This is a genomic window from Cupriavidus sp. SS-3 (assembly GCF_035818815.1).
Classification (GTDB): Bacteria; Pseudomonadota; Gammaproteobacteria; order Burkholderiales; family Burkholderiaceae; genus Cupriavidus; species Cupriavidus taiwanensis_C.
Genome location: NZ_JAYLVT010000022.1, coordinates 1 through 55,404, shown reverse-complemented (window position 1 = coordinate 55,404; position 55,404 = coordinate 1). Strand labels below are relative to the sequence as shown.

At 68.0% G+C, this 55,404-nt stretch carries 52 protein-coding genes, 1 pseudogene and 1 riboswitch (1 of these 54 only partly in view); of the genes and pseudogenes, 33 read left to right on the top strand and 20 right to left on the bottom strand.

The genetic code is table 11. From position 1 onward, the window contains the following. Positions 1-1,023 carry the 3' portion of a site-specific integrase gene (locus U9J39_RS25495; RefSeq protein WP_115713321.1) on the top strand. It extends 99 nt beyond the left edge of the window, so only the last 1,023 of its 1,122 coding nucleotides appear in the window; its start codon lies beyond the left edge, outside the window; it ends in the stop codon at positions 1,021-1,023. A 242-nt stretch (positions 1,024-1,265) separates the two neighbouring features. Further along, positions 1,266-1,691 carry a hypothetical protein gene (locus U9J39_RS25490; protein ID WP_115683013.1) on the top strand — a complete coding sequence of 142 codons (426 nt, stop codon included), beginning with the start codon at positions 1,266-1,268 and terminating at the stop codon, positions 1,689-1,691. A gap of 51 nt (positions 1,692-1,742) precedes the next feature. On the opposite strand, the gene U9J39_RS25485 is transcribed toward U9J39_RS25490, so the two are convergent. The 4 genes from U9J39_RS25485 to cls form a co-directional block, all read right to left on the bottom strand. Further along, on the bottom strand, positions 1,743-1,925 hold the full coding sequence (locus U9J39_RS25485; protein WP_116314376.1) for a hypothetical protein: 183 nt from the start codon (positions 1,923-1,925) through the stop codon (positions 1,743-1,745). 77 nt (positions 1,926-2,002) lie between these two features. Next, positions 2,003-2,323, bottom strand: coding sequence for a hypothetical protein (locus U9J39_RS25480; RefSeq protein WP_115683014.1), 321 nt, complete (start codon positions 2,321-2,323; stop codon positions 2,003-2,005). A gap of 332 nt (positions 2,324-2,655) precedes the next feature. Then, positions 2,656-3,300, bottom strand: coding sequence for a TetR/AcrR family transcriptional regulator (locus U9J39_RS25475; RefSeq protein WP_115683015.1), 645 nt, complete (start codon positions 3,298-3,300; stop codon positions 2,656-2,658). Between the two features lie 114 nt (positions 3,301-3,414). After that, positions 3,415-4,851 (bottom strand): cardiolipin synthase, encoded by a 1,437-nt coding sequence (cls, locus tag U9J39_RS25470; protein WP_116314375.1) that lies wholly within the window; start codon positions 4,849-4,851, stop codon positions 3,415-3,417. Between the two features lie 433 nt (positions 4,852-5,284). On the opposite strand from cls, the gene U9J39_RS25465 reads away from it, so the two are divergent. Next, positions 5,285-6,040 carry a response regulator transcription factor gene (locus tag U9J39_RS25465; RefSeq protein WP_115713324.1) on the top strand — a complete coding sequence of 252 codons (756 nt, stop codon included), beginning with the start codon at positions 5,285-5,287 and terminating at the stop codon, positions 6,038-6,040. Between the two features lie 6 nt (positions 6,041-6,046). On the opposite strand, the gene U9J39_RS25460 is transcribed toward U9J39_RS25465, so the two are convergent. After that, entirely contained in the window at positions 6,047-7,897 is a 1,851-nt protein-coding gene (locus U9J39_RS25460) for an EAL domain-containing protein (protein ID WP_116314374.1), read from the bottom strand. 243 nt (positions 7,898-8,140) lie between these two features. Here U9J39_RS25460 and U9J39_RS25455 point away from each other — a divergent pair, with 243 nt between their 5' ends. The 3 genes from U9J39_RS25455 to U9J39_RS25445 all read left to right on the top strand — a co-directional run bounded on the left by U9J39_RS25455 (position 8,141) and on the right by U9J39_RS25445 (position 11,098). Further along, positions 8,141-9,766, top strand: coding sequence for a methyl-accepting chemotaxis protein (locus U9J39_RS25455; protein WP_116314373.1), 1,626 nt, complete (start codon positions 8,141-8,143; stop codon positions 9,764-9,766). Positions 9,767-9,951: 185 nt separating this feature from the next. Then, the gene (locus U9J39_RS25450) at positions 9,952-10,548 is read left to right on the top strand and encodes an HAD domain-containing protein (RefSeq protein ID WP_115713327.1); all 597 of its coding nucleotides are present in this window, start codon (positions 9,952-9,954) and stop codon (positions 10,546-10,548) included. A gap of 181 nt (positions 10,549-10,729) precedes the next feature. Further along, positions 10,730-11,098, top strand: a complete 369-nt coding sequence (locus U9J39_RS25445; RefSeq protein ID WP_026163988.1) for a 5-carboxymethyl-2-hydroxymuconate Delta-isomerase — start codon at positions 10,730-10,732, stop codon at positions 11,096-11,098. A gap of 246 nt (positions 11,099-11,344) precedes the next feature. On the opposite strand, the gene U9J39_RS25440 is transcribed toward U9J39_RS25445, so the two are convergent. Beyond that, positions 11,345-11,803, bottom strand: coding sequence for an HU family DNA-binding protein (locus tag U9J39_RS25440; protein WP_026163989.1), 459 nt, complete (start codon positions 11,801-11,803; stop codon positions 11,345-11,347). A 485-nt stretch (positions 11,804-12,288) separates the two neighbouring features. After that, on the bottom strand, positions 12,289-12,786 hold the full coding sequence (locus tag U9J39_RS25435) for an Mpo1 family 2-hydroxy fatty acid dioxygenase (RefSeq protein ID WP_116314371.1): 498 nt from the start codon (positions 12,784-12,786) through the stop codon (positions 12,289-12,291). A 201-nt stretch (positions 12,787-12,987) separates the two neighbouring features. On the opposite strand from U9J39_RS25435, the gene U9J39_RS25430 reads away from it, so the two are divergent. The 5 genes from U9J39_RS25430 (at position 12,988) to U9J39_RS25410 (ending at position 18,325) form a co-directional block, all read left to right on the top strand. Then, a complete protein-coding gene (locus tag U9J39_RS25430) occupies positions 12,988-13,689 on the top strand; it encodes a Crp/Fnr family transcriptional regulator (RefSeq protein ID WP_439897370.1) in 702 nt (233 codons plus the stop codon). A gap of 27 nt (positions 13,690-13,716) precedes the next feature. After that, the gene (locus U9J39_RS25425; RefSeq protein WP_116314370.1) at positions 13,717-14,583 is read left to right on the top strand and encodes an arylamine N-acetyltransferase family protein; all 867 of its coding nucleotides are present in this window, start codon (positions 13,717-13,719) and stop codon (positions 14,581-14,583) included. A 238-nt stretch (positions 14,584-14,821) separates the two neighbouring features. After that, positions 14,822-15,586 (top strand): SDR family oxidoreductase, encoded by a 765-nt coding sequence (locus tag U9J39_RS25420; protein WP_116314369.1) that lies wholly within the window; start codon positions 14,822-14,824, stop codon positions 15,584-15,586. A 97-nt stretch (positions 15,587-15,683) separates the two neighbouring features. Further along, on the top strand, positions 15,684-17,432 hold the full coding sequence (locus tag U9J39_RS25415; RefSeq protein WP_116314368.1) for a class I adenylate-forming enzyme family protein: 1,749 nt from the start codon (positions 15,684-15,686) through the stop codon (positions 17,430-17,432). Between the two features lie 50 nt (positions 17,433-17,482). Next, positions 17,483-18,325 (top strand): phosphatase PAP2 family protein, encoded by an 843-nt coding sequence (locus U9J39_RS25410; RefSeq protein ID WP_368666737.1) that lies wholly within the window; start codon positions 17,483-17,485, stop codon positions 18,323-18,325. Positions 18,326-18,347: 22 nt separating this feature from the next. Here the strand turns inward: U9J39_RS25410 and U9J39_RS25405 are convergent, their stop codons facing one another. From U9J39_RS25405 to U9J39_RS25395, 3 genes are all read right to left on the bottom strand, one after another. Next, positions 18,348-18,830, bottom strand: coding sequence for a CreA family protein (locus U9J39_RS25405; RefSeq protein WP_116314785.1), 483 nt, complete (start codon positions 18,828-18,830; stop codon positions 18,348-18,350). Positions 18,831-18,851: 21 nt separating this feature from the next. Next, positions 18,852-19,337, bottom strand: coding sequence for an acyl-CoA thioesterase (locus U9J39_RS25400; protein WP_012355963.1), 486 nt, complete (start codon positions 19,335-19,337; stop codon positions 18,852-18,854). 179 nt (positions 19,338-19,516) lie between these two features. After that, positions 19,517-19,798: an HU family DNA-binding protein gene (locus U9J39_RS25395; RefSeq protein ID WP_010814166.1), complete on the bottom strand. Its 282-nt coding sequence runs from the start codon at positions 19,796-19,798 to the stop codon at positions 19,517-19,519. 496 nt (positions 19,799-20,294) lie between these two features. Here U9J39_RS25395 and U9J39_RS25390 point away from each other — a divergent pair, with 496 nt between their 5' ends. Next, the gene (locus U9J39_RS25390) at positions 20,295-21,497 is read left to right on the top strand and encodes an ammonium transporter (RefSeq protein ID WP_116314367.1); all 1,203 of its coding nucleotides are present in this window, start codon (positions 20,295-20,297) and stop codon (positions 21,495-21,497) included. Between the two features lie 214 nt (positions 21,498-21,711). After that, positions 21,712-22,581, top strand: a complete 870-nt coding sequence (locus U9J39_RS25385) for a mechanosensitive ion channel family protein (protein ID WP_062803164.1) — start codon at positions 21,712-21,714, stop codon at positions 22,579-22,581. A gap of 18 nt (positions 22,582-22,599) precedes the next feature. Here the strand turns inward: U9J39_RS25385 and U9J39_RS25380 are convergent, their stop codons facing one another. Further along, positions 22,600-23,823, bottom strand: a complete 1,224-nt coding sequence (locus U9J39_RS25380; protein ID WP_116314366.1) for a Bcr/CflA family multidrug efflux MFS transporter — start codon at positions 23,821-23,823, stop codon at positions 22,600-22,602. 392 nt (positions 23,824-24,215) lie between these two features. On the opposite strand from U9J39_RS25380, the gene U9J39_RS25375 reads away from it, so the two are divergent. After that, complete coding sequence (locus U9J39_RS25375; protein WP_115713334.1) at positions 24,216-24,803, top strand: hypothetical protein; 588 nt, start codon at positions 24,216-24,218, stop codon at positions 24,801-24,803. Between the two features lie 67 nt (positions 24,804-24,870). Here the strand turns inward: U9J39_RS25375 and mdoH are convergent, their stop codons facing one another. The 3 genes from mdoH to U9J39_RS25360 form a co-directional block, all read right to left on the bottom strand. Then, a complete protein-coding gene (mdoH, locus tag U9J39_RS25370) occupies positions 24,871-27,495 on the bottom strand; it encodes a glucans biosynthesis glucosyltransferase MdoH (protein ID WP_115683030.1) in 2,625 nt (874 codons plus the stop codon). Further along, positions 27,468-29,066, bottom strand: coding sequence for a glucan biosynthesis protein G (locus U9J39_RS25365; protein ID WP_116314365.1), 1,599 nt, complete (start codon positions 29,064-29,066; stop codon positions 27,468-27,470). Before U9J39_RS25365 ends, mdoH begins: the two co-directional genes overlap by 28 nt. 367 nt (positions 29,067-29,433) lie before the next feature. After that, positions 29,434-29,805 (bottom strand): hypothetical protein, encoded by a 372-nt coding sequence (locus U9J39_RS25360; protein WP_115713337.1) that lies wholly within the window; start codon positions 29,803-29,805, stop codon positions 29,434-29,436. Between the two features lie 199 nt (positions 29,806-30,004). Here U9J39_RS25360 and U9J39_RS25355 point away from each other — a divergent pair, with 199 nt between their 5' ends. Continuing rightward, positions 30,005-30,430, top strand: a complete 426-nt coding sequence (locus tag U9J39_RS25355) for an RT0821/Lpp0805 family surface protein (protein ID WP_116314364.1) — start codon at positions 30,005-30,007, stop codon at positions 30,428-30,430. 36 nt (positions 30,431-30,466) lie between these two features. On the opposite strand, the gene U9J39_RS25350 is transcribed toward U9J39_RS25355, so the two are convergent. Together U9J39_RS25350 and ribB are read right to left on the bottom strand one after the other, a co-directional pair. Continuing rightward, positions 30,467-31,051 carry a surface-adhesin E family protein gene (locus tag U9J39_RS25350; protein WP_115713339.1) on the bottom strand — a complete coding sequence of 195 codons (585 nt, stop codon included), beginning with the start codon at positions 31,049-31,051 and terminating at the stop codon, positions 30,467-30,469. Between the two features lie 103 nt (positions 31,052-31,154). Then, the gene (ribB, locus tag U9J39_RS25345) at positions 31,155-31,862 is read right to left on the bottom strand and encodes a 3,4-dihydroxy-2-butanone-4-phosphate synthase (RefSeq protein WP_147309756.1); all 708 of its coding nucleotides are present in this window, start codon (positions 31,860-31,862) and stop codon (positions 31,155-31,157) included. 166 nt (positions 31,863-32,028) lie between these two features. Further along, a riboswitch (FMN riboswitch) is annotated at positions 32,029-32,187 on the bottom strand. Positions 32,188-32,544: 357 nt separating this feature from the next. Here ribB and U9J39_RS25340 point away from each other — a divergent pair. After that, positions 32,545-33,069: an acyloxyacyl hydrolase gene (locus tag U9J39_RS25340; protein ID WP_116314362.1), complete on the top strand. Its 525-nt coding sequence runs from the start codon at positions 32,545-32,547 to the stop codon at positions 33,067-33,069. Here the strand turns inward: U9J39_RS25340 and U9J39_RS25335 are convergent. Beyond that, a complete protein-coding gene (locus U9J39_RS25335) occupies positions 33,044-33,937 on the bottom strand; it encodes a helix-turn-helix domain-containing protein (RefSeq protein WP_116314361.1) in 894 nt (297 codons plus the stop codon). The two genes, U9J39_RS25340 and U9J39_RS25335, sit on opposite strands and share 26 nt — an antisense overlap. 193 nt (positions 33,938-34,130) lie before the next feature. Here U9J39_RS25335 and U9J39_RS25330 point away from each other — a divergent pair, with 193 nt between their 5' ends. From U9J39_RS25330 to U9J39_RS25320, 3 genes are all read left to right on the top strand, one after another. Continuing rightward, positions 34,131-35,444 carry a hemolysin family protein gene (locus tag U9J39_RS25330; protein WP_326348454.1) on the top strand — a complete coding sequence of 438 codons (1,314 nt, stop codon included), beginning with the start codon at positions 34,131-34,133 and terminating at the stop codon, positions 35,442-35,444. 303 nt (positions 35,445-35,747) lie between these two features. Then, on the top strand, positions 35,748-37,055 hold the full coding sequence (locus U9J39_RS25325; RefSeq protein WP_326348452.1) for a GGDEF domain-containing protein: 1,308 nt from the start codon (positions 35,748-35,750) through the stop codon (positions 37,053-37,055). A gap of 144 nt (positions 37,056-37,199) precedes the next feature. Beyond that, positions 37,200-37,331 (top strand): entericidin A/B family lipoprotein, encoded by a 132-nt coding sequence (locus U9J39_RS25320; protein ID WP_010814145.1) that lies wholly within the window; start codon positions 37,200-37,202, stop codon positions 37,329-37,331. Between the two features lie 70 nt (positions 37,332-37,401). Here U9J39_RS25320 and U9J39_RS25315 read toward each other — a convergent pair whose 3' ends face one another. The 3 genes from U9J39_RS25315 to U9J39_RS25305 are packed head-to-tail and all read right to left on the bottom strand — an operon-like array spanning position 37,402 to position 40,315. After that, entirely contained in the window at positions 37,402-38,046 is a 645-nt protein-coding gene (locus tag U9J39_RS25315) for a bifunctional 4-hydroxy-2-oxoglutarate aldolase/2-dehydro-3-deoxy-phosphogluconate aldolase (protein WP_116314358.1), read from the bottom strand. 51 nt (positions 38,047-38,097) lie between these two features. After that, on the bottom strand, positions 38,098-39,033 hold the full coding sequence (locus U9J39_RS25310) for a sugar kinase (RefSeq protein ID WP_111521561.1): 936 nt from the start codon (positions 39,031-39,033) through the stop codon (positions 38,098-38,100). A gap of 13 nt (positions 39,034-39,046) precedes the next feature. After that, positions 39,047-40,315, bottom strand: a complete 1,269-nt coding sequence (locus tag U9J39_RS25305) for an amino acid deaminase (RefSeq protein ID WP_115713346.1) — start codon at positions 40,313-40,315, stop codon at positions 39,047-39,049. Positions 40,316-40,553: 238 nt separating this feature from the next. On the opposite strand from U9J39_RS25305, the gene U9J39_RS25300 reads away from it, so the two are divergent. From U9J39_RS25300 to U9J39_RS25235, 14 genes and pseudogenes are all read left to right on the top strand, one after another. After that, the gene (locus tag U9J39_RS25300) at positions 40,554-41,459 is read left to right on the top strand and encodes a MurR/RpiR family transcriptional regulator (RefSeq protein ID WP_326348451.1); all 906 of its coding nucleotides are present in this window, start codon (positions 40,554-40,556) and stop codon (positions 41,457-41,459) included. A gap of 2 nt (positions 41,460-41,461) precedes the next feature. Next, entirely contained in the window at positions 41,462-42,916 is a 1,455-nt protein-coding gene (locus U9J39_RS25295; protein WP_116314354.1) for an N-acyl-D-amino-acid deacylase family protein, read from the top strand. A 52-nt stretch (positions 42,917-42,968) separates the two neighbouring features. Further along, the gene (locus tag U9J39_RS25290; protein ID WP_012355941.1) at positions 42,969-43,361 is read left to right on the top strand and encodes a RidA family protein; all 393 of its coding nucleotides are present in this window, start codon (positions 42,969-42,971) and stop codon (positions 43,359-43,361) included. Positions 43,362-43,584: 223 nt separating this feature from the next. After that, positions 43,585-44,946, top strand: a complete 1,362-nt coding sequence (locus tag U9J39_RS25285; RefSeq protein ID WP_115713349.1) for a GntP family permease — start codon at positions 43,585-43,587, stop codon at positions 44,944-44,946. Positions 44,947-45,151: 205 nt separating this feature from the next. Next, entirely contained in the window at positions 45,152-45,358 is a 207-nt protein-coding gene (locus U9J39_RS25280) for a type II toxin-antitoxin system VapB family antitoxin (RefSeq protein WP_012355939.1), read from the top strand. Further along, a complete protein-coding gene (locus U9J39_RS25275) occupies positions 45,355-45,735 on the top strand; it encodes a type II toxin-antitoxin system VapC family toxin (protein ID WP_025581516.1) in 381 nt (126 codons plus the stop codon). The genes U9J39_RS25280 and U9J39_RS25275 overlap by 4 nt, the downstream gene beginning before the upstream one ends. A gap of 85 nt (positions 45,736-45,820) precedes the next feature. Next, the gene (locus U9J39_RS25270; RefSeq protein ID WP_326348450.1) at positions 45,821-46,738 is read left to right on the top strand and encodes an aldo/keto reductase; all 918 of its coding nucleotides are present in this window, start codon (positions 45,821-45,823) and stop codon (positions 46,736-46,738) included. 11 nt (positions 46,739-46,749) lie between these two features. Next, the gene (locus U9J39_RS25265) at positions 46,750-48,117 is read left to right on the top strand and encodes an NTP/NDP exchange transporter (protein WP_116314352.1); all 1,368 of its coding nucleotides are present in this window, start codon (positions 46,750-46,752) and stop codon (positions 48,115-48,117) included. 150 nt (positions 48,118-48,267) lie between these two features. Next, complete coding sequence (locus U9J39_RS25260; protein WP_326348449.1) at positions 48,268-49,731, top strand: MFS transporter; 1,464 nt, start codon at positions 48,268-48,270, stop codon at positions 49,729-49,731. Beyond that, on the top strand, positions 49,728-51,278 hold the full coding sequence (locus U9J39_RS25255) for an FGGY family carbohydrate kinase (protein WP_326348448.1): 1,551 nt from the start codon (positions 49,728-49,730) through the stop codon (positions 51,276-51,278). Before U9J39_RS25260 ends, U9J39_RS25255 begins: the two co-directional genes overlap by 4 nt. Before the next feature lie 18 nt (positions 51,279-51,296). Further along, positions 51,297-52,976 (top strand): glycerol-3-phosphate dehydrogenase/oxidase, encoded by a 1,680-nt coding sequence (locus U9J39_RS25250; RefSeq protein ID WP_116380262.1) that lies wholly within the window; start codon positions 51,297-51,299, stop codon positions 52,974-52,976. Beyond that, positions 52,973-54,523, top strand: coding sequence for an FAD-binding oxidoreductase (locus U9J39_RS25245; RefSeq protein WP_326348447.1), 1,551 nt, complete (start codon positions 52,973-52,975; stop codon positions 54,521-54,523). The genes U9J39_RS25250 and U9J39_RS25245 overlap by 4 nt, the downstream gene beginning before the upstream one ends. Positions 54,524-54,529: 6 nt before the next feature. Next, positions 54,530-55,114: a glycerol-3-phosphate responsive antiterminator gene (locus U9J39_RS25240; RefSeq protein ID WP_115713356.1), complete on the top strand. Its 585-nt coding sequence runs from the start codon at positions 54,530-54,532 to the stop codon at positions 55,112-55,114. Positions 55,115-55,288: 174 nt separating this feature from the next. Continuing rightward, a pseudogene (locus U9J39_RS25235) lies at positions 55,289-55,404 on the top strand (S-(hydroxymethyl)glutathione dehydrogenase); the annotation flags it as partial.

The window sequence follows — 55,404 nt, the reverse complement described above, 5'->3', positions numbered from 1 at the left end:
GCCGAGCAGGCGGCCAACGCGCTGCGCCAGGAAGGCGAATCCCGCAACACGGTGGCAAGCTACCGCTCCGCATTGCGCTACTGGTCTGCCTGGTATGCGCTGCGCTACCGGCAGCCAGTACGGCTGCCGCTTGCGCCCGCCGTCGTTATCCAGTTCATCGTCGACCACGCCACGCGCCAGACGCCGCAGGGCCCTGTCTGCGAGATGCCGGCCGCGATCGACCAGGCGCTGGTCGCTGACGGATGCAAGGCACGACCCGGCCCGCCCGCGCTGTCCACGCTGAGCCACCGGCTCGCGGTCATCGCCAAGGCCCACCAGCTGCAAGGCCTGCCCAACCCCTGCGCCGATGCCGGCGTGCGCGAATTGATGGCCAGCACCCGGCGCGCCTACGCGCGCCGCGGCCACCGCCAGGCACGCAAGGCCGCCCTGACACGCGCGCCGCTGCTGCGCCTGCTTGATACCTGCGATGGCTCGCTGGCCGGGTTGCGCGATCGCGCGCTGCTGCTGTTCGCGTGGGCCAGCGGCGGGCGTCGCCGCTCCGAAGTCGCGCGCGCCACCATGGACAACCTTACGCGTGTGGGCCCCGGGGACTTTGTCTATGTGCTGGGCTGGTCGAAGACCAACCAGTCAGGCAGCGAGCACGCCGATACCGCCAAGCCCGTCACCGGCGCCGCCGGACAGGCGCTCGAGGCGTGGCTGGCCGCGGCGGGGATCGAGCACGGCCCGCTGTTTCGCCGCATCCGGCGCGGTGGACATGTGGGAGAAGGCTTGTCGGATGCGGCGGTCAGCCGCATCGTCAAGGCCCGTTGCGCGCTGGCTGGGCTGGACGGCGATTATTCCGCGCATTCGCTGCGCTCGGGCTTTGTCACGGAAGCGGCGGCGCAGCAAGTGCCGCTGGCTGAAACCATGGCCATGACCGGCCATGCCAGCGTATCGACGGTGGTCCGCTATTTCCGCGCGGCCGATGCACGTCGCTCGCGCGCGGCCGATCTGCTGGCACCCGATGACAGCGACAGCCCCTGAGCGACTCGCCATGTCCGCCAACCATGCGCCGGGGCCGGCGCAAATACGGGTATTTCGCTAGCCGGCGCCTCTGGCTCGCCCCGCGGGGCCTGCCTATACTGGCAGGCGCGCGGGACAGTGCCGGCACAGGCCGGACGCCGCGCACGGAACATCCGGCAGACAGTCACCGCCGCGCAAGCGCTGGCGGTACAGGCCCGCGACGACGCGCCGCTGCCCGGACCCGATCAAGTGGAAACGCGGAGATGGGCATGCCCAACGAACAATTCCTCGCCACGCAGGAAACGCGCCGCTCGGGGCTGAAGGCCCTGCGCGCGGCCCTGCTGCAGGTTCACAAGGAAGTCATCGGCTATGACCGGGCCCAGTACGAACGCCTGAACGGTCCGATTCCGGCCGGCCTGTTTGTCCAGCTGGTGACTGAAGACAACTACTTCCGCTGGCTCGACCCGCTGTCGCGCCTGATCATCGAGATCGACGAAGAGCTCGAGGCCAAGGAACACCACGACGACACCTGCCGTGCCGTCGGTCGCGCCGCCGAAAAACTCTTCAGCGACGGTGCCGACCCCTCATTCCGCAAACGCTACCAGGAAGCGCTGCAGGATGAGTCAGGCGTCATCGTCGCGCACGGGCGGCTGATGTCCGTCATCGGGCAACTGCGCCAGTTGCCCTAGCGCGCCCGTGCGTCCGGACGCATTGGTCCGGATGCCTTGTTTCTCCGCGCTTTACTTGCCCGGCTTCGACTTGCCGGGCCGGTGCGGCACGTCGGTGTCGACCGCGACCGGGTCGCTGGCGGGGAAGGTATCCTTCAGCGCCTCATCGAGTTCGCGCTCGATCAGTTCGTCACGGGATGGCTGCTGCGCTGGCTTCGTCGGTTGGGGCTGGTGCTTCTGTGCGGGCTTGCTCATGGCGATATGGCTCCGTTGGCGACCGTGAACCGATGGTAACCCTGGCGGCCCGGCATTGCCATGCGGTCGCCCACCGCTCAGTGGCCTCTGCCGCCACCTCCTCTGCCACCCCCGCGCCCGCCGCCATGCCAGCCACCCCGCCCGTGGTGGCCATGGCCATGCCAGTGATGGCCGCGTCCGCCGCCGCCATAGATGAAGGCGAAGCTGCCATAGGCCGGCCATGGACGGTAATACGGATAGCCATATGCCGGATAGGCGGGATAGGCCGGGTAGGTCTGGTAGTACGGCGTCGACACCGAGTAGGCGGGATAGGCCGGATACGGGTCGCCGGCATACGGGTACGCCACGCACCCGGCCAGCGCGGTCGCGACGAGGATCACTCCGATTCCGTATTGCATGATGCTCCTCCCACGGTCGGCGCTCAGCCTGCCAGAGCTGGCAGGCACGCAAGTTAGACCGCGCGGCCGGCCCTGCATTCCGGTGAACCGAACCTGCCCGACGCCCCCCGGCCAAGCCATGGCCGTGCGGGTGCCTATATCGGGACAAAACAAAGACATATTTAAGAAGTGTCCGATATTCAGATGAGAATCAACGGAATACATTGTTCCTGCACCCGACCCTGGGTGCCCGACAGAGCCAGGTTGCCCCCCTTCCTGGCTCCTTACGTTGCCACGATGGTCCCCGCCATCGTGGCATTTTTTTGTGCAGCGATTTATGCCGCAATTTCGGGCTACAGGCCCTTCTCGACCATCTCGAGCACGCGCTGCCCCAGGATCTCCGCCTGCTCGCTGGCGCGGCTGCGCAGCGGGCCGTCGATCAGCAGGATCGCCAGCCCGTGCACGGCCGACCACGCCAGGTATTCGGCGCCCGGGCGGCGCTCGGCGGGCAGCACCCCCGCCTCCACCAGCTGGTCCAGCGCCGCGCCCAGCAGCTGGAAAGGGTTCAGGCCGCTGTTGCCGGCCTTGGCCGGGTCGGCGTCGTCTTCCACTTCATCCGGCACCGAGAACGCCGTGCGGAACAGGCCGGTTTCCGTGAGGGCAAAACGGAGGTAGCCCGTGCCGACCGCGCGCAGGCAGGCGCGCGCATGCGCGGCGGCGCCACGGCCCGGGCGCAGCCCGCCGATTTCGGCTTCCATGGCGATCGCCAGCGCAGACAAGGCCGACGCGCGCACCGCCTGCAGCAGGTCTTGCCGGCTGGCGAAATGGCGGTACGCGGCATTGGGCACCACGCCGGCGCGGCGCGTCGCTTCGCGCAGCACGATGGCGTCGGGGCCGCCCTCGCGTGCCAGGTCGATGCCGGCGTCGAGCAGCGCGCGGCGCAGGTCGCCATGGCGATAGGTCGCCCGTGCGGGCGGTGCGGAGGCTTCCCGGTTCATGCCGGCCTCCCGGAAAACGAATGACAGTTCATGATGTGCAGAGTCTTATAGTGAACAGTGTACACAATCAAACTGTCACAAGCTTGTTGCATCGACGTTGGCAGGGGCCGCGGCTCAGAGAATCGGCGCGAACAGGGAGGCGACGTGCATCGCCACCCGCAGTGGCGCCGGTGCGGCGAGGAACTCGTCCAGCCCGACCCGGCGGGCCTGCGCGAAGTCGGCCTCGAGCATTGCCGCCACCTGCGCCGCAAAGCCCTGGTCGGCCGTCATCACCATCAGTTCGAAATTGAGCCGGAACGAGCGGTTGTCAAGGTTCGCGGTGCCGACGGCGGCGGCCTCGTCGTCGATCAGGATCACCTTCTGGTGCAGGAAGCCAGGTTGGTAGCGATAGATCTTGATGCCAGCGGCAATGGCCTTGTGGGCGTACAGCGTGGAGGCGGCATAGACCACCAGGTGGTCCGGCCGCGCCGGGATCAGGATGCGCACATCCACGCCGCGCAGCACCGCCAGCCGCAGCACTGCGAACACGGCCTCGTCCGGAACGAAATACGGCGACGTGATCCACAGCCGGTGGCGCGCCGACTGGATCGCCTCGACAAAGAACAGCGAGCAGGTTTCCTGCGCATCGGCCGGCCCCGACGGCACCACCTGGCAGGTCATGCTCCCGCCCGCCTCGGGCGGTGGCATCAGCAGATGCGGCACCTCGCGCGCGGCCCAGTACCAGTCTTCGGCAAACGCCATCTGCAAGTCCAGCACGGCGCTGCCGCGCAGCGCGATATGGGTGTCGCGCCAGGGCGCCAGCGGCGGACGCTGGCCCAGGTATTCGACCCCGACATTGTGGCCACCGATGAATGCTTCGCAGCCGTCCACGACCACCAGCTTGCGGTGGTTGCGGAAATTGAGCTGGAACCGGTTGACGAAACCGCGATGCGTGGAGAACGCCCTCGCCTCGACCCCGGCATCGAGCAGCGTGCGCACGTAGCGGCGCGACATGGCGTGGCAGCCGATGCGGTCGAACAGGAAGTACACCTTGACGCCAGCCTGCGCGCGCTCGCACATCAGCGCCTGCAGGCGCCGGCCGAGCGCATCGTCGTGGACGATGAAGAACTGCACGATCAGCACCTGCCGGGCGCGCTCCATCGCCGCGAAGATCGCCTCGAAGGTCTGCTCGCCGTCGATGAGCAGGCGCACATCGTTGTTGGCCAGGCAAGGCATGCCGGTCAGGCGCGGCAGCGCGCGCATGCAGGCCTGCACCGGCGCGTGGACCACGCAGGCGCTGCGCGCCTCGCGCTCGCGCGGGGTCATGCCGTGGCGGATTTCACGCAGCCGGTCGTCGTTGAAGCGGCGCGCGTCGACATAGCCGGCGAAGGTGCTGCGCCCGAAGATCAGGTAAGGCACCAGGGTGAAATACGGCATCATCAGCAGCGAGCCGGCCCAGGCAATCGCCCCCGGCGCGGTGCGCACCGTCATGACGGCATGCAGCGCGGCCACCACGCCTACGACGTGAAAGGCCAGCACGATGATGGCGATGACACTCGGGCTCTGCAGCATCGGTGGCTTGTGTCCGCTGACCGGGTCGCGATGCGCGCTATTTTGGCACAGCACGGTCCCGGATGTAGGCGCCCGGCTGTGCGCCGCCGGCCGGCGCTGCCTTCTTTTTTGGCACGCCGATGGCATCACGGTGCCAGGCCGCCGTCGGGGCAGCATGCCCCTGTTTGTCCACAGGAACTGTGGACAACTTTCCATAGCGCCGTCAGCTGCCGCAGCTCCACCATCGACTGCGCTTCTATCACGGCGAATCACGAATATCGGCAGGTATTTCAGCAATGTCTGATTGTTTTTCAGACCGCACTTTCAATACGCTTTCTGGCTAGGCAACGCGATGCCATCGAGGTGTCGTGGCCAGGGCTGTCCGACCGCGGCCCGGGCGCTCCTTGCCGGCTTTCGCCTGACGGTTCGTATCCTGCCCTGTGGTCCGCCTCCGATGAACATTGCGCTGCTCATGGGCTTTTCGCCCCAACTCCGTACCGTGGCCGAACTGCTGGAGGGCGCCGGCTTTCGTTGCCGCGTGTTCGAGACCGGCCGCGAGCTGATCCACCGCGTCAGCCAGGAGTTGTACGACATGCTGCTGATCGACGATGCCCTGCCCGACCTGCCGGCGCTGGAAGTGGTGCGCGCGGTGCGCAGCGCGCGCTCGCGCGATGTGCCGATCATCCTGCTGGCTGCCGACAACAGCGAAGACAAGCTGGTCGATGCGCTCGACGCGGGCGCCGACGACTACGTTTGCCGCCCGCTCAATGCGCGCGTGCTGATGGCGCGCATCACGGCATTGCGCCGGCGCGTGACCGGCGAGCGCGTGCGCCAGGGCCTGGTGGTGCAGGCCGGCCCCTACCAGCTCAACAGCATGGGGCGCTTCGCCACGCTGCACGGCGAGCGCATCGCCATGACGCCGAAGGAATTCGACCTGGCCATGATGCTGTTCTCGAACGTCGGCCGCGTGCTGGCTGCCGAGCGCATCCAGCAGGCAATCTGGCGGCATGAACTGCCGCCGCTGTCGCGGGCGCTGGCGGGCCTGATCTCGCGGCTGCGCAAGACCCTGCGCATCGGCGTGGCCAACGGCATCGTGATCACGGTGGTCTACGCGCATGGCTACCGGCTTGACGTGCTCGAAGAGAGCATCGCGCCCAGGCTGCCGAAGGCTGGAACCCGGACCACAGTGCCCGGACGCTCGGGCAACTGAGCCGCGCTACGCCGGCAGCGTCGCCGACAGCGCCAGGAAGTCGAGCACGGCCATGCCGTCGGCAGAGCGCTTGGCCTCGCGCTTGGCCGCTGCCGCCGCGGCGCCGATCTGCTGGCTGCCCAGGCGCTGCAAGCCGGCGACGCCCTCGCCGCTGACGCATACCACCCCCACCGCCATCGATACCGGAGGAAAGAACACCGGCCGCCCATGCCGGTCTTCGCCATGCATGCCGCCGGCGGCGCGGTCGGGCGGCGCATACATGGCGCGCGCGGCATCGTTGAAGCGCAGGATCGCGGCCCGCATGCGCTCGGCCCAGTCGGCGCTCTGGTATAGCACCAGGAAATCGTCGCCGCCCACGTGGCCCAGGAAGTCGCGGGCCGGGTCGCAAGCCTCGGCCAGGATCGCGGCCGCGCCCTTGAGCATCTCGTCGCCTTTCCAGTAGCCGTATTTGTCGTTGAACGGCTTGAAGTGGTTCAGGTCGACATAGCAGGCATGGAACTCACTGGCGGCCTCGATCAGGCGCTCGATATGCTGGTTCAGCGGGATATTGCCCGGCAGGAAGGTCAGCGGATTGGCGTAGCGCGCCGCTTCCATGCGCACCTCGGTGATAGCCCGGATCAGGTCGGCGCCGGTGCCCAGCCCGATATAGCGGCCCTGGTCGGTGATCACGAAACCGTCGGCGAGCGAGCGCGTGTTCTCGCCGGACAGGATCTGCGCCATGTCCTCCAGGCTGGCGCGCTGGTCGAAGCAGGCCGGATCGCGGTTGGCCATGGCGATGCAGGCCTTCTTGCCATAGAGTTCGCGGTGGAACGGCGCCGCGTAGCGGTCGATAAAGGCCTGGCGGCCGATGATGGCCAGCGGCCGCCCCTCGTCATTGACCACCGCCACCGCCTGCAGCTCGGGCTGGTCCTGGAAGGCACGCAGTACCGCATCGTTGCTGGCCGACGGCGATACCGTCGGCGCCGGCCGCAGCAGCCGTCCGGCGGTGATGCCGGACCAGCCCGAGCGCACCATCTGCGGAAACACGGCAATGCGGCGCGACGCCAGCGCCTGCCGTACATGCAGCGCTGCCTGCGCCGCCGGTTGCGCCACCGGCCGTCCCACGTAATAGCCCTGGGCGCCGGTCACGCCCAGGTCGCGCACCACGGCGAGTTCATCTTCGTCTTCAATGCCTTCGGCGATCACGCGCCCGCCAAAGGCACTCATCATGCGCAGCAGCGCGCGCAAGATCTCCAGCCGGCGCGAGCACGACGCGATGCCGCGCACCAGCGACTTGTCGATCTTGACGAAGTGCGGCGACAGGTGGGCAAGCAAGTCCAGGTTGGCGTGCCCGGTGCCGAAATCGTCGAGCGCGTACTGCATGCCGAGTTCGCGCAGCACCGACATGGCCACGCCAAAGCTGGCGGCGTCGCCGATCGGGGTCTGTTCGGTGACCTCGATCACCAGCCGCGACGGTGCGATGCCGGCTTCCAGCAGCGCCGCCATCAGCCGCCCCCGGTCCGCCAGCAGGTGGCGCAAGGTCTGCGGGCTGAAATTGAGGAAGAGCTTGCCGGGCAGCTCGAAGCCGCGCCAGGCGACCAGCGCGGTGCGCGCCGCTTCGACCTCCAGCGCGATGGTGGCGGGAACGCCCTGCGCCAGCCGGAACAGCGCGTCCGGTGCCGCCCACGGCGAGCCCACGGGCCCGCGGATCAGCGCTTCATAGCCGAGGATGGCGCCGCTGTCCGCCTGCACGATGGGCTGGAACACGGCGTGCAGCGGCGGCAGACGCGCCGGCGCAAGCGCGGACCCGCCCGGGACAACGCTGACAGCGTCGGGCGTGGGATCGTGCTGGGACGTGGCGACAGTCAGGCCATTCATAGGAAGCAAGCGGGGATGGTGCGGCAGCGGTCAGGGCGCAGCGCGGCCCACATTGCATGACATCCACATGACAGCACGATGACAGTCCAAATTGGAAGAATGTCACGTTGACGTCACGTTGATCGACGACGATCCGTGCGCCGCGGCGACTGTCCCATGCAGAGGACGGCACCAGCGGCGAATCGGGTCAAGCCCGGGCTGCACAGGCTGGTCACGCCGGCGCGCCCGTCTGGAGTCATCTCCGTGTTGCAAGTTTCCAAGACTTCCCTGCCCGGCCAGCGTCGGGCAGTTGCCCACGCGCGCTGGCTGGCGCGGCTGGGCCGCCTGCCTCTGGTGGCGCGCCTGTGCGCCGCCTTTGCCCTGGTCTACCTGTTCGGCGCCGCGGTCGGCCTGACCGGCATCGCCAACCTGGTCTCGATCAAGGCGCGCACCGATACCCTGTACCAGCACGACATGCACGGCGCGATCTCGGCGGAGCGGGCGCAATCGGCACTGGCCGGGCTCGGGCGAGCCCAGCTGGCGCTGACCATGGCCACCAGCAGCACCGAGCGCGACGGCGCCGCCGACGAGATCGCGGCGGCGCTGTCGCAGCTCGATGCGGCACTGGCCGGCGTGCAGCGGGCTGCCCCCGCCCAGGCGGCGCCACTGCTGCGCGAACGCCAGCGCGCCAGCGAGCTGGCCCAGGCGTACGTGGCGTTGCTGCGCAAGCAGCCGCTGGATCCGCTGCAGTTCGACAGCGCGGTCTCGGTCGACGGCCATTTCGTCACCGGGCAGCTGCAGCGGCTCAGCAGCCAGGTCGAGGCCGTACGCCGCCAGCAAGAGCAGCAGGCCGCCGCCACCGTTGCCAGCGTCGCCGCCAGCCAGCTGCGCGCGCAGGCCTGGATGGCGACCCTGCTCGGCGCCAGCCTGCTCGCGGCCGTCGCGCTGGCGTGGATTGCCGCGCGCAGCCTGCGCGCCGAACTGGGCGGCGAGCCGCGCGATGCCGCCGACATCGCCCGCCGCATTGCCGCCGGCGACCTGACCGCCCCGATCGCGCTGCGCCCGGCGGACCACAGCAGCATGCTGCACCATGTGGCCAGCATGCGCGACCAGCTGGCCGGCGTGCTGGCGCGGATCCAGGCCAGCGCCCACGAGATCACCGCGGCCAGCCAGCAGATCGCGGCTGGCAACCAGGCCCTGTCGGCACGCACCGAGCAGCAGGCCAGCGCGCTCGACGCCACTACCGACAGCATGCAGGCGCTGGCGGCACACGTCGCCGCCGCGCATGCGCAGGCCACCGAATCGAGCGAGATGGCCAGCGCCGCCCGCGCCGCCACCGACGACGGCGCGGCCGTGGTGCAGCGCATGCGCGGCGCCATGGAAGCCCTGCACGGCCATTCGCGCCATATTGCCGAGATTGTCGGCGTGATCGAAAGCATCGCGTTCCAGACCAATATCCTGGCGCTGAACGCCGCCGTGGAAGCGGCGCGTGCGGGCCCGGCGGGCCGCGGCTTTGCGGTGGTGGCGCAGGAAGTGCGCGCGCTGGCACAGCGCAGCGCCGATGCGGCGCGCGAGATCGGCGGCATTGTCGGCAATGCCACGCACGAGATCCAGCAAGGCGCCAGCCTGAGCGGCAGCGTGGTGGCGGCGATGGAACGCATTGCCGCCACGGTGGGCCACAGCCATGCGCTGGCCGAGGGCTTGCGCGCGCTCGCGGACGAGCAGGCCGACAGCGTGCAGGGCGCCGGGCAGGCGGCGGCGCAACTGCGCCAGACGGCCCGGCAGAATGCTGCGCTGGTCGATGAACTGGCGGGCCAGGCGGCGCGGCTCGACCAGCAGGCCGCGGCGCTGGCCAGCGACGTGGCGCGCTTTCGGTTCCAGCAGCCGTGACCGGGCAATCGCGGCAAAGATGTGTCGGGTCGAAACATTTGTCATGACGACGTAACCGGCATTTACGTCTTCCGCGACGAAGTTACAGATATGTTGCATCTGAACCAGCCCCGGTAACGTGACAGCCCGGTTGCGGCGAGTAACCTTGCTTCACACCAACTGAACTGGCACCCGCACAGGAAACCATGGCTGAACGACTCATCATGCTGGACGTACCCGGCGTCCTGTACTCCGACCGCTCCCGCGCCCGCCTCGGCGGCATTCCGGATTCGGGCACGCCGCGCGACGTCAGGTTCTTCGACCCGGTCGCGCTCGGCTTCGTGCGCAGGCTGTTCGGCGTGGCGGGCGCCCGTGTGGTGGTCTCCGATGCATGGCGCCGGGGCACCCCCGCCGCCATCCTGCAGCAGCTGGACCTGCAGGTCGAAGCCATGACGCCGCCGGTCGCGGGCGGCCACGGTGCCGAGATCGAAGCGTTTTTCGCCCAGGGCGCTCGCCCGGTCCATTACGTGATCCTGTCCTGTGCCCCGGCCGAGTCGATGCCCGAGGCGCTGCGCGAGCAGCTGGTCACGGTCGACCCCGCCGTGGGCCTGACCCTGGAAAATTTCCGCCAGGCGCTGGATATCCTGGGCGTCGCCTGTCCGTCGACGGTCATGCCGACGCCCAAGCTCGATGCCGGTCTCAAGGCCAAGCTGGCGCAACTGCAGCAGTTGGCACGGGACAACCCTGCCCGCTTCGGCAGCGCGCTGGCACCGGCGCGCGAAGTGACGGCCGTCCACGCCTGAGCCGACGCTGCCATGCAGTCCCCGCCGGGGCGCCCACGGGCGCCCCGTTTTGCGTCCGGCGATCCGGAATGGACCATATCAACGGCCCGGCTTCGGCGCTCTGGCGCATACCTGTCGCAGTGATCCCGTATCATGCTCGCTGTCGCCGGCCCCATGCCGGAGCTTTGTGCCAGGACTCGCCATGCCTCACCTCGTCATCGAACTGACCGAAAACACCCGCCTGAACTGCTCGCAGGAAGAACTGCTGGATGAGGCCAATGCCGCCCTGCTGGCTTCCGGCCAGTTCCAGGAGGCGGATATCAAGTCGCGCTGCATCACGCTGTCGACCTACCGCCAGGGCATCGATGCCGTCGAGCGGGCCTTTGTCCATGCGCGCCTGTCGATCCTGGACGGGCGCGATACCGCCGTGCGCCAGGCCCTGGCGCAGGCCGTCTGCGATGTGATTGCCGAGGCCGTGCGCTCGGGCGGCGGCACCGGCCAGAACGTGCAGGTGTCAGTGGAAGTCTGCGAGATGGCGCGCGCCACCTACGCCAAGCAATTGGTGGCCTGATCCGCCGCGCCGTCGGGCGGCCGCCCAATAAAAAACCCGCGGCCGTTGCGGCCGCGGGCGGAAGCTTCAGGAAGACTCCGGAAGCTCTGTCATGGGGAGCGCCCCCGCACCCATGACGTAGTGGATTCTAGGTGGCGGACATGGCCACCGATTTGACCTGGATTAAACGCTGCCGGATTGGTCCCGGCACCCATAAAAAAAGGAGCCGGCAAGCGGCTCCTTTTCTTTCTGGACAACTGGCGCAGATCAGGCTGCGGCGTCCTTCAGCTTCTTCAGCGGACGGACCTTGACCTTGACGCTGGCCGGCTTGGCCGGGAACCAGCGCTCTTCACCGGTGAACGGGTCCTTGCCGAAGCGCTTCTTCTTGGCCGGCACTTGCTGCGCCGTGACCTTCAGCAGGCCGGGCAGCGTGAACTCGCCAGCGCCCTTCTTGTTCAGCGCGCCGACGATGGTGTTTTCCAGGTGGGCCAGCACCGTCTTCACGGTCTTGGCTTCCAGTTCCGTCTGGGCTACCAGGTGAGCGACCAGGCTCGACTTGTTGAAGGTGTCCTTCAGCGGGCGCGCAACGGGCGCAGCGGCGGGAGCGGCCTTCTTGGCCGGCGTGGCCTTCTTGGCGGCAGCCTTCACGGGTGCCTTGGTTGCCGCAGCCTTCTTGGCGGCGGGCTTGGTTGCAGTCTTCGCGGTCGGTTTCGCTTTGGTCGCCATATCGATATTCGTAAGTTGAACAGATGGATGCCGGCAGGTGTTATGCATTGCTACTGAGCGTTGCGCAATCGCCTGATCGACGCCCACTGAATCATAGCGGAAAGTGCCGTAAGTCAAGGGGTTTTCATGCATGCGACACGCAAAACCCGCCGAAAACCCCGGGTTTTGTCGCGGCTTTGCCTCAGTGCAAGCGCGAAAGCGGCCTACGTCCCCCCGTTTTGGCGTGCGCGGCCGCGGCGCGTAGCCTCGCACGCAATGCCGCGCGCGCGTCTGCACGCTACCGTTCGCGTTCGCGTGGAGCGTTCCGTTCAGCAGCAGTCCGGCGAAATCCTGCCGTTGTCGCGCACCCTCGAGACGGTCTCGCGCCAGTACACCGGCGACGTCATCGGGGTCGGCATGCCCGCGCCGGAACTGCAGTGCGGCCCGGTGCGAATGAATCCCCGCGCTGGCACGGTCGTCTGCGGCTGCCGGCGGGGCAAGCCTGATCAGTGCGAGCGGGCGGCCATGGCATCGCGCGTATCGCGCGCCAGGCCCAGCGCAAAGGCCGTCTCGGCAACCAGGAACAGCGGGCCGATCAGCAGCCCGACCAGGTCGTCGACGAAGGCCGGCTTGCGCCCTTCGTAATAGTGGCCGATGAACTGGATCATCCAACCTACCACGAACAGGCCGACGCCGAGGGCGAGCCACCAGCTCGTCGGCATCGCGGCGATATGCGCGCCAGCGTAGAGGAACACCGCGAGGATCAGCGCCATGGCCACGCCGAAGGCCAGCGACAGGCGCAGGTAAAACAGGCACGACAGGATATACAGCAGCATGGCCGGCGTCAGCACGGCGCTGCCATCGCCCAGTGCCAGCGCCGGCCGCGCCAGCAGCGTGGTCACGGCCAGCACGATCATCGGGATGCCGATGAAATGCGTGAAGACGTTGCGCGGATCGCGATGGTAGGCGGCGTAGTTGGCGAGATGTTCGATCAGGGTTTTCACGGGGCGTCTCCTGGACTGCGCTGTGGTGCGCGCGCGGCGGGCGCGAGGTGGATTTATAGTAATGGGCGCGCACCGGCCGGTCTGTCAGGTTTTTGACATTCCGCCAGGTGCCCGGACATGGAGACCGGCATGCGGCTGGCGCGCCCGCCACACCCCGCTCTGCTCGCCCCAAACGACTTCAAGATGCAGCCTCCAGACACAATGTCGAGTCCGATGTTGCCATGCAGCGACCCGCTCGCCGCGGTGCGCGCGGGCGCGTGGTTCAGCCAGTTGCCGCCGGCGCTGCGGCAGGCGCTGCTGGACGACGGCAGCCTGCGCCGGCTGGTCGCCGGCGAGACCCTGTTTGCGCGCGGCGACCGCTTCGATGGCCTGTATTGTGTCGCCAGCGGCACCATGCAGATCCATGCCAGCGGGGAATCGGGCAAGGCCGCGGTGCTGGGCCTGCTCGAACCCGGCACCTGGTTCGGCGAGATCTGCCTGTTCGATGGCCTGCCGCGCACCCATGACGCGCGCGCGGCCTCCGTCGCCACGCTGTGGCATGTGCCGCGCGCCGCCCTGGCGCAGCGTCTGGCGCAGCAGCCGGCATGGTGGCAGGCATTCGGGCAACTGCTGGCGGCCAAGACCCGCGAGGCCTTCCACTACGTCGAGGAAGCGCAACTGCTGCCGCCGCCGGCACGCGTCGCGCGCCGGCTGGCGGCAATCGCGCATGGCTACGGCAACCTGCCGGACGGCAGTGCCACGCGGCGCGTGCGCATTGCGCAAGAACAGCTGGCGCAGATGCTGGGCCTGTCGCGCCAGACCGTGAACCACGCGCTGCGCGAACTGGAGGCGCACGGCCTGCTGCGCCTTCAATATGGCGGCATCGAACTGCTCGACCTGCCCGCGCTGGAAACGCTCAACTGACCGCACCGTACCGGAGCCCCATACACCATGACTATCCTGAACGCCGCCCAACTGGACGCCTGGCTGGCGCGCCTCGGCATCGCCGCGCCACCCTCGCCGACGCTGCAAGCGCTGGACGCGGTGCTGGCCGCGCACCTGGCCAGCATTCCGTTCGAGAACGTCGACCCGCTGCTGCGCCGCCCGGTGCGCATCGACCTCGACGCCGTATTCGACAAGCTGGTCACGCGCCGGCGCGGCGGCTACTGCTTTGAACTCAATACGCTGCTCAGCGCCGGGCTGGGTGCGCTGGGCTACGAGGTCACGCCGCTGGCCGCGCGCGTGCGCTGGGGCGTGCCGGACGACGTGCCGACCATGACCTCGCACATGCTGCTGCGGGTGGAGGTAGCCCATCGCAGCTATCTGGTCGATGTGGGCTTCGGCGGCCCCACGCCGTTCCGTGCGATGCCGCTGTCCGAACCGGCCGACGATGGCTTTCCCTACCGGCTTGCGCCCTCGCCGGCGCAAGCCGGCACCAGCGCATTCCACAGCTACGACCTGCAGGCACGCGGCGATGCGGGCTGGATCCCGGTCTACCGGTTCGACCTGACGCCGCAGGCGCCGATCGATTTCGAGGCACGCAACTGGTATGTCTCGACGCACCCGGACAGCGTCTTCCTGCAGCGCCTGATGGCCGCGCGCACCGATGGCGGCACGCGCGTGACGCTGGCCAACGGCGAACTGGCCGAGCGCGCCCCGGACGGCAGCGTGCGCCGCGTTCACCTGCAGCATGCCGACGCCGTGGTGCAAACCCTGTCCGAGCGCTTCGGCATCGTGCTGGACGACGCGCTGCACCAGGGCCTGATGGCGGCGCTGCCTGGCTTGCTGGCGCCTGCGACGGCATCCGCCGGGGGCTGAATCGCAGCGGCTGCGCACTGCAGCATCGGGCTCCATGCACCGCGCGCATTGCCGGCAGAAAGAATGCTGATAAGGCCTGTAACCGCCACCCGGCGCTGTGGACGCGGCCATGGCCGCGCCACATAATGTCCCGGCGATGCTGCCTGCGGGCGCGTCCGCAGGACCACAGCGCGGCACCCCGCCGCCAGCACAAGCCGGCCAGCATCGCTGACGCCGGCGCAGCCATACAGGAGACTCCATGTCATTGTTCGATCTGACGGGCAAGGTTGCCATCGTCACGGGCTCTTCGCGCGGCATCGGCCGCGCCATCGCCGAGCAGATGGCCGTACAGGGCGCCAAGGTCGTGATTTCCTCGCGCAAGGCCGAGGCCTGCCAGGAAGTGGTGGATGCCATCAACGCCCGCCATGGCGCCGGCACCGCGATCGCAGTCCCGGCCAACATCTCTTCGAAGGACGACCTGCAGCGCCTGGTCGACGAGACCAACCGCGCCTTCGGCAAGATCGACGTGCTGGTCTGCAATGCCGCCTCCAACCCGTACTACGGGCCGATGAGCGGCGTCACCGACGACCAGTTCCGCAAGGTGCTGGACAACAACGTCATCTCCAACCACTGGCTGATCCAGATGGTGGCGCCGCAGATGATCGACCGCAAGGATGGCTCGATCATCATCGTGTCGTCGATCGGTGGCCTGCGCGGCTCGCCCACCATCGGGGTTTACAACATTTCCAAGGCCGCCGACTTCCAGCTGGCGCGCAACCTCGCGGTCGAGTTCGGGCCGCACAACGTGCGCGTGAACTGCATCGCGCCGGGGCTGATCAAGACCGACTTCGCGCGCGCGCTGTGGGAAGATCCCGAGCGCTACAAGCAGTCCACCCAGGGCGCCCCGCTGCGCCGCATCGGCGAGCCCATCGAGATCGCCGGCGCGGCCGTGTTCCTGGCCTCCGCGGCCAGCACCTTCATGACCGGCCAGGCCATGGTGGTGGACGGCGGCGTGACCATCTGAGCCTCAGACACGAGCGTTGCCAGGCGGCTGGCGCTGATTGCGCTGGCCGCTTTCCTGCATTTCCCCCAACCTGCAGTGCAGTTCCGGGAGGCAGTCCATGTCGAGCAATCCGCAGTCGGCCGGCACCTGGCCGGTCATGTCGCTGGCCGAGGCTCACGCCCGCCTGACCGCGCCGGGCGCGCCATTCGAAACCGAAACCCGCGTGATCCGCGGGATCCCCACCACGGTCTGGAAGAACGCGCCGCCCACGCTGCGCGAGCTGCTGCTGGCCACGCGCGCGTTTGCCGAACGCACCTTCGTGGTGTACGAGGACGAGCGCGTCTCCTACGATGCGTTCCTGCGCGCCGCCATCGCCATGGCCCACACGCTGGTGCGCGACGGCGTGCGCAAGGGCGACCGCGTGGCGCTGGCCATGCGCAACCTGCCCGAATGGCCGGTGGCGTTCTACGGCGCGCTGCTGACCGGCGCCATCGTGACCCCGCTCAATGCGTGGTGGACCGGCCAGGAGCTGGAATATGGCCTGGCCGATTCCGGCAGCCGCATTGCCATCGTCGATGCCGAGCGGCTCGACCGTATCCTCGAACACCTGCCGGGTTGCCCGGCGCTGGAACGCATCTACGTCTCGCGCGCGGGCACTGCGCCGGCCGAGCCGCGCGTGACGGCGCTGGAAAGCGTGATCGGCCCTTCGGCGAACTGGGCGACTCTGCCGGAGCAGACGCCGCCCGCGGTCGACATCGACCCCGACGACGACGCCACCATCTTCTACACCTCGGGCACCACCGGCAAGCCGAAGGGCGCGCTCGGCACGCATCGCAATTCCACCTCGGTGGCGGTGGCCGGCGGCTTCAGTCCGCTGCGCAACCTGCTGCGCCGGGGCGAGCCGATCCCGGCGCCGGATCCGGCCGCGCCGCAGAAATCGATGCTGCTGGCGGTGCCGTTCTTCCACGTCACCGGCTGCATGGCGGTGCTCAACGGCGCCATCGCCACCGGCGGCAAGATCGTGCTGCTGCACCGCTGGGACGCGCTGCGCGGCATGGAACTGATCGAGCGCGAGCGCTGCACCGCGGCCGGCGGCGTCCCCACTATCGCCTGGCAGATCCTCGAGCATCCCGAGCGCGGCCGCTTCGACCTGTCGTCGCTGGAGAACATCAACTACGGCGGCGCGCCCGCTTCGCCCGAGCTGGTCCGGCGTATCCGCGAGGTCTTCCCCATGGCCGCGCCGGGCATAGGCTGGGGCATGACAGAAACCTCGTCGACCTTCACCAGCCACAGTGCCGAAGAGTACGTGATGCGCCCGGACAGCAGCGGCCCGGCGTTGCCGATCGGCGAGATGAAGGTGGTGGACGGCCGCGGCCAGGCGCTGCCGCCCGGCGAAACCGGCGAGCTGATGGCGCGCGGCGCCAATGTCGTGCGCGGCTACTGGAACAAGCCCGAGGCCACCGCCCAGACCTTTGTCGACGGCTGGCTGCGCACCGGCGACATTGCCCGGCTGGATGATGAGGGCTACGTCTACATCGTCGACCGGATGAAGGACATGCTGATCCGCGGCGGCGAGAACATCTACTGCATCGAAGTGGAAAGCGCGCTGTACGAGCATCCCGCGGTCATGGATGCGTCGGTGGTCGGGCTGCCGCACCGGACCCTGGGCGAGGAGCCGGCCGCCGTGGTCAGCCTGAAGCCGGGCATGCAGGCGAGCGAAGCCGAGCTGCAGGATTTCGTGCGCGCGCGGCTGGCAGCGTTCAAAGTGCCGGTGCGTATCCTGATTTACCACGAGATGCTGCCACGCAATGCCAATGGCAAGATCATGAAATCGAACCTGCGCAAGCTGTTCGACGCCGCCGCTTAAGCCAGGGCAGCGCGACCGCATCGATCCGATTCCTCACCAGGAAAAACAAATTGACGGACCAAGCCAAGCCGGATTCCTCCCTCTTCCACCCCATGCGGATGCTGGGCGCGGCAGCGCTCGCCGCGCTGCTGGCCGGCTGCGCCGCCGGTGGCACCAACCTGGCCGCCGTGCCGGAGCTGCGGCCCGGCGTTCCGGCCGGCTACCTCGCCGCCGATGCGCGTCCCGACAGCCTGAAGCTGCTGCCCGCGCCGCCGGCGCAGGGTTCGGCCGCGCTGGCGCTGGACGAGGACGCCGCGCGCCAGGCCGGTCCGCTGCGCGGTTCGCCACGCTGGCAACTGGCGTCCGACGATGCCGTGCTGACGTTCCCGCAGGCCGCCAGCACCTTTTCATGCGCGCTGGGCGTGCCCGTCGGCGAGAAGGACACGCCTTACCTGAACATGCTGCTGCGCCGCAGCCTGGTCGATGCCGGCCTGTCCACGTACAAGGCCAAGGATCATTACAAGCGCACCCGCCCGTTCGTGGCCACCAAGACCCCGATGTGCACGCAGGCCGAAGCCGCCAAGCTGGAGAAGGATGGTTCCTACCCGTCCGGCCACAGCGCCATCGGCTGGGCCTGGGCGCTGATCCTGACCGAGATCGAGCCGGCGCGCGCCAATGAGCTGCTGGCGCGCGGCCAGGCCTTCGGGCAAAGCCGCGTGGTCTGCAACGTGCACTGGCAGAGCGATGTCAACGCTGGCCGCACCATGGCGGCGGCCACGGTGGCACGGCTGCATGCCGATCCCACCTTCCGTGCCGACCTCGAACGGGCACGCAGTGAGGTGGCTGCCGCACGCGCCGCGGGTGCGCGGCCATCGCGCGATTGCCAGGCGGAGACCGCGGCGCTGGCCCGTTGATGACGGGCCAGCGCCGGTGCGCTTATTTCACCGGAATCACCGTGCCGGCCGGAACCGGCACGGCGGTCACGCTGTTCTGCGGGCTGCCGCTGACGATGCGGTCCGAATACGTCAGGTAGACCAGCGTATTGCGCTTGCGGTCGACCGCGCGCACCACGTGCAGCGCCTTGAACAGGATCGACATGCGCTCGGAGAACACATTGTCCTGCTGCTTGATCGGCGCCTTGAAGCCGATCGGCCCCACCTGCCGGCAGGCGATCGAGGCCTCGGGCGGGTCTTCGGCCATGCCGAGCTGGCCCTTGATGCCGCCGGTGCGGGCGCGCGACACGTAGCAGGTGACGCCGTCCACCTGCGGGTCGTCATAGGCTTCGATCACGACCTTGTCGGAGCCGGTCATGCGGAAATTGGTGCTGACGCTGCCGATCTCCTCGGCACTGGCCCCCGTGGCGGCGCTGGCGCAGGCGGCGACAAGCAGGAGGCGAACGAGTGGATGTTGGGACTTCATGGCTGTATCGCGCATCGGCACTCAGTTCACCGACGACTTGATGTCGCCGTGGCGCTTTTCCATTTCCTGGCGCAGCGCGCGACGCTGCTGCGCGGCGGCAAAGCGCTGGCGCTCGACCTCGTCGCGCGGCTCCAGCGGCGGCACCTCGGCGGGGGTGCCGTTGTCGTCCACTGCCACCATGGTGAAATAGCAGCTGTTGGTATGGCGCACCAGCTTGCTGCGGATGTTCTCGGTCACCACCTTGATGCCGATCTCCATCGAGCTGCGGCCGGTGTAGTTGACCGATGCCAGGAAGGTCACCAGCTCGCCCACGTGGATGGGCTGGCGGAACACCACCTGGTCCACCGACAGCGTGACCACGTAGCGGCCGGCGTAGCGGCTGGCGCAGGCATACGCCACCATGTCCAGGTACTTGAGGATGGTGCCGCCGTGGACGTTGCCGGAGAAGTTGGCCATGTCCGGCGTCATCAGCACGGTCATGGAAAGCTGGTGGGACAGGTCATTCATGATGCGGGTTACGAAGATTGCGGGGGCGGGATTGCCGGCTGCGGGCGCCGGCAGTTTAACCCGGATCGCCGCGCCGTTGCCCGCGGCATGGTGCCGAGTGCCGGCCGCTGCCCCGCCAGGCCCGGCGCACAAAAAAAGCGGCCTGCCAGGCCGCTTCTTTCGCTATGGACGCAAACTGCTTACTTTTTCTTGTTCACGGCGTCCTTGAAACCCTGGCCTGCCGAGAACTTGACCGTCTTGGCGGCCGGAATCTTGATGGTTTCGCCGGTGCGCGGATTGCGGCCGGTACGGGCAGCGCGCTTGCCGGCGCTGAAGCTGCCAAAACCCACCAGCGTTACAGAATCGCCCTTTGCCACTGCCTTCTTGATACTGTCCAGCGCTGCGTTGAGCGCACGCTCGGCGGCGGCATTGCTCAATTCTGCTTCCGCGGCGATGGCCGATACCAGTTCACCTTTATTCATGGCTGATTTCCCTTGTTGGTCGTCGTCACCGATGTGCATGCCTCGCGGCAGGCCATCGATCGGCGCAGTCTAATCTGCCCTTCGCGCGTTGAGCAATCCCCAGTGGCACCAATGCGACAAAAAAACCCGCAAATCCTTGCTTGAGGCCGGTTAGCGGGCAATTTCCAATGCTGTTCGCGCTTGCCAGGCACCGGTTTTTGCCGGGCCCGGGCGGCCGCCTGGAATTGCACCCCCAAAACTAGCCAGCATAGGACAGATTCCCCTAAATGGGGCGACGCACCACAACGGGTCGCGCGTTGCCCCCTTGGCCGCTCCATTCTGGCGCAGCCCGGTCCAGCCACTGGCAACAGGCCGGCGTCGCCTTGCCCACGGGATGGACCGCGTGCGGCATGCCGGTGCGGTTTCTTACCCTGCACGGTGCAAGCGGCACCAGGATGCAGCCGTCTCTGGAACGCTTTTTGCGTACTGGTGCGCCCATTTTGAGCATGAGGTCACTATGGACAACTGGAAGACCGGCACCGACGCGCTCTTCATCCTGCTTGGCGCCATCATGGTGCTGGCCATGCACGCCGGCTTTGCGTTCCTCGAACTGGGCACGGTACGCAAGAAAAACCAGGTCAATGCGCTGGTGAAGATCCTGGTGGATTTCGCGGTTTCCACCGTCGCCTATTTCTTTATCGGCTACACCATTGCCTACGGGGTGCAGTTCTTTTCCGGCGCCGAAACCCTGGCCCAGAAAAATGGCTACGAACTGGTCAAGTTCTTTTTCCTGGCGACCTTTGCCGCGGCGATTCCGGCGATTATCTCCGGCGGCATTGCCGAACGCTCGCGTTTCAATCCGCAGCTGGTCGCCACTTTCGTACTGGTGGGTTTTGTCTACCCGTTTTTCGAGGGCATGGTTTGGAACCAGCGCTACGGCGTGCAGGACTGGATCGCGCGCGTGGCCGGCGCGCCCTTCCACGACTTTGCCGGTTCGGTGGTGGTGCATGCGCTGGGCGGCTGGATTGCGCTGCCGGCGGTGCTGCTGCTTGGCGCGCGTCGCGGCCGCTACCAGAAGGATGGCCGCATCAGCGCACATCCGCCCTCGAACATCCCGTTCCTGGCGCTGGGCGCCTGGATTCTTGCGGTGGGCTGGTTCGGCTTCAACGTGATGAGCGCGCAGACTGTCGACAAGGTCAGCGGCCTGGTTGCGATCAACTCGCTGATGGCCATGGCCGGTGGCACGCTGGCCGCCTGGCTGGCCGGACGCAACGATCCGGGCTTCGTCTACAACGGGCCGCTGGCCGGCCTGGTGGCGGTCTGCGCGGGCTCGGACCTGATGCATCCGCTGGGCGCGCTGGTCACCGGTGCCGTGGCAGGCGCGCTGTTCGTCTATATGTTCACGCTGGCGCAAAACAGATGGCATATCGACGATGTGCTGGGCGTGTGGCCGCTGCACGGGCTGTGCGGCGCCTGGGGCGGCATCGCCGCGGGCATCTTCGGCGCGAAGGCGCTGGGCGGCCTTGGCGGGGTGGCGCTCGGCGCGCAGTTGCTCGGCACCTTGCTTGGCATCGTGGTGGCGCTGGCCGGCGGCACGCTGGTCTATGGCACGCTGAAGCGGCTGGTGGGCATCCGTCTCGACGCCGAGGGCGAGTTCAACGGCGCCGACCTGACGCTGCACCGGATTTCCGCCACCCCCGAGCGCGAAACCAACTGGTAATACCCGCCAGCGCCTTTCCGATATAAACAGACGAGCCGCGCAACGCGCCTTGTCTTAACAATTATTTGCTTGCACTTCCGCGCACGGCCTCTCAATAATTGCCGTGCCCGGGAATTGCGCGCAACGCGCAGGGGCTCGCACGCCGCAGCCGGCTGGTTTGGGGGATGTTGGGCCGGCGGCTGGCCGGTTACACCAACACCAAAGGAATACGCCGATGGACGCCTCTACCTTCGACAACCTCAAGACCCTGGTGGTCTCCTACGCCACCGAATTCGGCGTCAAGATCCTGGCGGCCCTCGCCTTCTGGGTCATTGGCCGCTGGCTGATCCACTTTGTCGTGCGCCTGGTGCAGAACGCGCTCGGCAAGCAGAAGGTCGATCCGACGCTGCTGCGCTATGTCGGTTCCATCGTCACCGTGACGCTGAACGTCGTGCTGGTGATCGGCATCCTCGGCTACTTCGGCATCCAGACCACTACCTTTGCCGCGCTGATCGCGGCCGCCGGCGTGGCCATCGGCATGGCCTGGTCGGGGCTGATGGCAAACTTCGCCGCCGGCGCCTTCCTGGTGGTACTGAGGCCGTTCAAGGTGGGCGACTTCGTCACCATTGGCGGCGTGACCGGAACCGTGCGCGAAATCGGCCTGTTCGCCACCACGCTGGACACGCCGGACAATGTCCAGACCGTGATCGGCAACAACAAGATCTTCAGCGACACCATCCAGAACTTCACCGCCAATGCGTTCCGGCGCGTGGAACTGAAAGCGCAGCTGGCAGGCAGCACCGACGTGGCCGAGGCGGTGGCGCTGCTGAAGACCCGCATCGCCGAGATCCCCAACGTGCTGGCCGAACCGCCGGTCGACGTCGAAATTCTCGAGTTCACGCTGGTCGGCCCGGTGCTGGCGGTGCGGCCCTATTGCCATAACGACCATTACTGGCAAGTCTATTTCGACACCAACCGCGTCATCCGCGAATGCTTCGGCCAGGCCGGCTACGCCGCGCCGATGCCGGCGCACATGGTGGTGGTGCAACAGGCCGGGGTGCCGCACGCCGCCGCGGAGCAAGCCGCGGCACAGCAAGCGGCCTGAACCGACACGGCCGCGGATTCAGCGGGTGCCCGGGCGCGCGCGTGCGCCCGAGCGCCCGTAATGGCGCATCAGCACCGCACCGGCGCCGCAGGCCGCCATCACCACGCCCAGCGGCAGCGCGCTGCCGTCGCGCCACACGCTGACCGCGGCGCCGCCGAGCGTGCCGAGCGAAAACTGCAGCGTGCCCATCAGCGCCGAAGCCGTGCCGGCGCGGTGCCCCTGGTGCGCCAGCGCCAGCGCCGAAGCGTTGGGCGAGACGCAGCCCAGCGCACCGATAAACACGAAGAACCCGCCCAGCAGCACCGGCAGCACCGCCATCCCCGCCAGCGCGGCCAGCGCCAGCACCAGCCCCGCAGCCAGCGCCGCCAGCAGCGTGGCCCCCAGCACCTGGTCGAGCGAACGCCCGCGCACCAGCCGGGCATTGAGCTGCGACATCGTGATCAGCCCGAGCGCATTGGCGCCGAACACAAAGCCGTAGTGCGATGGCGCGATGCCGTGCAGTTCGATCAGCACGAAGGGCGAGCCCGAGATATACGCAAACATGCCCGCCGAGCCGAAGCCGGCCGACAGCGAATAACCCAGGAATTCCCGATCGCGCAGCAGTTCCGCGTAGCTGCGGGAGACGGTGCCGAGCCGCAGCGGCGCTACATGGCCGCGGTCCAGCGATTCCTCCATGCGCAGGTGGACCAGCAGCAGGATCAGCAGGCCGGCCCCCGCCAGCACCCAGAAGATGGCGCGCCAGCCCGATACGGTCAGCACCGCGCCGCCGACGATTGGCGCCAGGATCGGCGCCACCCCCATCACCAGCATCAGCGAGGAAAACGCCCGCGCCGATTCATGCGCCTCGAGCCGGTCGCGGATCACCGCACGGGCCATGACCATGCCGGCGCAGCCCCCAAGCGCCTGCAGGAAGCGCCATAGCATCAGCGCTTCCACGTTGCGCGCCAGCGCGCAGCCCACCGCGGCGATGATGTAAAGACATAGCCCGACATAGAGCGGCGGCTTGCGCCCGAAGCGGTCGCTGAAGGGACCATAGAAGGCCTGTCCGAGCGCCAGCCCGACCAGGAAGGTGCCGAGCGTCAGCTGGACCTGCCCGATGTCGACGCCCAGGTCGCCCGCCAGTGTCGGGAAACTCGGCAGGTACATGTCGATCGACAGCGGCGCGATCGCCATCAGCGAGCCGCAGATCAGCAGCCAGGCAGGGAAACGCGGCGTCGGCGCGGCGCTTTGGGAAGGAGGCATGGAGGACAGTATCCGAGGGCGATGGCGCTGCCGTGCGCGGCCGTGCGGCACGGGCAGCCCCGTGGAAAGACGCAATTGTTGCACAACATAACCAATGCAGCCGCCCAGGCGGCGACGTTGGCATGCGTCCGGTTGGCGCAGAAAAACCGCCCTGCCAGATCGCATCGCCGGAGTCGGGTTCGGCAAAGCTGGCAAACCTGGCAGGATTGGTGAATAGTGGTGACAGGCCCTGGTGTTCATGGGCATTGCATGGCGGCATCGCTACGACGCTGGCGGGGCGCGACTTTCATGCGCGCCGGGGTGGAGGGTACAATGCCAGCCTGTCGGCGTAAGACTCGCCGTCGGCCTCGCAGAGAGGGACGACAGTACAGGTCCCCGCAACATTAGCCTGCATGAGAATACGACAAACGCCGCTTTCCGCTTCGCTAGGCACCGCCGCTTTCGTGGTCGTGCTGCTGCTGCCGCTGCCCCAGACGGCCCAGGCGGCGCCGGCGCAGTTGCGCAATGCCAGCGTCCCGCTGCTGGTGCCCGCGGCCGACGAAGCCGATCCCGTGGCGCGCATGCTCAAGGGCGCGGCCACCGGGCAGAACACCGGCGCCGCCGGCGTGCCCGAACTGCTGCGCAACGCCACCCGCCCCGACAACGTGCTGGCGCGCGCCTGCCGCCAGCTCAACGATGCCCTGCCGATCGAGATCGACGGCGAGACCCGCCTGCGCCGTTGCCAGTCGGTTCCGGGCAAACACGTATTGTTCCAGCTGGAACTGACCAACTACCGTGGGCCGATGCTGGACCTGGCCAGCTTCGAGGTCAACTACGCCGCGCCGCTGCAGCGCAATATCTGCGCCAACCGCGATGTCGAGATCCTGACCAAGCTGGGCGTCAGCATGTTGTTCCGCTACATGACCCGCAAGGACCGCGGCGAGCGCCGCATCGGCGACGTCTATATCAACGGCCCGATCTGCAGCGCAGCGCTGCGCTGACAGCAACCTGCCGCAAGCAAAAAAAAACGGCCCGCATCAGCGGGCCGTTTTTTTCAGGCAACTCGCTTCATGCCGCGCGCGGGCGCAGCGGCACCACGTTGGCGGCGCGCCGCACCAGCATGCGCGTGTCCTTCCAGCCGGCGTCGGCCAGCGGCGAGCCCCACACCAGTTCATGCAGGCGCGCCAGCGCGAACGGGTTGCCCAGCAGCACGTGCTTCTGCGCCGGCGTGAGCGCGCGCGGCCCGTGCGTCAGCGCATGCTCGACCAGGCTCTCGTGGCGCTTGCGGGCCGATTCCGGCTGCACCACGCGCGGCGTCGCGGTGGCGCACATCAGCGCGTTGGTGACCGGATCCACCACGGCGTCGACGAAGTTGGGCGTTTCGGCGGCATTTTCGACATGCTGCTGGGTTTCGACGATCTCGCGCGGCACCAGCGTTTCCTCCGGGATCATGAACAGCCCCGCGTTGCGCGAAGCGCGGCCCAGCGAGACCCGCGACAGCATTACCGACAGCGGGATCGACAGCGCCAGCGAGCCGACGATCGGCAACAGCCACAGCACATAAGACGGGTTCAGCCAGTACACCAGCCCGCCCCACGCCAGTCCCAGCGCGGTATGCCAGCCGTGGCGGCGGAACGCTTCGCCCCAGGTAGTCTCGGCGTCCTCGCGCGGCGGCGATTTCCACGAGATGCCCCAGCCGCTGTACGCCGCGACCACGAACTTGGTGTGGAACAGCATGCGCGTAGGCGCCAGCAGCGCGGACAGCAGCACCTCGATCAGCATGCTGGCAAACAGCTGCACTGCGCCGCCGTAGCGCCGCGCCTGCTTCATCAGCAGCGCCACGCTGGCGAGCTTGGGCAGGAACAGCAGCGTGGCCGTGGCCGAGAACAGCGCCAGCGCCTTTTCCGGATGCCACTCGGGCCAGGTCGGGAACAGCTGGTACTGCTGCGTGAAGTATTCCGGCGGCACCAGCGCGTGCTTGGCCAGCATCGCCGTCGACAGCAGCAGGAACAGCAGCCACAGCGGCGCCGACAGGTACGCCATGATCCCGGTCAGGAACACCGCGCGGTGCACCACGTGGAAGCCCTGCTTGAGCCACAGCCGGAAGTTCATCAGGTTGCCCTGGCACCAGCGGCGGTCGCGCTTGACCTCGTCGAGCAGGTTGGGCGGCAGCTCTTCGTACGAGCCCTCGAGGTCGTAGGCAATCCACACGCCCCAGCCGGCACGGCGCATCAGCGCGGCCTCGACAAAGTCGTGCGACAGGATCTCGCCCGACAGCGGGCCGCGGCCCGGCAACGGCGCCAGCGCGCAGTGTTCGATGAACGGCTTGACGCGGATGATGGCGTTGTGGCCCCAGTAGTGCGATTCGCCCAGCTGCCAGTAGTGCAGACCGGCGGTGAACAGCGGCCCGTACACACGGGTGGCGAACTGCTGCACGCGCGCATACAGCGTCTCGCGGCCCACCGCCAGCGGCGCGGTCTGGATGATGCCGGCACCCGGGTTGGCTTCCATCAGCCGCACCAGCGTGGCCAGGCAGTCGCCGCTCATCACGCTGTCGGCGTCGAGCACCACCATGTAGCGGTACTTGCTGCCCCAGCGGCGGCAGAAATCGGCCACGTTGCCGGTCTTGCGTTTCACGCGGTGGCGGCGCCAGCGATAGAAGATGCGGCCGAAGCCGCCGACCGCGCGGCACAGTTCCATCCAGGCATCGTGCTCGGCGGTGCGCAGGTCCGGATTGCCGCTGTCCGACAGCACGATGAAATCGAAGTTGGCCAGGTGCGGCGTGCGCGACAGCGATTCATAGGTGGCGCGCAAGCCCGCGAAGACGCGCGTCACGTCTTCATTGCAGATCGGCATGATGATCGCGGTGCGGGCCTCGGGCGCGATCGGCGCGTCGGGCCGGTCCGGCACCGCCGAGCGCGAGATCAGATGCTTGTCGCCGCCCTTGGCCAGCACCAGGAAGCCCATCATCGCGGTCCAGAAACCGGCGGACACCCATGAGAACAGGATGGCGAACAGCACCAGGATGGCAATCTCGAGCGGATCGGCACCGTGGTACGGCAGCACGTTGGTCATGAAGTACGTGGCCAGCACGGTCTGGAGCGCGACCAGTGCCAGCAGCACCCAGCGCCGGTGCGAGCCGGCGGGGTGCCATTTGCCTTCGGCGTCGGGCCCGTCGTGCAGGGTGTCCCAGGTTTCGGGCACCGGCGGGCGGCCCAGCATGCGGCGCCACGTGTTGCGCAGCCAGCCGGTGACGATATGCGGCGGCCACTGGCGCGGCACCATCGAGCTGCGCTCGGGCGCGGGGCCGGTGTCGGCCTTCACGGTGCCGTCTTCGCGCCGGCGCAGCAGCGGCGCGCCGCCGACCTGCGGATTGCCGTAGGCCATGGCGAAACGCCGCTGCACCGAGGCGTAGGCGCTGCTGCCGTGCGCCGGCGGCGCTTCCTTGCCGGCCAGGCGCGACTGCAGGCGCGTGATCGCTTCCTGCGCGTCGCGGCCATCGGCCGTGACCGGGATCACCGGCGTCACCGAAGCCAGCGGCGTGGCGGGTGCCGCCGCGGCGGCCATGCCGGCGCTGTCGGCCAGCAGTTCGCTGCGCACTTCAGGCGATACGGGCAGGCGGTCGAGATAGCGCTCGCATGCCGCCGCCTGGGCCGGTCGCTGCTTTAGGCGGGGGGTAAGATGTAGCTCCACGTCTCGGACAGGGTTGTATTGCCGTTGCGAAGATAGCCGCGCAACTCTACCGGCTTGGTTTCGTCCTTGCGGCGCATCAGCATGGTCATGCGCCAGCCGCCGGTCGCGTCATTGCGCTGCACCGACGTCTTCAACAGCTCGCCGTTGGCATCGGCCGAAACCACCGGGTCGATGCGAACGTCCGCCGGCAGCCTGCGGAAGGCCGGGCCTTCGAAGTCCACCACCAGCGAAAAGCTCGTGTCCTCCTTGCTGCGGGTCTGGCCCTGGCCCAGGCGGGTCTGGGTCACCCACGACAGCGGCGGCTCTTGCTCGCCGTCCTTCTGCCACAGCAGGCGGTATTCATAGTCGAAAGCCTGCTTCGGCTTGGGCGGGTTGTCGGGCACCCAGTACGCGACGATGTTGTCGTTGGTTTCGTCCGGCGTCGGAATCTGCACCAGCTCGACCCGGCCCGAGCCCCAGTTGCCGCGCGGCTGCACCCAGCCGCTGGGCCGGCGCTCATACCACGCGCCGATCTCCTGGTAGCTGTTGAAGCTGCGGTCGCGCTGCATCAGCCCGAATCCCTGCGGATTGGTCGCCGCGAACGACGTTACCAGCAGCCGCTTGGGATTGACCAGCGGACGCCAGACCCACTCGCCGGTGCCGAGGTGAATCGACAGGCCGTCCGAGTCATGCACCTCCGGGCGGAAATCCTGCGCCGGCGCCGGCTGGTTCTCGCCGAACAGGTACATGCTGGTCAGCGGCGCCAGGCCAAGCTTGGTCACGTTCTCGCGCAGGTAGAGGCGCGACTTGACCTCCATCGCGGTCTCCGCGCCGGGCTTGATGGTGAAGCGGTACGCCCCGCTCATGCGGCGCGAATCCATCAGCGCATGGATGGTGATTTCCTTGGCATTGGCGCCCGGGCGCTCGATCCAGTATTCGACGAAGCGCGGGAACTCCTCGCCCGAGTTGAGCGCGGTATCCACCGCCAGGCCGCGCGCCGAGAGCCCGTACCACTGATCCTTGCCGAGCGCGCGGAAGTAGCTGGCGCCGAGGAACGACGCCAGCTCGTCCTTGCGCTTGCCCTGGTTCAGCGGATACAGGATGCGGAAGCCGGCATAGCCCAGCCCTTTCAGCTTGGCGGCATCGACCTTGTGCGGGCCGTAGTTGAACGCGGAGGGGTCGAAGCGGAATTCGCGCACGCTGTTGCCCACCACTTCATGGATGCGCACGGGCTGGTCGAACACCATGCCCTCGTGGAAGAACGACAGCTCGAACGGCGAACGCGTGCCGCGCCAGGCGAAGCGCTCGGGCTTGTACTCGATCTCGCGGTAGCGCTCGTAGGTCAGCTCGCGCAACTCGCGCGGCAGGTTCTGGGCCGGCGCCTTGTAAGGCGACGCCGCCAGCTGGCGCGCGCGCGAGGCGACGGTGTCGAAGTCGAACGCATGGGCCGCCATCGCACACAGTGCCAGCGCACCGCCGCCGAGCCAGGCCGCGATCCGCGCTCCAGCGCGCGCGGCGCGGCGGCGCGCCCCCGGCCCGGCAGCGGGCAAGGTAAACGGTACGGCTATTCGTGGCGTGGCGATCTGTGACATGTATGCCAGGGTGAGCGGTTGAATCGGAGTGGCCGGCATCGGCGGCCCGAACGATGAAGGACACGGCAAGAGATGAGCCCGGCGCCGAGTGGCGAGGCCCTGACGCGGGGCAGGTTGCCCGCGGGGCACCGTGTCCGGGTTGTTGCGATGCGCAATAAACCATAGCAATTCGAGACGCGAAAGTCACGTTTCGATCACGCAAGGTTTGAAACAAAATGTTGGCCACGTAGCCCGAAAGCCGCTCCACGCATGGCTTTGCGGGCGATCAGGTCACATCGCCGCGAGCCTCGGCACGGTCAGCCTCGATCGGCCGCCCCGGTCGCGCACCGATGCGGGCCGGAACGCGCCCGGCCCGTTTAATACACTGTTACTTTTTGGCGCCTTCGCTGTAGGGATCGAACTTGCCGCTCTTGGCGCCTTCGGAATAGGGATCGAACTTGCCGCTGTTCATGCCGCCCTGGCTGAACGAGTCGAACGATTTCTGCGCGCCACCCTGGATCGGTTCCATCTGGTCGGGCCTGGCGCCCGGGTTCAGCGCGGTCACGTTGTCGCTTTTTGCGCCGTCGGTGTAGGGGCTGAACTTGTCCTGCTTCGCCCCGTCGGTGTAGGGATTGAACTTGTCCTGCTTGGCACCGTCGGTGTACGGACTGAACTGGTCGGCCTTGCCCGCGATCTGGGCGTGCACCGTGCCGAAGGCGCAGGCGACGGCCAGGCCGATTGTGAGATAGCGCAGCGTCATGGGATCTCCTTTCGCAGGAATGGACGTCCGTCGTGCAGCGGCACGATGGGACAGAAATCAACGCTAGGTCAGGGGCACGCAGGTGTCAACCGCGGCCCGGTGGCCGCAGTGGCCAGACACGTCGGCAACCGTCGTCCCCCGCACCGCATTGCGCTTACAATGCCACTCGAACGCCACCATGTAGCTACAAGGAACCGTCATGCTGACTCGGCAAACCTCACCCTCCGGCAGCCTCGCCCGCCCCACCCTGCGTGCCGCAATCGCAGGCGCGCTGGGGGCCGTGCTGCTCTGCGCCGCGCCCGCGCAGGCGTACTTCGACAACTACCTGAGCGGCACCATCATCGGCACGCTCAACGACAAGGAAGGCGCGTCGCTGGCCAAGTCGGTGCGTACCGCGCTGAACGATACGGCCGATGGCCAGTCGGTGGCATGGACCTATCCGGCAGCGGGACGGCGCCAGCAGATCGACGGCACCATCAGCCCGGTCGAGAGCAAGACCGACAAGGGCCAGCCCTGCCGGCGCCTGAAGTCAGAGCTCAAGCGCGGCAGTGCCGAAGAGCACTGGAGCGGCTGGTTCTGCAAGCAATCCAACGGACAATGGAAGTCGCGCCACGTGGGCGATTAAGCTGGCTGGCAGCAGGCAGTGCCGCGCGGCCGCGGTTTAGCGGCACAGCTTGCGCAGCAACTCCCCGGCGATGGTGCCGGGGCCGGCCACCTGGAAGGTGCCGGACTGCGGCGCGCGGATGGTATAGAGCGATTCGCCGCGCGCAAAGCGCTTGCTGTAGAGGGTCTGCTCGACCACGGCAAACATCGACGTGGCACAGTTCAGCACCATGCGCTTGAGCGAGGAACGGATCGGTTCGCCGCTCGCGGTGCGGATCACGCCTGACGGCGAATTGCGCATCACCACCACGCCCACCTGCGTACCCTGGCGGCGCACCGCCGACTGATCGAAATAAGAAATCACGCCATTGGCGCCCATCAGCGGCAGCCAGCGCTGCGGGTCCGGCGCACCGGGATCGGGCGCGGCCACCAGGCGGCAACCTTCCCTTGGTGTGGAGCGGAACACGGTGCCGGAGCCAGGAACCTGGCACTCGTAAAGGCCGGCGGCAGCCGGCCGGGATGCAGAGGCCGGCGCCACGTCGATGGCCGGCACAGCGCCGTCATCGGCGTGCGCCTGCGGCAGGGCCAGGCCGAACACGCAGCCGGCCAGCGCGGCTGCGTGTCGAAACATGCGGAACATCATGGAATTACCCTCATGTAGACGGGAAAAAGCGATCCGCATTGTCGCACACGATGCATGCATTGCGGCGCGCGGGCACGCCCCGATCCATGCATCGCGACGGCCTTCAGCCGTGCAGGCGTCGCCAGGCGACCAGGTCCTCGATGGTCAGCACCGGCAAGCGGTACATCCCGGCAAAGGCCAGCGCTTGCGCGCGCCGCGCCATGGTGCCATCCGGATTCATCAGCTCGCACAGCACCGCCGCGGGAGACAGCCCCGCCATGCGCGCCAGGTCGACTGAACCTTCGGTATGGCCGCGGCGCTCGAGTACGCCGCCGTCGCGCGCCACCAGCGGGAACACATGGCCGGGGCTGACCACGGCATCGGCGCCGGCGTCCTCGGCAATCGCCGCGCGGATGGTAGTGATCCGGTCAGCCGCGCTGACCCCGGTGCTGACGCCCTCGCGGGCCTCGATCGACACGGTGAAGGCGGTGCCGTACTGGCTGCGGTTGTGCTCGACCATCGGCCGCAGGCCCAGGCTGCGCACCTTGTCCGTCGGCAGGCACAGGCACACGATGCCGCTGCATTCGCGAATCATCATGGCCATGTTGGCCTGGGTCAGGCGCTCGGCGGCAAGGATCAGGTCGGCCTCGTTCTCGCGGTCGTCGTCATCGAGCAGCACTACGGGCCGGCCCTCGCGCATGGCCTCGAGGGCCTGTTCGATGCGCAACTCCAGCGCGCGCGGGTGGGCGCCAGCCATCGTATCGACAGTGGCACTGGGGTTGGCATCCGCGGACACCGCGGGGGCAATGGCTTCGGTGGAAAAGCTAGACATGAAACGCTCCTGGCTCAGCATCAATGGGCGTTCCAGGGGAAGGTTCAACGGAACTGCAAGGCCCGCGCGCCATGCCGAGTGCACGCGCACGAACCGCCGCGCCCTGCGCGCGCAAGGCTCGGCAAACCACGGGCCAGGCAAGCGCCAGGCCACGCGGGCAAGCTCCGTCCATCTTCTTTCATCCGGACTATGACCGTCGGCCCTGGCTTCTCACCAGGTCTGCTGACCTCGCACGGGAATGCGAGCGCTCGCGGGCTCGCCGGACACGCGCTGCGCGTCGCGGCATACCGCCGGTGGGGACTTTCACCCCGCCCTGAAGACGTAACGTAAACCGGGCCGGCCAGACGGCCGGCACCGGCCCGCGCATGTTAGCACGATTGTTCTTTGTCACTGCGCGCCGCGCGCCAAGACCGTATCCTGCTGCGGTCCGCGTCGTGGCACCGGTCACGTTCGGCCTCGGCAACGTGCCTTCTCATGTACTACAAATAGGGTAAGGAGGCAGTGCCTGAGGGCTGCAAGCGCCGGTTTTTCCATGGCTTGCCTGACAACAACGCAGCATCTTTTCAGCGTGCTTCCCATGCGCCGACCCGACCAAGAAGCCAGACAAGACAGCCATGCGAGTTGCATCCCCCTCCTTCCAACTTTCTCCGCGCGGCAGTGGCGGCGGCCGCGCCGCGCCGCCATGGCGGCGCTGCTTGCGCTGGCCGGGTGCCTGAGCACAGCCGCGCGCGCGGCGCCTGCTATCCAGCTTGGCTACGGCTTCGACGACAGCCATCACGTGCAAAAGGCGGAGATCGCCATGCTGTGGGATTCGGGCCTGGCGTGGGGCAACCCGCAGGGCTGGCAGGTCGACCTGCAATGGGAGGTCAATGTTGCGCGCTGGCTCAGCGACAGCAACAACAATCCTAACGATCTGTGGGAGTTCGGCGCGTCGCCGGTGGTGCGGATCGCATGGTGGCGCCACAGCTGGGTGCCGTTCATGGAGCTGTCGGTGGGCGCGCGGCTGCTGAGCGGCACCCGCACCTCCGACGATCACGTCATCTCCAGCGCGTTCCAGTTCTCGGAATACGCCGGCCTTGGCGTGATGCTCGGCAAGGACCGCAACTTTGCCGCGGGCTACCGCATCCAGCATCTGTCCAATGGCGGCATCAAGGAGCCCAACCCTGGCACCACCTTCCACGTCATCTACCTGCGCTACCGCTTCTGACAGGCCCATCGTGCGCCGCGCCCTGCGTCTCAAACAGGACCCGCGTGGCGTCGTCGGCCGGGAAGAAGCATTCGATGCGCAGTTCCTGCAGCGTGACGTCCTGCGGAATGCCGAGCGTGGTCAGCGTCGAGAACAGCGACGCGCGGAACGCCCCCGCGTGCAGCACCACCGGCAACAACGGCGGCGGCGGGCCGTCGCTGCCGTCATCCTCGGGCAGCAGCACGCCGCCCGGGCCGACCATGTCCGGATGCCAGTCGGCGATGCGCGCGAACAGCGCGCGCGCGGTCTGGTCGTGCGCCTGCACCTGCAGCTCCTGCCAGACGCGCCGCAAGAGGTAACGGCCCACCTGCCGCGCATTCTCTATGACCGGCCACAGGCCGTCCGGATCGAACACCGTCAGCATCAGGTTGATCCGGTGCGGATCGTCGGCCAGCGATGCCGGCGGGCGGCCGCCGAGCAAGGTGTCGAACATGCGGCGGTAGGCGGGATTGGCATCGACCAGGTTCCAGAAGCGGTCCAGCACCACGGCCGGGTACGGCTCCTGCTTGGCCAGGATCAGGGCGATGGCCTGCTGCACCATTTGCAACGGCGGCGCGGTCAGCGCGTGTTCGCTGTAAGCCGGGGCGAAGCCGCTGGCGAGCAGCAGCCGGTTGCGCTGGCGCAGCGGCACGCCGAGGCGCTCGGCCAGCGCCAGCACCATCTCGCGGCTGGGTCGGGCGCGCCCGGACTCGAGGAAGGAGATGTGGCGCTGCGAGACCCCGGCGGCCAGCGACAATGCCAGCTGGCTGTAGCCGCGCTTGCCGCGCCAGTAACGCAACAGTCCGGGGAAGTCGAGAGTGGCCTCGGAGGCAGGGGTGAGCGTTTCCATGCGGGCTATTACAGCATGGCGGCGGCCTCGGCGCGAATACCTGGCAGGTAATCGCAGCCATCCATTGAGGTAGCCGATGGCCGGAAACGCGCCACCGTTTGCGGCGGGCGCATCACAGTGGCGATGTCGTGTAACAGGCGAATGGTATGCTTGATCTTTTCAGACACCCGGCGCGCAGAGGGCGCGCACCCTGATGGAAATTGCCATATTACTGGCGCTGATTCTGCTGAACGGCCTGTTTGCGATGTCCGAGATTGCACTCGTTACAGCCCGCAAGGCACGCCTGCAACGCCAGATCGAGAACGGCGACCGCGGCGCCATTGCCGCGGCCGAGCTGGGCGAGGACCCGACCCGCTTCCTCTCGACCGTGCAGATCGGCATCACCTCGATCGGCGTGCTCAACGGCGTGGTCGGCGAATCGACGCTGGCGCAGCCGCTGGGCGTGTGGCTGCAGGGTTTCGGCATCTCGCAAAGCACCGCCGGCTATGTAGCCACCGCGATCGTGGTGGCCGGCCTGACCTATTTTTCCATCGTGCTGGGCGAACTGGTGCCCAAGCGCCTGGGCCAGATGGCGCCCGAGACCATCGCGCGCCTGGTGGCGCGCCCGATCGGCTGGCTGGCGGTGGCCTCGACCCCCTTCGTCAAGCTGCTGTCGAGCTCCACGCGGCTGGTGCTGCGACTGCTCGGCACCCAGGTGGACCGCGGGCCCGGCGTGACCGAGGAAGAAATCCACGCCCTGCTGGTGGAAGGCTCCGAAGCCGGCGTGATCGAGCAGCATGAGCACACCATGGTGCGCAATGTGTTCAGGCTGGATGACCGCCAGCTGGCGTCATTGATGGTGCCACGCGGCGACGTGGTCTACCTCGATGTCGAAGCCGCGATGGACGAGAACCTGCGCCGCATCGAAGAATCGGACCACTCGCGCTTCCCCGTGGTGCGCGGCGGCATGCACGACATCATCGGCGTGGTCAGCGCGCGCCAGTTGCTGGCGCGCCGGCTGCGCGGCGAGGAAGCGGATTTGCAGGCGGCGGTGCAGCCTGCGGTGTTCGTACCCGAAAGCGTGACCGGGATGGAGCTGCTGGAAAACTTCCGCGCCTCGGGCGGGCAGATCGCCTTTGTCATCGACGAATACGGCGAGGTGCTGGGCCTGGTGACGCTGCAGGATCTGATCGAGGCTATCACCGGCGAATTCAAGGCCGAGGCCGCCGGCGAGCAATGGGCGGTCCAGCGCGACGACGGCTCGTGGCTGCTCGATGGCCTGATCCCGATCCCGGAACTGAAAGACCGCATCGGCCTGCGCCAGGTGCCCGAAGAAGAAAAGGAGCGCTACCACACGCTGTCCGGCATGCTGCTGTTGCTGCTGGGGCGCCTGCCCCAGATTGCCGACACGGTGCAATGGGGCGACTGGCGCTTCGAGATCGTAGACATGGACGGCAAGCGCATCGACAAGGTGCTGGCCGAGCGCCTGCCGCCCCAGGACGGGCCCGAGGAAGAAACCACCGGCTGAGTAGCGGAGGCCGGCATCACCGTTACGCCGCGGCGTCAATCGCATCGTCCCTGGATGGATGGCGCCGCATTGATCCAAATCAAATGCAGTTGCGGCCAAATCACTTTGGCGCAATCGGCAACGCCCCTCCCCCTTCCCTTCGCTTATGATCGGGCTTCGCGGCCCCAGCCGGCCGCGGCACGCATGGCTGCACCCTGGCGACGACTGCGACCGCAGCGTGCCGGCGGCCTGCCGAAGAACCATTTCAGACACGGGGAGACGCGAGCGCCGCCAGCCATTGTCCGGCGGCCCGCAAGATCATGCATGGATCCTGATGCCGACGACCTCGTCGAAAGCGCTGCCAGCGGCGGCAGGGGCGCGATGCAACCGTCCGCGCTGGAAGGCGCGCTGAGCGCGCGCCGCGCGCAGGCCGGTCCGCCGGCGGCGATCCTGGCGATCCGCCTGGACCGCTTTGCCAACGCTTGTGAAACCCTCGGGACTGGCCGCTGCGCCAGGCTGCGCGGCATCGTGCAGGCGCGCATTGCCTGCCTGCTGCCGCCGGGCGCGTTCATGCACTGGATGGCCGCGGCCGACCTGGTGGTCATCACCGCGCTGCCCGCGGGCGTGCCCGATCCTGGCCAGGTCGCCAGCCGCGTGGCCGACGACCTGTCCCGGCCTTTTGCGCTGGACGGCTTCGAGCTGCACCTGTCGTGCAGCATCGGCGTGGCCAACGACCATGCCGACATTCCGGCCGAGCGCAGCCTGCAGCAGGCATTCGACGCCATGCTGCGGGTCAACCGCCAGGGCGGCGCCGGCCTGGCGCGCGCAGACAAGCCGCTGTCCCCGCCCGCTGCCCCGTTGCTGGCGGCGCTGCCCGACGCACTCCAGCGCGGCGAGTTGAGCCTGCAACTGCAACCGCGCGCCGACCTTGCCGGCGCCGCCGTCAGCGGCTACACGGTGCGGCTGCGCTGGCAGCATCCGGTGCTCGGCCGCGTGGCGCCGCAGGACTTCCTGCCCGGCGTCGAAGCACTCGGGCTGGTGGGCCGCATCGGCAACTGGCTGCTGGAGAGCGTGCTGCCGCTGATCCGTGCCGCCGAGACCATTGCCCCGCTGCAGTTCACCCTGCTGGCCTCGAGCGCCCAACTGCATCGCCCGCAGATGGTCGAAGCCCTGGCGCAGGCGCTCGATGCGGGCGGCATCACGCCAGAGCACTTGTGCATCGAACTGCCGGCCAGCACCGCGCCGACCGACGCCGAACTGATCGATCGCTTTGCCGCGCTGCGCCGGCGCGGGCTGCAGCTGGCCCTGGGCGATTTCGACGACAGCCCGGCCTGCCGCGAGGCGCTGGCGGCGCTGCATCCGGACGCCGTCACGCTGGACGCAAGGGGCCTCGGCCATGCGCGCGAGGCCCGTGACAGCCTGCGCGAGGCCTGCCGCGCGGCGCGGCGCGCCGGCGCGTCGGTCTGCGCCAAGGGCATCGAAACCCGCCAGCAGCTGGAAGCGGTGCGCGCCTGGGGCTGCCACAGCGTGCAGGGCTACCTGCTGGCGCAGCCGTTTCCGGCCGTCTGGCTCATGCAGACCCATGCGGCGATCCAGCAGCGTGCCCGCGCCTTGCTGGCGCCGCCGGCCTGACCAGCAGCCCCGTGCGTGGGGTTGCACGATTTACAAATTGCGACATACCGGCTATCAAAGCCGCGCGCAGCAGCGGTAAAATCTGCGTCAATCCCAAAACTCGGAGAATCGCTCGATTCTCGACCCTATCGAAAGGAGCCCGGCGTGAAGAAAGGTTGGATCTGGTGCGTTTTGTTTGCCACTCTGTTGGCCGGTTGCAACACGATGGCGGGGCTCGGCCAGGACATTCAGCGTGGCGGCCAGAAGCTGGAAAGCTCGGCAGACCGCCACAAGTAAGCCGGCCAGGCTGCATCGAAAGCAAAACGGCACGCCCGATGGCGTGCCGTTTTGCTTTGCTGCGCGCCGCTCAGGGCTTGCCGCGCAGTGCCCTGGCCTGCTCGGCCAGCCCACGGATACGGCTCCAGTCGCCACCGGCGACGGCATCCTTGGGCACCACCCACGACCCGCCCACGCACACCACATTGGGCAGCGCCAGGTACGACGGCGCCAGCGCGGCATCGATGCCGCCGGTCGGGCAGAAGCGCAGCTGCGGCAGCGGCCCGCCCAGCGACTTCAGCATCGGCACCCCGCCCGCGGCCTGCGCCGGGAAGAACTTGAGGAAGGTGAAGCCGGCTTCCAGCGCCGCCATGGCCTCGCTGGCGGTGGCAACGCCCGGCAGCAGCGAGATCCCCGCGCCTTGCGCGCCCGCGGCCAGCGTCGGCGTCAGGCCGGGCGAGACCGCAAACTGGGCGCCCGCATCGCGCACCGCGTGCAGTTGCTCCACGCTCAGCACCGTGCCGGCACCGACGCAGGCTTGCGGCAGCGCCGCCGCAACGGCACGGATCGCCTCCAGGGCCACCGGGGTGCGCAGCGTGATTTCCAGCAGCGGCAAGCCACCGGTCACCAGCGCCTCGCTGACATGCAGGGCCTCGTCGACCGAGTGGAATTCCAGCACCGGGATCACCGGCACATCGGCAAGGCGTTGAAGCAGCGGGGAAGTCTGGTCTGACATGTCGGTCTCGCGGTATGGGGGTTCAGGAAAACATCAGGGTCCGGCAGCGGCTCAGGCGATCACCGATACCGACTGCGCCAGCCGCGCCAGCACGGTCTGCGCATCGGGAATCGGCGCCACCGCGCCATAGCCGGTGGTCGACAGCGCTGCCGCCACGTTGGCATAGCGCGCGGCCTCGAACGGATCGGCGCCCGCCGCCAGCCGCGCGACGAAGCTGCCGCCGAAGCAGTCGCCCGCGCCGGTGGCATCGACCGGCTTGACCGGATAGGCCGGCACCAGGCTGCGGGACTCGGGCGTGGCGATGTACGAGCCCTCTTCCCCCAGCTTCAGCGCGACCAGGCCGATGCCGCAGCCGAGCAGGTAGTCGGCGATGGCATCGCGGTCGTCCAGCCCGGTCAGCACCGTGATGTCGTCCCAGCTGGGCAGGCATACGTCGGTCATCCGGAACGCTTCGCGCATGATGCCGCGCGCACGCGCCAGCGACCACAGGCGCAGCCGCAGGTTGGTGTCCAGCGTGACCCTGGTGCCGGCCTTGCGCGCGTGCTCCATCGCCTCCAGGCCGGCATCGCACGCGCTGGTGCTGATGGCGAGGCTGATGCCCGACAGGTGCAGGTAGCGCGCCGACGCGATCGCGCCGAGCGGCAGCTGTTCATGCTGGTAGCGGCTGGCAGCGGAACCTTCGCGCAGGTAGTCGAAGCGGTGGCCGTGGCTGTCATGCGAGACAAAGTAGACGCCGGTGGGAGCGCTGGCGTCGACATGCACATGCCGCGTGTCGACCCGTTCCTGCGTCCACAGTGCGCGCAGGCGCTCGCCGAAGGTATCCGCACCGACCGCGCAGATATAGCCGGTGCTCGCGCCCTGGCGCGCCGCGGCAATGCAGAAGTTGGAGGTATCGCCGCCAAAGCCTTGCAGGTAGCGCGAGGGATCGTCCGGCTGCTGGTTGAACTCAACCAGCGGCTCGCCATAGGCCAGGATGTCGATGCTCATGGGGCTGCTTGCCTCAGAAGAAAGTTTGCACGATGTCGATCACGCGCAGGTCGCGATCCAGCACCGGGATATGGCGCCACTTGTCGAAGGTCAGGCACGGGTGCGAGATATCGAAGGCGATCATGTCGCCGACCCTGATGTCGTCGCCCGGCCGGACCTGCAGGTAGGCGTGCTGGTCCATCATGCCCGTGACCTCCCAATGCGCGGGCACGTCCACCGGCGCTTCTTCACCGGGACGGTAGCGGCGCGCGGGGATCGGCATGCCGGCGTCGAAGGCGGCATCGCGCTTGCCCATGCCGATGATGACGCGGTCGGGTTCCGGAATCGACTGGACGTAGGCCCACAGCTGCAGCGCCGGCAGCAAACCCTCGCGCATTTTCTGCGCGACCGGGTTGCTCGCCAGGATGCGCTGCTGCGCGGCGCGGTAGATGCCCACATCGTGCGTCAGGTAGCAGCCGGGACGCAACACGATGTCGATCGGCGCGCCGATGTCGGTGCGCGCGAATTCCTCGGCCACCACGTCGTACCAGGCCGAGCCCGCGCCCGACATCACCACCGGGCTGCGGCCGAAGCGGCCTTGCGCGGCGAGCTGCTTCGTCACCGCGACGGTGCGCTGCAGGAACTTGCGGATATCGGCTTCTTCCTTGAGCACGCCCTCGTAGATTTCCACGCCGGCCAGCGACAGCGCATCGGGCCAGCGCCCAAGCGCGTCGAGCACGGCCTGCTGCTGCGCGTCGTCGCGCACGCCGGTGCGCCCGCCTTCGACGCCCAGCTCGAGCAGCACCTGCAGCGTCTGTCCGCGCTGACTGAAGAACTTGCCAAGCTGGTCGGCCAGCTCGGCCGAATCCACCAGCGCGAAGAATTCAAAGTCGGGATCGCGCAGCAGGTCCGCGATGATTTCCATATTGCGGCGGCCGACCAGCTGGTTGGCCATCAGCACGCGCTTGACGCCGTGCGCATGCGCGGCCGCGGTCTGGTGCGCGGTGGCCAGGGTGATGCCCCAAGCGCCGGCGCCGAGCTGCCGGGCAAACAGCTTGGGCGCCATGGTGGTCTTGCCATGCGGCGCCAACTGCACACCGTACTCGTTCATGAAGCGGCGCATCCACTCCAGGTTGTGCGCGAGCCGGTCTTCATAGAGCACTGCGGCCGGCAGGCTGAGTTCTTCCTGCAACAGGTTCCAGCCGGTCCGGCCGGCCGCATCCGGGGCGATCGGTCCCTCCATCCGGCCCAGCGCCTTGTTGAGCGGATCGATCACGCCAGCCTGATACTTTATTTCACGCATGCCTGTCATCACCCTGAAAAAATCTGATTGACGTAATGATAGCCCTGAAAATAAGATATTTCATCCCTGTTATAAAGTAACACACGGCGCTGCGGCAGCAACCGTGAGCTATGAGCAAAGGCGCTCACCATCGGGTGCCAGTCACTGTTATAGCCCCTGCCCGCCCCGACCGCAGATTTCGTCACATTACGGCCCAATCCCGCTTCGCCGCTTCGCCACCTCGCCCCCATCACCGACCATGACCGCGCCCTTCGACATCCTGACCCGCATCGCCGAGCGCGGCCCCGCGCTGCGGCTGGCCGAGCAGAAGGTGGCGCAGGTGGTGCTGGAAGACCTGGCCGGCGCGGCGGCGGCGAGCATCAATGAGCTCGCCCGCCAGGCCGGCGTCAGCGAAGCCAGCGTGACGCGCTTTGCCAAGGCGATCGGCTGCCGCGACGTGCGCGACCTGAAGCTGCGCCTGGCCCAGGCCGCGGCGGTGGGCGCGCGCTTCCTGCAGCCCGGCAACGTTCCCGCCGCTGAAGCCGCGCCAGCCACGCTTGCCGACAGCATCCACGCCGACATCCTCACCGCGCTGGAAGCCAACCGCGGGCTGCTGGACACCCAGCGCATCGAGCAGGCCGCGCGCCTGTTGCTGGGCGCACGCATGGTCTACGCTTTTGGCATGGGCGGCGGCTCGTCGTTCCTGGCCGACGAAGCGCGCCACCGCCTGGCGCGCCTGGGCCTGCCGGTGGCCAGCTACCAGGATGCCCTGCTGCAAAAGATGGTGGCGGCCACGCTGGGCCGCGACGACGTGGTGCTGGCCTTCTCGGCCAGCGGCCGCGTGCCGGAGATGCTGGCCAGCTGCGATATCGCGCGCGAGTACGGCGCCCGCCTGGTGGCCGTGACCGCGCTGGGATCGCCGCTGGCCGCGCGCGCCGACGTGCTGCTGCCGGTGCGCACGCTGGAAACGGATTTCATTTTCAAGCCATCGGCCTCGCGCTACGCCATGCTGATGGTGCTGGACGTGCTGGCCACGCAGTGCGCACTGTTGCAGCCGGACCAGAGCAAGGAGCGCCTGCGCCGGCTCAAGTACGTGCTCGACAGCCACCGCGGCGACAGCGGCCCCGGCAAGGGCCCCGACAGCCGCCAGCCGCTGGGAGACTGACCATGCCACACCTGTTCGATACCCTGATCCGCTGCGTTACGCTGATCGACGGCTCCGGCGCGGCCGCGCGCCTGGCCGACGTGGCCTTGCGCGATGGCCGCATCGCCCGCATCGATGCCCCCGGTGCGATCGACCCCGATGCGGCCGCGCACGTAGTCGAAGGCGATGGCCTGGTGCTCGCACCCGGCTTTATCGACGTGCATACGCATGACGACACCAACGTGGTGCGCCAGCCGGAGATGACGCCCAAGCTGTCGCAGGGCGTGACCACGGTGGTGGTCGGCAATTGCGGCATCAGCGCCGCGCCGGTCACGCTGGCAGGCGATCCGCCCGACCCGATGAACCTGCTCGGCCACGCCGATGCCTTCCGCTATCCGGACTTCAAGGCCTATGTCGATGCGGTCGAGGCCGCGCAGCCCGCGGTCAATGTCGCCGCGCTGGTCGGCCATACCGCGCTGCGCAGCAACCATATGGACCGCTTCGACCGCGCCGCCACGCCACAGGAAATCGAGGCGATGCGCGCGCAGCTGGAAGAAGCGCTGCAGCACGGCGCGCTGGGCCTGTCGACCGGCCTGGCCTATGCCAACGCCTTCAGCGCGCCGACCGAGGAAGTGCTGGCGCTGGCCGAGCCGCTGGCCAAGGCCGGCGCGCTCTACGCCACGCACTTGCGCAGCGAATTCGCCGAGATCCTCGATGCCATGGACGAGGCCTTCCGCATCGGCCGCCATGCGCGCGTACCGGTTGTGATCTCGCACCTGAAGTGCGCCGGCGTGGCCAACTGGGGCCGCAGCACCGAGGTGCTGGACGCGCTCGACGGCGCGCAGCGCTGGCAGCCGGTCGGCTGCGATTGCTATCCCTACACCGCCAGTTCGTCCACGCTGGACCTGAAGCAGGTTACCGGCGACTTCGACATCATGGTGACCTGGTCCGAAGGCGCGCCAGAGATGGGCGGCCGCCTGCTCGCCGACATCGCCGCCGAATGGCAGGTCGACCTGCACGAAGCCGCGCGCAGGCTGATGCCCGCCGGCGCGGTCTACCACTGCATGGAAGACGCCGACGTCGACCGCATCCTGAGCCATCCGGCCACGGTGGTCGGTTCGGACGGCCTGCCCAACGACCCGTTGCCGCACCCGCGCCTGTGGGGCGCGTTCCCGCGCGTGCTGGGCCACTATGCGCGCGACCGCGAACTGTTTCCGCTGACCGTGGCCGTCAACAAGATGACCGGCATGTCGGCCGAGCGCTTCGGCCTGCACCAGCGCGGCTTCGTGCGCGAAGGCTACTGGGCCGACCTGGTGCTGTTCGACGCCGCCACCATCCGCGACGCCGCCAGCTTTACCGATCCCATGCAACCGGCCGAGGGCATTGCCTCGGTCTGGGTCAACGGCGAGCTGTCATGGCAGCAACGCCAGAGCACCGGCGTGCGCGCCGGCCGGTTCCTGCCCCGCGGTGCGGACTGACCCGCACGCACCGCCGCTTCCCTCCCCTATCCAACTCATTCCAGGAGTACCCATGGACATCAAACGATTCGGCGTCGAAGGCGGCACCGGTACCGGCGGCCAGCACATGCCCTTTGCCCGCGCGGTCGCGGCCGATGGCTGGCTCTACGTCTCCGGCCAGGTGCCGATGGTCAACGGCGAGGTCATCGACGGCGGCATCGTGCCCCAGACCCACCAGGCCATCAAGAACGTGCTGGCGATCCTGGCCGAGGCCGGTTACGGCCCCGAGCATGTCGTGCGCTGCGGCGTGTGGCTGGACGACACGCGCGACTTCGCCTCGTTCAACAAGATCTTCAAGGAATACTTCGGCGCCAACCCGCCCGCGCGCGCCTGCGTGCAGTCGAGCATGGTGGTCGACTGCAAGGTCGAGGTCGACTGCATCGCCTACAAGAAGCCGGCAGCCTGAGCCGGCTGCCTGCCTGATTTACTGCTTCCCCACTGTTTGCTCCCCTCTCCCGCGCGCGGGAGAGCGGCCGGGAGAGAGGGCCGGCGCCACCACATGGTGAGTCGCCAAAGTGCTTGCCACGCATGTCCTCTCCCCCACCGACTCTCCCGCACTGGGAGAGAAACAAGAAAGCCAAACCTCTGCTGCCGCCACAAGCGGCTCTTTTTCCACGCAAGGAGACAATATGGGTGCCGTCACCGGAACCACGCTCTTGGTGTATGCGCTGATCGCAGTGATCGCACTGGTGGTGCTGATCGCGCGCTACAAGCTCAACCCGTTCATTACCCTGGTGGTCGTCTCGGTGCTGCTCGGCTTTGCCGTGGGCATGCCGATGAGCGAGATCGTCAAGTCCTTCGAAGCCGGTGTCGGCGGCACCCTCGGCCATATCGCGCTGGTGGTGGGACTGGGCACCATGCTGGGCAAGATGATGGCCGAGTCCGGCGGCGCCGAGCGCATCGCCAACACGCTGATCGATTTCTTCGGGGCGAAGAACGTGCATTGGGCCATGGCCACCATCGCGTTTATCGTCGGCCTGCCGGTGTTCTTCGAAGTGGGTTTCGTGCTGCTGGTGCCGATCGCCTTCAACGTCGCCAAGCGCACCGGCACGTCGATGGTGCTGGTCGGCATCCCGATGGTGGCAGGACTGTCGGTGGTGCACGGCCTGATCCCGCCGCACCCCGCCGCGCTGCTGGCGGTGACCGCATACGGCGCAGATATCGGCAAGACCATCATGTACGCGCTGATCGTGGGCATTCCCACCGCCGCGCTGGCAGGCCCGCTGTTCGCCCGGTTGATGGACCGCTATGTCAAGCTGCCCGAATACAACCCGTTGGCCGAGCAGTTCACCGAAGAGGATGAGCGCGTCAAGGAATCGCACGAGCTGCCGGGCTTCGGCATCACGGTGTTCACCATCCTGTTGCCGGTGGTGCTGATGCTGATCGGCAGCTGGGCCGACCTGTTCACCGCGCCCAAGACCTTCGCCAACGATTTCCTGAAGCTGATCGGCAACTCGGTGATGGCGCTGCTGATCGCCGCGCTGGTGAGCTTCTACACCTTCGGCAAGGCGCGCGGCTTCAATCGCGAGACCATCCTCAAGTTCACCAACGAGTGCGTGGCGCCCACCGCCATCATCACGCTGGTGGTCGGTGCCGGCGGCGGCTTCGGCCGCATCCTGCGCGACTCGGGCATCTCCACCGCCATCGTCGACGTCGCCACCGGCGCCAATGTCTCGGTGCTGGTGCTGGGCTGGCTGGTCGCGGTAATGATCCGCATCGCCACCGGCTCGGCAACGGTTGCCATGACCACCGCAGCGGGCATCGTCGCGCCGATTGCCGCCAGCGTGCCCGGAACCCGCCCGGAACTGCTGGTGCTGACCACCGGCGCCGGCTCGCTGATCCTGTCGCACGTGAACGACGGCGGCTTCTGGCTGGTCAAGGAGTACTTCAACATGACCGTGGCCCAGACCTTCAAGACCTGGTCGGTCTGCGAAACCATCATCTCGGTGGTCGCGCTGCTGCTGACGCTGGGCCTTGCCACGCTGATCTGACGACGGACCGTGACCGGGGCCGCGCCGTGGCGGCTCCGGCACCAGGCCTGCCCGGCCCGGAATGCGACATCTCTCATCGACGCCCTGGTAGCGGCAGCCAATACTGCAAGCGTGTCGGCAGCATCCGGTCCGCAAGCGATTGCGGCCTTGCCCTGATTCCGTTTTTGATGCATATTGCCATCAAACCTGATTCAAGGAGCCTGCGATGCGCACGACAGTCACGATCGATGACGCCCTGTATGAACAAGCACTGGAGATGGCGGACCCCGGCATGGACAAGGCAGACCTGTTTCGCGAGGCAATCAAGACATTCGTTCGGGTGCAGGCCGCCAAGCGCCTCGCGGCCCTCGGCGGCGCAGCGCCCGGCATGCAAGACGTACCGCGCCGCAATCCCGAACCCGACGTCAAATGAACGTGCTCGTCGACACCTCGGTGTGGGTGGGCCATTTCCGGCAGCGCAATGACGCCCTGATCCGCCTGATGGAGGCGGACCAGGTGCTGACCCATCCCCTGGTCGTGGCCGAACTGGCCTGCGGCACGCCACCGGCGCCGCGGGCGCAGACGCTCGGCGACATCGGGTTGCTGCAGGCCGCCAGGCAGGCAACGCTGGGAGAAGTCATCTCGCTGGTGGAGCGCGAGCAACTGTATGGGCTGGGCTGCGGCCTGGTGGATGTCACCTTGCTGGCTTCGACCCTGATCACCCCCGGTGCCCGCCTCTGGACGCTGGACCAGCGCCTTAGCGCCTTGTCCGTCCGGTTTGGCGTGGGATATCGTCCTCGCCTGCACTAGGGGTTCCGTCGCGCACGCAACGGTTTACACGGCCGGGCTCAACGCCTAAGGTCAACCAGTCAGTGACTCGCCGGGAAACCCTCCCATGTCGATCGATCGTCGCTCATTCCTCGGCCTGGCCGCCGGACTGGCCGCCACCGGGATCGGGCCAGCGCCGCCGGCCCATGCCGTCACCGTTGCCGCGCCCCTGCGCCGCACCATTCCCGGCACCACCGAAGCCCTGCCCGTGATCGGCATGGGCACCGCCGACACCTTCGACGTCGGCTCCGGCCCCGACGAACGCAAGTCGCTGGCGGAGGTCATGGGGCTGTTGCTGCAGACCGAAGGCTCGGTGGTCGATACCGCGCCCAGCTACGGCAGCGCCGAAGCCGTGACCGGCGATCTGCTGCGCGCGGCCAATGCGCGCAACCGGGTCTTCCTCGCCACCAAGATCTCGGCCCGTTCCGGCACGCCGGCGCAGGCGCAATGGGAACGGTCGCTGGCCGACCTGCACGTCGACAAGGTCGACCTGCTGCAGATACACAACCTGATCGACTGGCAGGGCAATCTGCGCTGGCTGCGCCAGCTGAAGGAACAGGGTCGCATCCGCTACCTGGGCATCACCCATTACCGCGACGACGCCCACGAGGCGCTGGAAAGAATCGTGCGCGCCGAGCGCGTGGATTTCGTCCAGATCAACTACTCAGTGGGCGAGCGCAATGCCGAGCGCACGCTGCTGCCGCTGTGCGAGGCGCGCGGCGTGGCGGTGCTGGTCAACCGGCCGTTCCAGGACGGGCGCCTGTTCCGCGTGGTCAAGGACCGCGCGCTGCCGCCATGGGCCGGCGACATTGACTGCGGCTCATGGGGCCAGCTGTTCCTGAAGTTCGTCGTCAGCCATCCGGCCGTGACCGCGGCGATCCCGGCCACCTCCAAGCCACGCAACATGGCAGACAACCTCGGCGCAGCGCTCGGCCGCATGCCCGATCCCGGCCAGCGCGAGCGCATCGCGGCGCTGCTGCGCTGAGCCGCCCCGCCGTGGACAAGCCCGCGCGCGACGCATCCACCCGTGGCCCGGCCCGCCTGTGGCGCGGCTTTGGCGTGCGCAGCGGCGAAGCCGGCGCCGTGGTGGCCGGCTTCCTGTTCTTCTTCTGCCTGTTCGCCAGCTACTTCATGCTGCGCCCGGTGCGCGAAACCATGGGCATTGCCGGCGGCGTGAAAAACCTGCAATGGCTGTTCACCGCCACCTTTGTCGTGATGCTGGCAGCGATCCCGCTCTACGGCGCGGTCTGCGCCTGGCTGCCGCGACGCCGCTTCGTGCCATGGGTCTATGCCTTCTTCATTGCCAACCTGCTGGCCTTTGCGATGGCCACGCGCGTCCTGCCCGACAACGTCTGGCTGGCGCGCGTGTTCTACGTGTGGCTATCCGTGTTCAACCTGTTCGTGGTGTCGGTGGCCTGGAGCCTGATGGCCGATGTGTTCCGGCCCGAGCAGGCGCGCCGCCTGTTCGCGCTGCTGGCCGCCGGCGCCAGCGCGGGCGGACTGGCCGGGCCGGTGCTGGGCGGCTGGCTGGTGCCCCACATCGGCCTGACCGGCCTGATGCTGCTGTCGGCCGCCCTGCTGGCCGCCACCTTGCCGGGGGTGGGCTGGCTGTTCGGCTGGCGTCGCCGTGCCGGCGCCGGCGTGGAGCCGCCGGACCAGGCTGTTGCCAGCGCGGCGCAGGATCCGGCCAATCCGATCGGCGGCGGGCTGCTGGCCGGGCTGTCGCTGCTGCTGCGCTCGCGCTACCTGCTCGGCATCGGCCTGTTCGTGATCCTGCTGGCCACCGCCAGCACCTTCCTCTACTTCGAGCAGGCCCGGCTGGTCGCCGAGGCTTTCCCCGAGCGCACCCGCCAGACCCAGGTGTTCAGCGCGCTGGATGCCGTGGTGCAGGCGCTGACCATCCTGGTACAGCTGTTCTTCACCGGCCGCATGGCGCGCCGCTATGGCGTCACCGTGCTGCTGACCGCGGTGCCGCTGGCCGTTGCCGCTGGCTTCGTCGTGCTGGCGCTGCTGCCCACCTTCGGCGTGCTGGCCGGCGTCATGATCCTGCGGCGCGTCGGTGAATACGCGCTGCTGCGCCCGGGCCGCGAGATGCTGTTCACCGTGGTCGATGCCGAAACCAAGTACAAGGCCAAGAACGTCATCGACACCGCCGTCTACCGCGCGGGCGATGCGGTCAGCGCCTGGGTCAAGACCGCGATCGATGCCCTGTCCGGCCATCCGGCGACGGTGGCCTTGGCGGGCGCGTTGCTCGCGGTAGGCTGGGCGGGCCTCGGCTGGTGGCTGGGGCGACGGCATGCGGGCCAGCTTGAGCCGGCAGATGCCAGCCGTGGCCATGCGGCGCGCAATGTGCCGGCACGCTAGCCTCGCCATCAAGGGTTTTCCCGGTTGACGCTCCCCCCTGCGAAGTCATACATTGGCCTCGCAGATCCAGATAGAGACCATCTGTAAGATGGTCTCTTCGCGCCTTGCGGTTGCCGCGGCCTCTTACAGAACAAGTAAAAGGAGACCGCCGTGCAAACCTCTGCGATCAAGCTTCGTGGCATCGATGATGTCATTGCCTACATCGATTCCTGCCCCGGGATACGCGGCAGGGCCGGTGTCATCTGGTGGCTCGCGCTGGGCGGGCTGTTCCTCGACGCGTTTTCCAATTCAGCGCTGAGCGCAGGCCTCGGGCCGATGACGCGCGACCTCCAGCTCGCGCCCGCCAGCGTCGCGCTGCTGACGTCGTTTGCGTCGTGGGTGGCCATTGCCTTCAATCCGATCGGCGGCTGGATGGCCGACCGCTGGGGCCGTGTCCGTCCGCTGATCCTGGCCAAGATCCTCGCGGTGGCCGGCGCGCTGCTGGTGGTGTTTGCGCCCGGATTCGAGGTGATCCTGGCCGGGCGCTTCTTTGTCGGCGCGGCCTATGGCATCGACTTTGCCATCGCCATGGCCGTACTGGCGGAGTTCACCCCGGTAAAGCTCAAGAGCCGGCTGAACACATGGCAGGGCATGTGGTACACGGCCGTCTGCGCCAACCTGCTGCTGGCGCTGCTGTTCCACTCGTGGGACGTCGGCGATGCGATCTGGCGTTACTCGGTCGCCGCCACAGCGGTGTTCGGCGTGGCCATCCTGCTGCTGCAGGCCCTGTTCCTGGTCGAAAGCCCGACCTGGCTGGCGCGCAAGGAGCAGCTCGAGGCCGCCGCCAGCGCCATGACGCGCATCTACGGGCGCGCCTTCGTTGCCGCGCCGCCGGCGGAGCGGATCCGCGTCCTCAACCAGGCGCGCCGCGGCCTGGCCAACGTGGTGCTGATCTTCCGCGGCACCTATCTGCCGCGCACCGTTCTCGCGGCCACCGTGCAGATCGGGCAGTCGATCCAGTATTTCGCGATCGGCTGGTACCTGCCGCTGATCAGCGCCGCGCTGTTCGGCAAGGACTTCGTCTACGCGACCATCGGCGCGCTGGTGTTCAACCTATGCGGCATTGTCGGCGGCTTCCTGTCGCCGCTGGTCGGCCGCACGCTGGGGCTGCGCCGCGCCTCGGCATTCGGCTTCGCGGCGGTGTTCGCCATGCTGCTGATCCTGGGGCTGTTCAACGGCAAGATGCCGATGTGGATGGCCGTGGTGGTGCCGTCGCTGTTCATCCTGTTCCACTCTGCCGGGCCCGGCGCCAATGGCAAGAGCCTGTCGTCGCTGTCATTCCGCAGCGAACTGCGCGCGGGCGCCAACGGCATCATCGGCGCGCTCGGCGCCATCGGCGCGGCGCTGGGCCTGCTGGTGTTCCCGCTATTCCGCGCGCAGTACGGGCTGGAGACCACCTTCCTGATCCTGTCGGTGGTGCCGCTGCTGGCCAGCCTGGTCTGCTTTTCGATCCGATGGGACCCGACCCGTACCACGATCCATCCCGACAACGAAGCGGATGCGCCGCAGTTCAAGGGCGATATCGCCGACGCGTCGGCCCTGATGCATCCCGTCATCGAAAAGGCCCGGCCATGACCCAGCGCAGCGACGTCATCCTTGCGATCGATGAAGGCACCTCGGGCACGCGGGCCGCGGTAGTGTCCGCCGACGGTCATGTGCAATGCCTCCACTACGCCACGCTCGAGATCCACAGTCCGTGCCCCGGCGTGGTGGAGCAGGACGCCAACGCCTTGCTCGAGCGCACCCTGGCAGTTTGCCGAGCCACGCTGTCGCAGGCGGCCGGCGAAAACCTGAACGTCGTCGCCCTCGCCGTTGCCACCCAGCGCGCCACCGCGGTGCTGTGGGATACCGGCACCGGGCGCGCGCTGGTACCGGCGATGGTGTGGCAGGACACGCGCTATGCGGCGGAACTCAACCAACTTGCGCCGGCATGGGACCCGATCCTGCGCCAGACCGTCGGTCGCCCGAGCGGCGTTCGCTCGCCATACCTGTGGGCCGCACGGCACCTGCGCGACACACCTGCGGTAGCTGAAGCCTTCCGTGCGCGCAGGCTCGCCTTCGGCACCATTGACACCTGGCTGCTTTGGCACCTGTCGACAGCGCGCGAATGCCTGACCACGCCGACCAATGCCACGTCCTGCAACGCCTACGTGCTGACGGAACACCGCTACCAGCTCGACTGGATCGACGCGCTCGGCTTCCCGCGCGAACTGCTGCCGAAACTGCGCCAGGACGCGGACGATTTCGGTCGCACCCGGCCCGAGGTGCTCGGCATCGACGTGCCGGTCCTGGCTTGTGCCGGCGACCAGCTGGCCGGCGCCATCGGCCTGGGATGCCTCGATCCCGGGCAGGCGATGTGCCTGCATGGCACCGGCAGCTTCGTCGACCTGATGGTCGGCCCGCAGCTGCCCGCACGCACCGGCATGTCGGACGGCACCCTGACCATGACGGCGCGCCGGCAACAAGGCATATCGCATTTCTCGGTCGAGACCTTCGTCGCGACCACCGGCTCGGCACTCGACTGGGTCTGCGGCAAGCTAGGCTGGTTCGACAACGCCAGGCAGATCAGCGCGCTCGCCGGCACGGTGGCGTCGGCGCGCGGCGTGACCTTTATCCCGGCGCTGACCGGCCTGCGCGTGCCGCGCATGCAGCCCGAGGCGCGCGCGGCGCTGAGCGGCATCTCGATGGCAACGACGCGCGCCGAGATGGCCTTTGCCATCCTGGAAGGCATTGCGCAGTCCGTCGCCTCATGCATCGACGCCAACCAGGACATTGCCGGCGTGCCGGTATCGGCGCTGGTAGTTGGCGGCGGCTTGTCGGGCAGCGATGCGCTGCTGCAGATGCAGGCCGACCTCAGCGGCATTCCCGTCCACCGCATGAAAGAGACTGACCGCGCCAGCCTGCGCGGCATCGCCTACCTTGCCGGTGCTTCCGGCCTGTTGTGGGACTCGATGCAGCAGGCGTGCGCGACCACCACGCCCGAGGCGGTATTCGAGCCGGCAATCAGCGCCGATCAGCGTGCCCAGCGGCGCGCGCACTGGCAGGCGCGCGTGGCCTCCGAACTCGACCATGCCGATGCGCTCGCGGCCAAGCCGGCCGGGATGCCCATCCAGACCCATTAACCAGGAGCAACCACAGACATGGTGATTTTTCCCTCCCGCAGCGCGAACCGCGAGCGTGCCGCCATGACCGGCACGGAGCCGTTGCGGCTGGTACGCGCAGACCTGCTCGACCGCCTGGGCACGGATGCATTCGACATCCTGGTGGTCGGGGGCGGCGTTACCGGCGCCTACGCCGCGCTCGATGCAAGCCTGCGCGGTTATCGCGTGGCGCTGGTCGAAAAAGACGACTTCGCCGCGGGAACCTCTTCCAAGTCGTCGAAGATGGTGCACGGCGGCCTGCGCTATATCGAACAGGGCAACCTTGGACTGGTGCGCCATTCGCTGCTGGAGCGCCAGCGCCTGCGCCGCAACGCGCGCCACCTGGTGCAACGGCTGCCCTTCCTGTTCCCGGTGATGGAGCGCAACGGCGTCTTCGACAAGCGCCTCGCCAAGGCCTTCGAGAGCCTGCTATGGACCTACGACCTGGCCGGCGGATGGCGCGAGGGCATCCTGCACCAGAAGCTGACCAAGGCGGAGGTGCTGTCGCACTGCCCGACCTTCAACGAGGAACACCTGACCGGCGGCTACCTGTACTTCGATGCGCGCGTCGACGATGCGCGCCTGACCCTGAACCTGGCGCGTACCGCGGCATTCCACGGCGCGGCCGTGCTCAACCATGCCACCGTCACCGCGATCACCCGCGACGGAAACGGCAAGGTGGATGGCGCCATCGTCCACGCCGGCGAGCGCGAGATCCGCGTACGCGCGGGCGCGGTCATCATGGCCACCGGGGTCTGGCTGCGCGACTGGAGCGGCCGCAGTCCGGGCGAAGCCAGGCCATTGCAGATACGCCCCGCCAAGGGCGTCCACGTCGCTATCCCGTGGCTGAAGATCCGCAACGACTGCACCGTGACGATCCCGGTACCGGGCCGCAGCCGCCGCGCCACCATCACGCGCTGGGGCAATGTGTCCTACCTCGGCACCACCGACGAAGACTATGACGGCGACCTCGACAACGTGCTGTGCACGCGTCGGGAACTGGATTTCCTGCTCGAGGGCGCGCGCTCCGCGCTGAAGGTCGACCTCTCGCCGCAGGACGTGGTGGGCAGCATCGCCGGTTGCCGTCCGCTGGTGGCGCCGCCCGGCGGCAAGACCCTGGAAATCCGGCGCGACCATGAGATCCATACCGCGCACGACGGGCTCGTGACCATTGTCGGCGGCAAGCTCACCACCTCGCGCCACATGGCCGAGCAAACCATCGACGCCGCGCAGCAGGTGATCGGCAAGCGCGGCAAGTGCCGGACCCGCTCTGCCTATCTGCTCGGCGCGGCCGGCTACGACCCGCAGGCGATCGTCGCCTCCGGCGGCATGGCCGCGCACCTGGGCGAGCGCTATGGCACCGAAGCCCGCTTCGTCAGCGACATCCTGCAGGCCGATCCCGCCCTCGCCAGGCCGATCGTCGAGGGCCTGCCCTATACCGAAGCCGAGATCGTCTATGCCGCGCGCCATGAACTGGCCGGCACGGTCGACGACGTCCTGTCACGACGCATCCGCGCGCGCCTGATGGCGCGCGATGCCTCCGCCCGCGCCGCGGCACGGGTGGGCCAGATCCTTCAGGCCGAACTTGGCCTGTCCGAAGCCGCCGTGGCGCAGCAGGTCAGCCAATACCTCGCCGCCGTCGCGCACGAAAAATCCGTCCTCATGGGAGACTTAGCATGATCAGCAAGGAAGCCATCAAACGTGGCTACAACCGCGGCCAATACGTCATCGGCGCCCATACCCCGCCCGGTTACGCGGCGAATATCCGCGACACACCGGATGCACCCGGCCTGCAGCGCGATGCGGTCGCGGTCAGTGCCGCAGATCTCGCGGCCCTGCGTGCGGTTGCCGACGAAGTGCTGACCGCAACCGCCGACGTGGTGGCATGGACCCGCGACTGGTGGGCCGGCTCCATGATTGCAGAGACCGCCGGCAAGCCCGCCACGCCGCGCGCCGTCATCGTGCGCGTGTCCTCCGTCGAACAGGTACAGGCCGTCATGCGCATCGCCAGCGCCGGCGCCATTCCGGTCACCGTGTCGGCCGGGCGCAGCAACGTGACCGGAGCGGCCTTGCCCGTGCGCGGCGGCATCGTGCTCGACGTGTGCGCGCTCAACCGCCTGGTCGGGATCGACAAGGAGAGCCAGATCGTCGAGGTCGAAGCCGGCATGTTCGGCGACATCTTCGAGCAGACCGTGCAGCGCGAATTCGGCATGACCATGGGCCACTGGCCCTCTTCGTATGCGATCAGCACGGTTGGCGGATGGGTGGCCTGCCGCGGCGCCGGGCAGCTGTCCACGCGCTACGGCAAGATTGAAGACATGGTGTTCGGCATGGACGTGGTGCTGGCCGACGGCAGCCTGGTCACCGTGGGCGGCTACTCGCGCGCGGCCGTGGGCCCGGACCTGCAGCAACTGTTCATCGGCTCCGAGGGCTTGCTGGGCGTGATCGTGCGCGTGCGCCTGAAGCTGCATCGCCTGCCCGACTACGGGCGCGCCATCGCCTATGGCTTCAGCAGCTTCGCGATCGGCCTGGATGCCTGCCGCGAGATCATGCAGCATGGCGCCAACCCGGCGGCGCTGCGCCTCTATGACGCGCTGGAAAGCGGGGTCCAGTTCGGCCTGCCCGACACCAATGTGCTGCTGGTGGCCGACGAAGGCGCGCGCGAGATAGTCGATGCCGTGATGACCATCAGCGAGCGCGTGTGCCGGGAACGCGGCCAGGAACTCGACAGCGCCGCCATCTTCGAGCGCTGGCTCGACACGCGCTACCTGACCGGCAAGAGCGCCGAAGGCTTCAAGCGCAGCCCCGGCTTTGTCGCCGACACGCTGGAAATGTGCGGACCCTGGCGCGACCTGGCCGCGATCTATGCCGACGTGGTCAAGGCGATCAACGCCGTGCCGGGCACCCTCGCGGGCTCCGCGCACCAGTCGCATGCCTACGTCGACGGTGCCTGCCTGTACTTTTCCTTGCGCGGCGAGGTGGCGGTGGAGGACCGCCAGCAATGGTACCGCCAGGCGTGGGATGCGGCCAATGCGGTGCTGATCCAATACAATGCGGCACTGAGCCACCACCACGGCATCGGGCTGCTGCGCGCACCCTACATGGCGTCGTCGCTGGACACGGCGCTCCCGCTGCTGGCGGCGGTCAAGCAGGCACTTGACCCGCAGCATCTCCTGAACCCCGGCAAGCTGGGTCTCGGCGACCGGCTCGCCAATGAAGCGAAGTAATCCGCAATGGACAGGTCCCTCGGTGCGCGCCTGACGCGGCATCCCGTCATCGGCACGCTCTACGGTGTCGACCAGATCGACGCCATCCTCGAGAGCGTCGCCGAAGTCTGCATCGTCGCCAACGTCGAATTGCGCAAGCTGCAGCGCGTGATCGCGACGCTGGCCGGCGCCGGCAAGTATGTCATCGTCAATATCGACAGCTGCGAGGGCCTGTCGCAGGACAAGGGCGGCGTCGAATACCTGGCCGACATCGGGGTGACCAGCCTGGTCTCTACACGCGTGGCCACCATCCAGCGCGCCAATCGCGCCGGCATGGTGACGATGCAGAAGGTCTTCGTCACCGACCGTTCCACCTGGCCGCGCAGCGTCAAGGCGCTCGAGCAGAGCGACCCGAACCTGGTGCAGCTGATGCCGGCGCCGATGCTGTCGCACCTGCCGGAAGCGGACCGCAAGGCGCTGCCGCCGATCGTGACCTCGGGCTTTGTCTGCAACCGCGCCGATATCCGCGACGCGCTGGCACATGGCGCCGTCGCGGTGTCGACCAGTGACCGCAAGCTGTGGAGCCTGGACGCGAAGGCACTCCAGCCGTGAAACCGCCGCCGGGCATCGCCCGGCGGGTTTCGCTGAGCGCTGATCGGCCAAAGCTGGCCTCATGCCACAGGAAGATCGTATAGTCATGTCCTCGGACCGGGCTTGCCGGCTCGCGCGGCGTTGGCCGCCGCGCCACCCCGCAAGCCGCCCATATTCGTGATCCCGGAGGACCCCATGAAAACCAAAGCCGCCATCGCCTGGAAAGCCGGCGCCCCGCTGACCATCGAAGACGTCGACCTCGACGGCCCGCGCGCCGGCGAAGTGCTGGTGGAAGTGAAGGCCACCGGCAT

Excerpts from the sequence above, each read along its gene's own strand:
- U9J39_RS25480 (WP_115683014.1), bottom strand. The coding sequence starts at position 2,323 with ATGCAATACGGAATCGGAGTGATCCTCGTCGCGACCGCGCTGGCCGGG.
- U9J39_RS25430 (WP_439897370.1), top strand. The coding sequence starts at position 12,988 with ATGTCGAGTCCGATGTTGCCATGCAGCGACCCGCTCGCCGCGGTGCGC.
- U9J39_RS25445 (WP_026163988.1), top strand. The coding sequence starts at position 10,730 with ATGCCTCACCTCGTCATCGAACTGACCGAAAACACCCGCCTGAACTGC.
- U9J39_RS25450 (WP_115713327.1), top strand. The coding sequence starts at position 9,952 with ATGGCTGAACGACTCATCATGCTGGACGTACCCGGCGTCCTGTACTCC.
- U9J39_RS25285 (WP_115713349.1), top strand. The coding sequence starts at position 43,585 with ATGGGTGCCGTCACCGGAACCACGCTCTTGGTGTATGCGCTGATCGCA.
- U9J39_RS25465 (WP_115713324.1), top strand. The coding sequence starts at position 5,285 with ATGAACATTGCGCTGCTCATGGGCTTTTCGCCCCAACTCCGTACCGTG.
- U9J39_RS25335 (WP_116314361.1), bottom strand. The coding sequence starts at position 33,937 with ATGGAAACGCTCACCCCTGCCTCCGAGGCCACTCTCGACTTCCCCGGA.
- U9J39_RS25490 (WP_115683013.1), top strand. The coding sequence starts at position 1,266 with ATGGGCATGCCCAACGAACAATTCCTCGCCACGCAGGAAACGCGCCGC.
- ribB (WP_147309756.1), bottom strand. The coding sequence starts at position 31,862 with ATGTCTAGCTTTTCCACCGAAGCCATTGCCCCCGCGGTGTCCGCGGAT.
- U9J39_RS25385 (WP_062803164.1), top strand. The coding sequence starts at position 21,712 with ATGGACGCCTCTACCTTCGACAACCTCAAGACCCTGGTGGTCTCCTAC.
- U9J39_RS25380 (WP_116314366.1), bottom strand. The coding sequence starts at position 23,823 with ATGCCTCCTTCCCAAAGCGCCGCGCCGACGCCGCGTTTCCCTGCCTGG.
- U9J39_RS25340 (WP_116314362.1), top strand. The coding sequence starts at position 32,545 with ATGGCGGCGCTGCTTGCGCTGGCCGGGTGCCTGAGCACAGCCGCGCGC.
- U9J39_RS25315 (WP_116314358.1), bottom strand. The coding sequence starts at position 38,046 with ATGTCAGACCAGACTTCCCCGCTGCTTCAACGCCTTGCCGATGTGCCG.
- cls (WP_116314375.1), bottom strand. The coding sequence starts at position 4,851 with ATGCTGCAGAGCCCGAGTGTCATCGCCATCATCGTGCTGGCCTTTCAC.
- U9J39_RS25415 (WP_116314368.1), top strand. The coding sequence starts at position 15,684 with ATGTCGAGCAATCCGCAGTCGGCCGGCACCTGGCCGGTCATGTCGCTG.
- U9J39_RS25425 (WP_116314370.1), top strand. The coding sequence starts at position 13,717 with ATGACTATCCTGAACGCCGCCCAACTGGACGCCTGGCTGGCGCGCCTC.
- U9J39_RS25305 (WP_115713346.1), bottom strand. The coding sequence starts at position 40,315 with ATGCGTGAAATAAAGTATCAGGCTGGCGTGATCGATCCGCTCAACAAG.
- U9J39_RS25290 (WP_012355941.1), top strand. The coding sequence starts at position 42,969 with ATGGACATCAAACGATTCGGCGTCGAAGGCGGCACCGGTACCGGCGGC.
- U9J39_RS25245 (WP_326348447.1), top strand. The coding sequence starts at position 52,973 with ATGATCAGCAAGGAAGCCATCAAACGTGGCTACAACCGCGGCCAATAC.
- U9J39_RS25400 (WP_012355963.1), bottom strand. The coding sequence starts at position 19,337 with ATGAATGACCTGTCCCACCAGCTTTCCATGACCGTGCTGATGACGCCG.
- U9J39_RS25440 (WP_026163989.1), bottom strand. The coding sequence starts at position 11,803 with ATGGCGACCAAAGCGAAACCGACCGCGAAGACTGCAACCAAGCCCGCC.
- U9J39_RS25255 (WP_326348448.1), top strand. The coding sequence starts at position 49,728 with ATGACCCAGCGCAGCGACGTCATCCTTGCGATCGATGAAGGCACCTCG.
- U9J39_RS25360 (WP_115713337.1), bottom strand. The coding sequence starts at position 29,805 with ATGACGCTGCGCTATCTCACAATCGGCCTGGCCGTCGCCTGCGCCTTC.
- U9J39_RS25325 (WP_326348452.1), top strand. The coding sequence starts at position 35,748 with ATGGATCCTGATGCCGACGACCTCGTCGAAAGCGCTGCCAGCGGCGGC.
- U9J39_RS25475 (WP_115683015.1), bottom strand. The coding sequence starts at position 3,300 with ATGAACCGGGAAGCCTCCGCACCGCCCGCACGGGCGACCTATCGCCAT.
- U9J39_RS25250 (WP_116380262.1), top strand. The coding sequence starts at position 51,297 with ATGGTGATTTTTCCCTCCCGCAGCGCGAACCGCGAGCGTGCCGCCATG.
- U9J39_RS25275 (WP_025581516.1), top strand. The coding sequence starts at position 45,355 with ATGAACGTGCTCGTCGACACCTCGGTGTGGGTGGGCCATTTCCGGCAG.
- U9J39_RS25375 (WP_115713334.1), top strand. The coding sequence starts at position 24,216 with ATGAGAATACGACAAACGCCGCTTTCCGCTTCGCTAGGCACCGCCGCT.
- U9J39_RS25420 (WP_116314369.1), top strand. The coding sequence starts at position 14,822 with ATGTCATTGTTCGATCTGACGGGCAAGGTTGCCATCGTCACGGGCTCT.
- U9J39_RS25295 (WP_116314354.1), top strand. The coding sequence starts at position 41,462 with ATGCCACACCTGTTCGATACCCTGATCCGCTGCGTTACGCTGATCGAC.
- U9J39_RS25395 (WP_010814166.1), bottom strand. The coding sequence starts at position 19,798 with ATGAATAAAGGTGAACTGGTATCGGCCATCGCCGCGGAAGCAGAATTG.
- U9J39_RS25270 (WP_326348450.1), top strand. The coding sequence starts at position 45,821 with ATGTCGATCGATCGTCGCTCATTCCTCGGCCTGGCCGCCGGACTGGCC.
- U9J39_RS25355 (WP_116314364.1), top strand. The coding sequence starts at position 30,005 with ATGCTGACTCGGCAAACCTCACCCTCCGGCAGCCTCGCCCGCCCCACC.
- U9J39_RS25460 (WP_116314374.1), bottom strand. The coding sequence starts at position 7,897 with ATGAATGGCCTGACTGTCGCCACGTCCCAGCACGATCCCACGCCCGAC.
- U9J39_RS25350 (WP_115713339.1), bottom strand. The coding sequence starts at position 31,051 with ATGATGTTCCGCATGTTTCGACACGCAGCCGCGCTGGCCGGCTGCGTG.
- U9J39_RS25485 (WP_116314376.1), bottom strand. The coding sequence starts at position 1,925 with ATGAGCAAGCCCGCACAGAAGCACCAGCCCCAACCGACGAAGCCAGCG.
- U9J39_RS25310 (WP_111521561.1), bottom strand. The coding sequence starts at position 39,033 with ATGAGCATCGACATCCTGGCCTATGGCGAGCCGCTGGTTGAGTTCAAC.
- U9J39_RS25240 (WP_115713356.1), top strand. The coding sequence starts at position 54,530 with ATGGACAGGTCCCTCGGTGCGCGCCTGACGCGGCATCCCGTCATCGGC.
- U9J39_RS25365 (WP_116314365.1), bottom strand. The coding sequence starts at position 29,066 with ATGTCACAGATCGCCACGCCACGAATAGCCGTACCGTTTACCTTGCCC.
- U9J39_RS25280 (WP_012355939.1), top strand. The coding sequence starts at position 45,152 with ATGCGCACGACAGTCACGATCGATGACGCCCTGTATGAACAAGCACTG.
- U9J39_RS25390 (WP_116314367.1), top strand. The coding sequence starts at position 20,295 with ATGGACAACTGGAAGACCGGCACCGACGCGCTCTTCATCCTGCTTGGC.
- U9J39_RS25330 (WP_326348454.1), top strand. The coding sequence starts at position 34,131 with ATGGAAATTGCCATATTACTGGCGCTGATTCTGCTGAACGGCCTGTTT.
- U9J39_RS25300 (WP_326348451.1), top strand. The coding sequence starts at position 40,554 with ATGACCGCGCCCTTCGACATCCTGACCCGCATCGCCGAGCGCGGCCCC.
- U9J39_RS25405 (WP_116314785.1), bottom strand. The coding sequence starts at position 18,830 with ATGAAGTCCCAACATCCACTCGTTCGCCTCCTGCTTGTCGCCGCCTGC.